We start from the raw sequence: 54,196 nt of genomic DNA on the forward strand, positions 1-54,196 counted from the left end.
ACAGTGCCTTCCATTTCGAAGCTGTCTTCTTTCGACATGCAGTAAAGCCCTCGGTATCCAATGAATGGCCCGGTGCAACTGCGCCAGGCAAAAGCGGCGTGCATTGTGCCCGAAAAATGGGGTTTACGCCAAGGGGTTTACGGCTTGTGTTCAGTTCAGGATGACCCAGCGCTGATTAATCAGCAGTTCGATGGGGCGATATTGGGTCTTGTAGTTCATCTTTTTGCAGTTCTTGATCCAGTAACCCAGGTAAACCGCCTCAAGCCCCAGGCGCTGGCTCTCGGCGATCTGCCACAGGATGGCGAAACGGCCAAGGCTGCGGCGTTCTTCGGCCGGTTCGTAAAAGGTGTACACCGCCGACAGGCCGTTAGGCAGCAAATCGGTCACCGCCACCGCCAATAACCGTCCGTCGAGACGAAACTCGTAAAAACGCGAGAAGGGCAGATCGCGCACCAGAAACGTCGAGAATTGATCACGGCTCGGTGGGTACATGTCGCCGTCGGCGTGACGCTGTTCGATGTAGCGCTGATACAGATCGAAGTATTCTTCACTGAACTGGGGTTTGGCCGGGCGTACCTGCAAATCGGTGTTGCGTTTGAAAATCCGCTTCTGCTGACGATTGGGGATGAACTGCGCTACCGGAATGCGCGCAGGCACGCACGCATTGCAATTCTGGCAATGGGGGCGATACAGGTGATCGCCACTGCGACGAAAGCCCATTTCCGACAGGTCTGCGTAGACATGCACATCCATGGGCTGACTCGGATCGAGAAACAGGGTCGTGGCCTGCTCCTCGGGCAGATAACTGCAAGAGTGAGGCTGAGTGGCATAAAACTTCAAACGCGCCAACTCGGTCATGATCAACCCTCGGGATAAGCTGGTGAATTAAGTGTAAGCCACGCGCGCAAAAGTCGCTCAGCAAACCCAAGTGGCATGATTGGGTTGATCCAGATGGCGTGCCAGATAGTTTGCGAATTCCTGGCGGGGAATCGCCCGGGCGCCGAGGCTGTGCAGATGATCGGTGGGCATCTGGCAGTCGATAAGCACGAAGCCCGAATCTTTCAGATGCCGCACCAGCGTGGCAAAGCCATATTTGGAGGCGTTGTCGGCGCGGCTGAACATCGATTCACCAAAAAACAGTTGCCCCATCGCCAGGCCGTACAGGCCGCCGACCAACTCGCCCTGATCACGAACTTCAACCGAATGGGCGAAGCCGCGTCGATGCAGTTCAACGTAGGCATCCTGCATGGCTTCGGTGATCCAGGTGCCGTCAGCGTAATCCCGGGGCGCGGCGCAGGCGCGGATCACCGCCTCAAAGTCCTGATCAAACGTGACCTGATAGCGTTCCTTGCGCAGCAGTTTGCTCAGGCTGCGCGAAACATGCAGTTCGTCGGGAAACAGCACGGTGCGTGGATCCGGCGACCACCAGAGAATCGGCTGGCCTTCGGAAAACCACGGAAAGCAGCCGTGACGATAAGCCTGAATCAGACGATCGGCAGACAAATCGCCGCCAGCGGCGAGTAATCCGTTGGGGTCGCGCATGGCCTTTTCCAGCGGTGGAAAAGTCAGGGAGTTGCGTTGTAACCAAGTCAGCATGGCATCCAGGCTTGCAGAAGGGGAGGGCGGTGCGGGCTGTTCGGCCCGCGATAAAGTGTGCCGTTAAATGACCGGAATGTCGTCCAGATACTTCTCGGCATCCAGCGCGGCCATGCAGCCGGCACCGGCCGACGTCACTGCCTGGCGATACACATGGTCGGCGACGTCGCCGGCGGCAAACACGCCGGGGATCGCGGTAGATGTGGCATCGCCGTCGCTGCCGCCCTTGATCAGCAGATAGCCGTCGCGCATGGGTAGTTGGCCGTCAAACAAGTCTGTGTTGGGTTTGTGGCCGATAGCGATGAACACGCCAGCCAGCGCCAGTTCACCGGTTTCGCCTGTGTGGCTGTCACGCAGGCGCGCGCCGGTGACGCCGCTGGCATCGCCGAGCACTTCGTCGAGATTCTGGTTCCAGTGCAGGCGCACGTTGCCGGTGGCGGCTTTCTCGAAGAGTTTGTCCTGAAGGATTTTTTCCGAGCGCAGTTTGTCGCGGCGATGGATCAGGTGTACTTCTTTGGCGATGTTGGAAAGGTACAGCGCTTCCTCGACGGCGGTATTGCCGCCGCCGACCACCGCAACCACCTGATTGCGGTAAAAGAAGCCGTCACAGGTGGCGCAGGCGGAAACGCCTTTGCCGGCGAAGGCTTCTTCCGATGGCAGACCCAGGTATTGCGCCGAGGCGCCGGTAGCAATGATCAGCGCGTCGCAGGTGTAAGTGCCGCTGTCGCCGATGAGTTCGAACGGGCGCTGCTGCAACTTGGCGGTGTGGATGTGGTCGTAAACGATCTCTGTGGCAAAGCGTTCGGCGTGTTTCTGCATGCGCTCCATCAGCACCGGGCCGGTGAGGCCTTCGACGTCGCCGGGCCAGTTGTCGACTTCGACCGTGGTGGTGAGCTGGCCACCGGCCTGCAACCCGGTAATCACCACGGGTTTGAGGTTGGCGCGGGCGGCGTATACGGCGGCGCTGTAACCGGCCGGGCCGGAGCCAAGAATGATCAGGCGTGAATGCTTCGCTGCGTTCATCAAATACACCTCATAAGCCTTTGTCACAAAAGGTAATGCATGCTCAAATTGAAGCGCAGGTCTTGTCGGCTTGGCTATGCTCAACACTGCGGTTTGAAGCATGGCATCAAGCGCACAAACCCGTACAATGCCGGGCTGTTACAGAATATTCGCCGCGCGCCGTGTTTATAAAACCCTGAGCGCAGTGTTAAAAGTAGTCTCAGTTGCACCCGTTAACTTTTTTACCTGCCTGGATTGGGCAGTTTTTTATCGTCATTCAATAGATGGACGCGCCTTGGCGCAGGAAAAGTAGCGTTTTGAAGAAATCCACCGCAGCACCCAAAACAGTCGTTCCGCTCTGGCGCCAACAGTTGCACTACCGGCTCAAGGAAGGTGCATTGATCGCCATTGGCGCCTTGTGCCTGTTCCTGATGATGGCCTTGCTGACCTATGGCAAGGACGATCCGGGCTGGAGCCACAACAGCAAGATCGACGACGTGCAGAATTTCGGCGGCCCGGCGGGTTCCTACAGCGCCGACATCCTGTTCATGGTGCTCGGCTACTTCGCTTACATCTTCCCGTTGCTGCTGGCGATCAAGGCGTATCAGATCTTCCGTCAGCGCCACGAGCCGTGGCAGTGGAGCGGCTGGCTGTTCTCCTGGCGCCTGATCGGTCTGGTATTTCTGGTGTTGTCCGGTGCCGCGCTGGCGCACATTCATTTTCATGCCGCGACCGGTTTGCCGGCCGGTGCCGGTGGCGCATTGGGCGAAAGCCTTGGCGATCTGGCGAAGAATGCCCTGAACATTCAGGGCAGCACGCTGCTATTCATCGCGCTGTTTCTGTTCGGCCTGACCGTGTTCACCGACCTGTCGTGGTTCAAGGTGATGGACATCACCGGCAAGATCACCCTCGACCTGTTCGAACTGTTCCAGGGCGCGCTCAACCGCTGGTGGTCGGCGCGTACCGAACGCAAGCAACTGGTCGCGCAACTGCGTGAAGTCGATGACCGCGTGCACGATGTGGTCGCACCGACGGTGACTGACAAGCGTGAGCAGGCCAAAGTCAAAGAACGCCTGATCGAACGTGAGCAAGCGCTGAGCAAGCACATGTCCGACCGCGAGAAGCAGGTCCCGCCAGTGATTGCCCCGGCGCCGGTCAAGGCTCCGGAGCCGAGCAAGCGTGTGCAGAAAGAGAAACAGGCGCCGTTGTTCGTCGACAGCGCCGTGGAAGGCACCTTGCCACCGATCTCGATTCTTGATCCTGCGGAAAAGAAACAACTCAACTACTCGCCGGAATCCCTGGCTGCGGTCGGCCACTTGCTGGAGATCAAGCTCAAGGAGTTCGGCGTTGAAGTCACGGTGGATTCGATCCACCCGGGCCCGGTGATTACCCGTTACGAAATCCAGCCTGCGGCCGGGGTAAAAGTCAGCCGCATCGCCAACCTCGCCAAAGACCTTGCGCGTTCCCTGGCCGTGACCAGCGTGCGGGTGGTTGAAGTGATCCCGGGCAAGACCACGGTCGGTATCGAGATCCCCAACGAAGACCGGCAGATCGTGCGCTTCTCCGAAGTGCTGTCGACGCCTGAATACGACAACTTCAAATCGCCGGTCACCCTGGCGCTGGGCCACGACATCGGCGGCAAACCGGTGATCACCGACCTGGCGAAAATGCCGCACTTGCTGGTGGCCGGTACGACCGGTTCCGGTAAGTCGGTGGGTGTGAACGCGATGATTCTGTCGATCCTGTTCAAATCTGGGCCGGAAGACGCCAAGCTGATCATGATCGACCCGAAAATGCTGGAACTGTCGATCTACGAAGGCATTCCGCATCTGCTGTGCCCGGTTGTGACCGACATGAAGGACGCCGCCAACGCGCTGCGCTGGAGCGTTGCCGAGATGGAGCGTCGCTACAAACTGATGGCGAAGATGGGCGTGCGAAACCTGTCCGGCTTCAACGCCAAGGTCAAGGAAGCCCAGGACGCCGGCGAGCCGTTGAGCGATCCGCTGTACAAGCGCGAAAGTATCCACGACGAAGCACCGCTGCTGCAGAAGCTGCCAACCATCGTCGTGGTGGTCGACGAATTCGCCGACATGATGATGATCGTCGGCAAGAAGGTTGAAGAACTGATCGCCCGTATCGCGCAGAAGGCGCGTGCGGCCGGTATTCACTTGATCCTCGCGACCCAGCGGCCGTCGGTGGATGTGATCACCGGTCTGATCAAGGCCAACATTCCGACGCGTATGGCATTCCAGGTGTCGAGCAAGATCGACTCGCGGACCATCATCGACCAGGGCGGCGCCGAGCAACTGCTCGGCCACGGTGACATGCTCTACATGCCGCCGGGTACCAGCCTGCCGATCCGGGTTCACGGCGCGTTCGTTTCCGACGATGAAGTCCACCGTGTGGTCGAGGCGTGGAAACTGCGCGGCGCGCCGGAATACAACGATGACATCCTCAACGGTGTCGAAGAGGCGGGCAGCGGCTTTGAAGGTAGCAGCGGTGGCGGCGACGGTGATGATCCTGAAGCTGACGCGCTGTATGACGAAGCCGTACAGTTCGTGCTGGAAAGCCGCCGTGCCTCGATTTCCGCCGTACAGCGCAAGCTGAAGATCGGCTACAACCGCGCCGCCCGGATGATCGAAGCCATGGAAATGGCTGGCGTCGTCACCTCGATGAACACCAACGGTTCACGCGAAGTCCTGGCCCCGGGTCCGGTACGCGACTGATTGCAAAAGCAAGAGGCGAGACAATGATGTCCCGCCGCTCTCCCAACGAGTATTCAAGAGGACTCCCATGCGTCTTATCCGCATGCTGCTGCCAGTACTGGCTTTGACCACACTCACGGCCCACGCCGATGACAAGGACGTGGCTCGTTTGACCCAATTGCTGGAAACATCCAAGACCCTGAGCGCGAACTTCTCGCAGCTGACCCTCGACGGCAGCGGCACTCAGTTGCAGGAAACCACTGGCGACATGACCCTGCAGCGTCCGGGCCTGTTCTACTGGCACACCAACGCGCCGGCCGAGCAGACCATGGTTTCCGACGGCAAGAAAGTCACCCTGTGGGACCCGGATCTTGAGCAAGCCACCATCAAGAAGCTCGACGAGCGCCTGACCCAGACTCCGGCACTGCTGTTGTCCGGTGACGTATCGAAGATCAGCCAGAGCTTCGACATCAGCGCGAAAGAGGCGGGTGGCGTGATCGACTTCACCCTCAAGCCGAAAACCAAGGACACCCTGTTCGACAACTTGCGCCTGTCGTTCCGCAACGGCCTGCTCAACGACATGCAACTGATCGACAGCGTCGGCCAGCGCACCAATATCCTGTTCACCGGGGTCAAGGCCAACGAGCCGGTGCCAGCGTCGAAGTTCAAGTTCGACATCCCCAAGGGTGCCGATGTAATCCAGGAATAAACCCCGGATCCTGAGGTGGGCTATGGTGGCCTGAAGCTTTTGTGGCGAGGGAGCTTGCTCCCGCTGGACTGCGCAGCAGTCCCTGCTTTTTAGCTAAAGAGCGGGGCCGCTTCGCGCCCCAGCGGGAGCAAGCTCCCTCGCCACAGGGTTTTCCACAGAATTCGAAAATCAGAGGTTTCAACGCTACGTGATGGATCTGTTTCGCAGTGCACCGATTGCCCAGCCACTGGCCGCGCGTTTGCGTGCGACCAATCTGGATGAGTACGTCGGTCAGGAGCACGTACTCGCTCGCGGCAAGCCTCTGCGTGAGGCGCTGGAGCAGGGTGCCCTGCATTCGATGATCTTCTGGGGCCCGCCGGGCGTGGGTAAAACCACCCTGGCGCGGTTGCTCGCGGAAGTCTCGGATGCGCACTTCGAAACGGTCTCGGCGGTGCTCGCCGGGGTCAAGGAAATCCGTCAGGCCGTTGAAATCGCCAAGCAGCAGGCCGGCCAGTACGGCAAGCGCACGATTTTGTTTGTCGATGAAGTGCACCGCTTCAACAAATCCCAGCAGGACGCGTTCCTGCCCTACGTTGAAGACGGTACGCTGATCTTCATCGGCGCCACCACCGAAAATCCTTCGTTCGAACTCAACAACGCGTTGTTGTCGCGGGCTCGCGTCTACGTGCTGAAAAGCCTCGACGAGGCGGCGCTGCGCAAATTGGTGCATCGCGCCCTCACCGAAGAGCGCGGCTTGGGCAAGCGCAACCTGACGCTCAACGACGAAGGCTTTCAGATGCTGCTGTCGGCCGCCGATGGCGATGGCCGGCGTTTGCTCAATCTGCTGGAAAATGCCTCGGATCTCGCCGAAGACAACAGCGAGATTGGCACCGAACTCCTGCAAAGCCTGCTCGGCGACACCCGTCGGCGCTTCGACAAGGGTGGCGAAGCGTTCTACGACCAGATATCGGCGCTGCACAAATCGGTGCGCGGCTCCAACCCCGACGGCGCGCTGTACTGGTTTGCGCGGATGATCGACGGCGGCTGCGATCCGCTGTACCTGGCGCGGCGCGTGGTGCGTATGGCCAGCGAAGACATCGGCAATGCCGACCCGCGTGCTCTGAGCCTGTGCCTCGCGGCGTGGGAAGTGCAGGAACGTCTCGGTAGCCCGGAAGGCGAGTTGGCGGTGGCGCAGGCCATTACCTATCTGGCCTGCGCGCCGAAAAGCAACGCGGTGTACATGGGCTTCAAAACGGCCCTGCGCGCTGCCGCCGAACACGGCTCGCTGGAGGTGCCGCTACACCTGCGCAACGCGCCGACCAAACTGATGAAGCAATTGGGCTACGGCGACGAATACCGTTATGCCCACGACGAGCCGGACGCCTACGCCGCCGGCGAAGATTATTTCCCGGAAGAGCTCGACCCGATCCCGTTCTACCAACCGGTGCCAAGAGGCCTTGAGTTGAAGATCGGCGAGAAGCTCAACCACCTCGCTCAACTCGACCGTTTAAGCCCAAGACAGCGGAGAAAATAGTGCTTCCATTGATCGTTGCGGTCTCGGTCGGCGGCATGGCCGGCACACTGTTGCGCTTCGCCACCGGCAATTGGATCAACGCCAATTGGCCGCGGCACTTCTATACCGCGACGCTGGCCGTTAATATCGTGGGCTGTCTGCTGATTGGCGTGTTGTACGGCCTGTTTTTGATACGCCCGGAGGTGCCGATCGAGGTGCGTGCCGGGTTGATGGTCGGCTTCCTCGGGGGGCTGACGACTTTTTCATCCTTTTCACTGGATACGGTGCGCCTGCTGGAAAGCGGGCAGGTGCCGCTGGCCCTGGGCTATGCGGCACTCAGCGTATTCGGCGGGCTGCTCGCGACGTGGGCTGGCCTGTCTTTGACCAAACTTTGATAACGAGAAACCGACATGCTCGATTCCAAACTGTTACGTAGCAACCTTCAGGACGTAGCGGACCGCCTGGCTTCCCGTGGCTTTGCCCTGGATACCGCGCGCATCGAAGCGCTGGAAGAACAGCGCAAGACCGTCCAGACCCGCACCGAAGCACTGCAGGCTGAGCGTAACGCGCGTTCCAAATCCATCGGTCAGGCCAAGCAGCGTGGCGAAGACATCGCGCCGCTGATGGCGGACGTCGAGCGTATGGCGGGCGAGTTGAGTGCAGGTAAAGTCGAACTGGACGCGATCCAGACCGAACTGGACTCGATCCTGCTGGGCATCCCCAACCTGCCGCATGAATCCGTGCCGGTCGGCAAAGACGAAGACGACAACGTTGAAGTGCGCCGCTGGGGCACCCCGACGGCCTTCGATTTCGAAGTGAAAGACCACGTTGCCCTGGGCGAGAAGTTCGGCTGGCTGGACTTTGAAACCGCCGCCAAGCTGTCCGGCGCCCGTTTCGCGCTGCTGCGTGGCCCGATCGCGCGTCTGCACCGCGCTCTGGCGCAGTTCATGATCAACCTGCACGTCAACGAGCACGGCTACGAAGAGGCTTACACGCCTTATCTGGTTCAGGCTCCAGCCCTGCAAGGCACTGGTCAACTGCCGAAGTTCGAAGAGGATCTGTTCAAGATCGCCCGCGAAGGCGAAGCTGATCTGTACCTGATCCCGACCGCCGAAGTGTCGTTGACCAACATCGTCGCTGGCGAAATCGTTGACTCGAAACTGTTGCCGATCAAATTCGTTGCGCACACCCCGTGCTTCCGCAGCGAGGCCGGTGCATCGGGTCGTGACACCCGCGGCATGATTCGTCAGCACCAGTTCGACAAAGTCGAAATGGTCCAGATCGTCGAGCCGTCGACGTCGATGGAAGCGCTGGAAGGCCTGACCGCCAACGCCGAGAAAGTCCTGCAATTGCTCGGTCTGCCATACCGCACCCTGGCGCTGTGCACTGGCGACATGGGCTTCAGCGCAGTCAAGACTTACGATCTCGAAGTGTGGATTCCGAGCCAGGACAAGTACCGCGAAATCTCCTCGTGCTCGAACTGCGGCGACTTCCAGGCCCGCCGCATGCAGGCGCGGTTCCGTAACCCGGAAACCGGCAAGCCTGAATTGGTGCACACCTTGAACGGTTCCGGTCTGGCGGTGGGTCGTACCCTCGTTGCGGTGCTGGAAAACTACCAGCAGGCCGACGGTTCGATCCGTGTACCGGACGTGCTGAAGCCGTACATGGGTGGCCTTGAGGTCATCGGCTAAATGAAATATCTGCCGCTGTTTCACAACCTGCGCGGCAGTCGTGTGTTGGTCGTCGGTGGGGGGGAAATTGCCTTGCGCAAGTCCCGCCTGCTGGCCGATGCCGGTGCGCTGCTGCGGGTGGTCGCACCTGAAATCGAAACGCAACTGCGCGAACTGGTCGCCGCCTCGGGTGGCGAATGCCTGTTGCGTGGTTACGTCGAAGCGGATCTGCACGGTTGCGGGCTGATCATCGCCGCCACCGACGATGAGGCGCTGAACGCACAAGTCTCCAGCGATGCCCATCGGCGTTGCGTACCGGTCAACGTGGTCGACGCGCCGCAGTTGTGCAGCGTGATCTTCCCGGCAATTGTCGACCGTTCGCCGCTGATCATTGCCGTATCCAGCGGTGGCGATGCGCCGGTGCTGGCGCGGCTGATTCGCGCCAAGATCGAAACCTGGATTCCGTCGACCTATGGTCAGTTGGCCGGACTCGCTGCACGTTTCCGCAATCAGGTTAAAAACCTGTTTCCGGATGTGCAGCAGCGTCGCGGGTTCTGGGAAGACGTATTCCAAGGGCCGATTGCTGATCGGCAACTGGCCGGGCAGGGCGCCGAAGCCGAGCGCTTGCTGCAAGCCAAGATTGATGGCGAAGCGCAAATCACTACCGGTGAGGTGTATCTGGTGGGCGCCGGGCCGGGTGATCCGGATCTGCTGACTTTCCGTGCTCTGCGGCTGATGCAACAAGCCGACGTGGTGCTGTACGACCGTTTAGTGGCGCCGGCGATTCTCGAACTGTGCCGTCGCGATGCCGAGCGGATTTACGTCGGCAAGCGGCGCGCCGATCACGCGGTGCCGCAGGATCAGATCAACCAGCAACTGGTCGATCTGGCCAAGGCCGGCAAGCGTGTGGTGCGGTTGAAGGGCGGTGATCCGTTCATCTTCGGCCGTGGCGGCGAAGAAATCGAAGAGCTGGCGGCCCACGGCATTCCGTTCCAGGTCGTGCCAGGTATCACGGCGGCCAGCGGTTGCGCGGCATATGCCGGGATTCCGCTGACCCATCGCGACTACGCGCAGTCGGTGCGCTTCGTTACCGGACACTTGAAGGACGGTTCCACCGATCTGCCATGGGCCGACCTTGTCGCCCCGGCGCAGACGCTGGTGTTCTACATGGGCCTGGTGGGGTTGCCGGTGATTTGCGAGCAGTTGATCAAGCACGGTCGTGCGGCGAATACCCCGGCGGCGCTGATTCAGCAGGGCACCACGGTCAATCAGCGGGTCTTTACCGGCACGCTGGCAGATTTGCCACGTCTGGTGGCGGAGCATGAAGTGCATGCGCCGACATTGGTCATCGTCGGCGAAGTGGTGCAACTGCGCGAAAAACTGGCTTGGTTCGAAGGGGCTCAGGCGCAGGTCTGAAAAACCGAGTCGCCCCATTCGCGAGCAGGCTCGCTCCCACATTGGATCTGTGTCGTTCACAAATCCTCTGTAGGAGCGAGCCTGCTCGCGATGAGGCCCTCTAAAATCACACAAACTCCAGATCAGCCCCGACGCCAAACCCCTTTGTCAGCCAACCGTGCCCGATCATGGGCGACGCTGAAATCCTGAGCCGGCCCCTTCGGCACAATCCCCGTCGGATTGATGGTCTTGTGACTGCCGTAGTAGTGGTTCTTGATGTGCTGGAAATCCACCGTCTCGCCAATCCCCGGCATCTGATACAGCTCACGCAACCAGTTCGACAGGTTCGGGTAATCGGCAATCCGCCGCAGATTGCACTTGAAGTGTCCGTGATACACCGCGTCAAAACGGATGATCGTGGTAAACAGGCGAATGTCCGCTTCAGTCAGGTACTCACCGCTTAAATAACGGTTGGCGCCGAGTACTCGCTCCAGGTGATCCAGTTCGGCAAACACTTCGTCGAAGGCCTCTTCATAAGCCTGTTGCGAAGTCGCGAACCCGGCGCGATACACGCCATTGTTCACCGCCGGATAAATCCGCTCGTTCAATGCATCGATCTCACCGCGCAACGGCGCCGGGTAGAAATCCAGATCATTACCGGTCAAATCATCGAACGCACTGTTGAACATGCGGATGATCTCCGCTGATTCATTGCTGACGATGCGCTTGAGCTTCTTGTCCCACAACACCGGCACCGTCACGCGACCGGTGTAATCGGCCGTGTCAGCGGTGTAGCGCTGATGCATGAAGTCGAAACCGTCGAGCTTGTCGCCGGTCGAGCCGAGCGATTGGTCGAATGTCCAGCCGTTTTCCAGCATCAGCCAGCTCACGACCGACACGTCGATCAGGCTTTCCAGACCTTTGAGTTTGCGCAGGATCAGCGTGCGATGCGCCCAAGGGCAAGCGAGAGACACATAGAGATGATAGCGCCCGGCCTCGGCGGCAAAACCGCCTTCGCCACTTGGGCCGGGTTGGCCGTCAGCGGTCACCCAGTTGCGGCGTTTCGCCTGTTCGCGCTGGAACGCGCCGTCCTTGCTGCTTTCGTACCACTTGTCCTGCCAGCGGCCATCGACTAACAAACCCATGTTCAAGACTCCTGAGAACCAATAAATCATTGGAGCCGAGTCTATTCCGATGAGTTCGAACAAAAAGCGCAAAGATCAGGCGCGAATGATCGGTTAAATCGATTTGTCCCGCGCGGCCCAGTACTGCCCGGCGGTTTCGAAAGCCTGTTCACGGCTTTGGCCAAGACCTCGCAGCGCCAGCGCCATGGTCGAGATCAGCGCCATTTGCGGATAGCTGTCGACCACATCGCCGCGCCACACGGCCTTCAGATGCTCGACATCCAGCGACGAAGGTTTGACGTGGCGTTGCGCTGACAGCTGCGGCCATTCCTCGTCCCAGCTTTCGCCGCCCGCGGTGCCGTAGAGATGGCTGTCGGCGTCCGGGTTGATCTCGATTTCGCCGCCATCGCCCTTGACCACGATCGCCGTGTCGCCAAGCAAGCCGCTGGCATCACGGTGCACGGCCTGATAGCCGGGATGGAAGATGCTTTGCAGTCCACAGCGTGCGTTCAGCGGATTAAGAATCCGCGCGAGCGAGTGGATCGGCGAGCGCAAGCCCATGGTATTGCGCAGGTCGATCATCTTTTGCAGCTGTGGCGCCCAGTCCATCAGCGGCATAAACGCCAGCCCGCCATTGTCCAGCGCGTCGCCGACCTGTTGCCAGGTGCGGCACAACGGAATGTTCAGCTCTCCCAGCAACTGTTCCGTGTACAGGCGCCCGGCGGTGTGCGCGCCGCCGCCGTGCATGAAAATGCGCACGCCATTCTGTGCCAGGCACTTGGTCGCCAGCAGATACCACGGCAGATGCCGTTTCTTGCCAGCGTAGGTCGGCCAGTCCAGATCGACGTTGAGTGCCGGCGCCTGCAAGCGCTCGCGCAGCGCTTCGGTGAAACCGGCCATTTCCTCGGCGCTTTCTTCCTTGTGCCGCAGCAACATCAAAAAGGCGCCGAGCTGGGTGTCCTCGACGTTGTCGTCGAGCACCATGCCCATGGCTTTGCGGGCCTCTTCACGGGTCAGATCGCGGGCGCCGCGCTTGCCCTTGCCAAGGATTCGCACGAATTGGGCGAACGGATGTTCGGCAGGCGTTTCGAGGGTGAGCGCTGGGAAGTCGGTCATAAGCAATTCGTCGGTTTGGGCAGGCCCGCCAGTTTCGCGGCGAGTTTGGCAGGGGTGCCTTTGAACAGTCGGTTCAGGTGCAGGCTGTTGCCTTTGTCCGGGCCGAGTTTCAGCGCGGTGTACTTGATCAGCGGGCGGGTCGCCGGGGACAGCTGGAATTCGGCATAGAAGCTGCGCAGCAGTTCGAGGACTTCCCAGTGTTCGGCGGTCAGTTCGATGTCTTCGGCGGCGGCGAGGGCGCTGGCGACGTCATGCGACCAGTCGCTCAGCTCAACCAGAAAGCCATCCTTGTCCAGCTCGATGGCGCGGGCGCCGACGGTCATGGAATTCATAGCCAGCTGTTGACCTTGTCGTGGCGGATCGACAGTTCGACGAAGGCCGGGTAATCGATGGCTTCGGCCCAGTCCGGAATCGACACGGCGCGGGCCTGCGCGTCTTCGTCCAACACAAACAGTTTTATCTGACGACTCTGCAACGCTGCAAACGGCGCAGTATCCGCTTGCAGTGCGTACACCGCGTCACCGCTCAGCAGCAAAGCATCGGCACTGCCGATCAAGCGCAGGCAACTGGTCAGGCGATCGTCGCCGAACGGGGAATGAGACAACACATGCAAAGTCGACATCAGAGGGTGATCACCTGGTCGTAACGGTCAATAAGGGCGGTGATTTGCTCGGCGGCGAGCGGTTGTGCTTCGTCCAGTGAGAGGTTTTTCAGCCCTCGATCACTGGCGCTGTCGGCGCAATAAAACAGCTCTTCGACGCCGAACATCGGCAGCGCTTGCAGGTTGGCGCTGAGGTCTTTTTGCTGTAAGGCCTTGGCGTTCTGCCCGGCAACCAGTTGCAGCACGCCGTCATCAAGAAACAGCAGGCCGATCGGCAGATCGAAGGCGCCGCCGGCCAGCACGATGTCCAGCGCTTCGCGGGCACCGGGGCCGGACCATGGCGATTGGCGGCTGATGATCAACAGGGACTTGGCCATCTCACGCACCTCCAAAGCAGATCAGGCGATCGGCGTCTTGCACCGCATCATGCAACTGGCCGAGGCCGGACAATTCCCACGGCGCGCTGACCGACACGGCCTCACGCTGATAGCGTTTGGCTTCTTCGTTGTTGAGCACGCCTCGGCGCAAAGCCGCAGCGATACACACCACACCGTCAAGATTCTGCTCGCTGATGAAGTTGCGCCATTGCTTGGGCAAGTCCAGTTCATCCTGCGGGGTGACCACCGCGTCGGAGGCGTTGTAGACGCCGTCCTGATAGAAAAACAGCCGGACAATCTCATGCCCGCCGGCCAGCGCAGCTTGCGCGAACAGCAGGGCACGGCGCGAGGAGGGCGCATGGGCGGCGGAAAACAACGCGATGGCGAACTTCATGACGGACTCGATCAGCAAAACTGCGGCCATGATAAAGCTTTATCGGTGTAGCGGCGAAACCCAAGTTGCCTGAGCAATGAACCCTGTAGGAGCTGTAGAGTGAAACGAGGCTGCGATCTTTTGATTTTGCTTTTTAAAAACAAGATCAAAAGATCGCAGCGTGCCGCAACTCCTACAGTAAAAAGCGTATTTCAGCGGGGCATATAGCCCAACTGCCAGCGCCGCGGGATAGTCAGCGACAGCACGCCCAGCGTCGTCGCCAACAAGCCGCTGACGAACAAGGCCTTGAGCCCCAGATGATGTTCCAGCACTGCACCCAGAATCGCGCCGACAAACATGCCGCTCCACGGTACCAGTTGCACCCGCCAGCCGCTGCGGCGCTCGCCGAGCATCCAGCGCCCCAGTCCTCGACCAAACCGCGACAGCGCTCCGGTCACGTAGGTCAGCCCGACCGGCAGGCCGTTTACTTCTTCGACGGCGGCATTAAGCATGCCCATCGCGACGATTGCCGCCAGCAGCGCGGGCAACTGCGCGTCGGCAGGCCAGGCAGCCGCCGCGCAGAGCAGCGTGGCAATACACAGCAGCAACGGCAGCGTACGCCGGCCACCCAGCCGTGCGATCAACACACCCAAGGCATTACCGACTATAAAAGTGGCCACCAGAATCACCAGGCGCAACGTCAGCCCCCAGTCGCCATCACTGATCGCCACCGCCAATCGAGTGGTGTTACCGCTCATGAACGAGACGAAATCGCCGCTGGCCATGAAACCGATGGCGTCGGTCATGCCAGCCAGTACCGACAGGCTCGCCACCAGCGCCAGTCCCACGCGACCGCGCCATTTCTGCATGTGCAGATGGCCGGGGCTGGCATGCCGGGTTGAGGTCGAGGGCAGCATCGATGCAAGTGTCCTTGAGTGGCGGTTACGGTTCTATGCCATACAGTTCGCAGTATTCCAGCCAGTCCATCCCGGCCATTTCCGCCACTTCGCGATGCACTTCCAGGCGCTGAGCCTGATAGTCCTCAGGCGTCGCCGCCGTCAGTTGCAAGGTCAACTCCCAGGCAAACAGCCCCAGCTCTTCCGCCTCCGCCTCGAACGCTTCATGCAGGCGTTCTTCGCGATACTGCGCCTGGGTTTCGCCTTTGGCCTGGGCCAGCAATGGATTGAGATGGTCGAGGGTTTCGCGCAAATCAGGGCGTGCGTCGAGAAACAGTTTCAGAGCGTGTTCATGTCGCTGATCGGTAGGCGCCATGGATTTTCCTTGTGGGGCTGATGACCTTAGGTTGCCGCAGCGGCTTGCGCGTGTCGCGTTATAAATGCAGTAAAGCAGAGCGATTCCGGCTGCTGCGGTGATACAGTCCGCTTTTTTCTGAATGAGCGAAGGCAATGCGAATTCTGATGGTAGCGCTGGCCGCGACGGTGCTGGCGGGTTGCGCGGGCTCGGTGATGGATGATTCTCGCACCAAAGCCCCATACAAGACTCTGACCTCGGACAAGCCGGAAAAGGTTGTCGCCCAGTGCGTGCAATTCGCCTGGCAGGACGAGGCGGTGTTCGGTGTGGATGCCGGGGCTTATCTGCAACCGGGCAAAAAGGGCGGTTCGACGGTCTACACGCGTTCGGCGGAGTCGTTTGTCGATGTCAGCACGCAGGCGTCGGGCACGGCGTTGAGTTACTACGCGCAGAAGGATGATTTCGTGGCCAAGCGTCGTTTGGCGGCGTTGGCGACTTGCCTTTGATCATGCGTTGAAGCGGCTTCCGTCTTCGCAAGCAGGCTCGCTCCCACTTTGCAATGCATTTCAAGGTGGGAGCGAGCCTGCTCGCGAAGGGCCTATCAATTCAATCCATCAAGCGCTTCTGGAAAAAATGCCGCTTGTGCCCCGGCGGATAATCGACGATTTCACCAAACTGGCTGAACCCCAGCTTCTGGTAAAACCCCGGCGCCTGAAAGTCGAAGGTGTCCAGCCACATGCCCAGGCAATTTTTCTCTCTGGCCAACGCTTCGGCCATGGCCATCAGTTCCGAGCCAATGCCCCGTCCCCGGCCCTGTTCGGGCACTGACAGCAACTCAATGAACATCCACTGAAAAATCACACGGCCATACAAACCGCCAAGGATTGTGTCGTGGTCATCGCGCACCATGAGGGCGAACGGTTCTGACTTTGAGCCGCCCGTTTTGGCATCGTTATACGCAATCAGGGGCAGGAGAATGGCTTGGCGTTGTTCGTCGGTGGGGTTGTTCGACAACTCGATACGCAAGTTCATGCATGACTTCCTTGTGGTGAGAACCCGCAGCCTATCCTGTGCAGGGGATGTCTTCCAAGCCCCGCTGCAACCCGGTGGAACCGCCGCGCTCGCGCTGCGGTCTAGCTTTCTACAGCGTCATTCCAGAACGCGGTTGATGAGGACACCCCATGAACATTTTCGAAGCCCTTCGCGAAAGCCACGACCGCCAGCGCACCTACGCCAAAGCACTGATCAAGACCAGTGGTGACACCCCGGAACGGGTCGAGGCCTACAAGCAGCTCAAGGCTGAGTTGCAAGCCCACGAAACCGCCGAGGAACGCCACTTCTATATCCCGCTGATGGAGTTCGACAACGGTGTCGATCTCAGCCGCCACGCCATTTCCGAGCACCATGAAATGGACGAGATGATGGAGGAACTGGACGAGACCGAGATGTCGAGTCCGGCGTGGCTCGCCACGGCGAAAAAGCTCTCGGACAAGGTCCATCATCACCTCGAGGAAGAAGAGCAGAAGTTCTTCCAGATGGCTGGAAAGCTGCTTGACGAAAAACAGAAAGTGCAACTTGCCGGGCAGTATGAAAAAGAGTTTCAGGCACAACTGCCCTGAGTGGCCAATGCAGGATTTCGTAACTTCGACGTGTACGCTTTTGGCTACGCGTCGAGTACGAAACGACGCAATAAGCTGTATATATATCCAGTGTTTTCGGTGTTTTACCAATTGTGACCTAGCTGGGTGCGACAAAACCGCCGATGGACAAAAAATCCCCCTCCGTTAGCTTGAAGGCCTCTCCTCGGAAAGGAGAGTTCTTAAATCAACGGAGTGAAAAACATGAATCAACCACAAGCACAAACCCAACTGCGACACGGTCGCGTCACCTCTCCGGCGAGCCGCGGCGCGGTCGCTATCGAGCAAGGATTGCTCGGTGCCTGGCAGGTCAATGAAATGGAAGGCGGGAAGAATTTCCCGGCCCTGACCGCCGGGCCTTTCCCGGCGCCGTATCAAACCGACAGTGACAGCGTCACGCCACCAGCCGATGGGTTCATCCTCAGTGGCGGCAAGACCGACGCCCGTGACTGCGTGAACTTCACCGCGGAAGAAATGAGCAAGAAGCTCAATCGTCCGTTCAACTGGCCATTGCTCAGCGTCACCCCGGGGCAGACTCTTGAAATCCACTGGGAATACACCGCTGCGCATACCACCCGTGGCTACCGCTGGCTGATCACCAAGGATGGCTGGGACCCGAAACAACGCATCACTCGCGCACAACTGGAAGCGCAACCATTCTTCGAGGACTTCTACACTCAGGTGCCGTACTACAGCCATTCGGCGGAGATGAAGGCCAAAGTCGACCACGCGGTGAAACTTCCGGCGAACAAGAAAGGTCATCACGTCATCGTGCTGATGTGGATCGTTGCCAATACTGGTAACGCCTTCTATCAGGCCTTCGACGTCGACTTCAAATAACGGCGCAGCGTCGTCCAATCCACACGTTCTGAAGGATTAGAACATGTCAAAAATCGACTTCACTTTATTGCAGAATGCGGCGACCGATGCGGCTTCGCTGATGCCGAGCATCGCCGGCAAAAAGATCCTCATGGGCTTCTGGCACAACTGGCCGGCGGGACCGAGCGACGGTTATCGGCAGGGCCGGTTTGCCAGCATCGCCCTGGAGGATGTGCCCAAGGAATACAACGTGGTCGCGGTGGCCTTCATGAAGGGCAGCGGCATTCCGACCTTCAAGCCGTTCAACGTGTCAGACGCCGAGTTTCGCCGCCAGGTCGGCGTGCTCAACAGTCAGGGGCGGGCGGTGCTGATTTCCCTGGGTGGCGCTGACGCACACATCGAACTGCGCGCCGGTCAAGAGCAACCACTGGCCAATGAAATCATCCGTCTTGTGGAAACCTACGGCTTCGATGGTCTGGACATCGATCTTGAACAGAGCGCGATTGATTTCGCTGCCAACAAGACCGTGCTCCCGGCTGCGCTGAAACTGGTCAAGGATCACTACGCCGGCCAGGGCAAGCACTTCATCATCAGCATGGCCCCGGAGTTTCCCTACCTGACCACCAGCGGCAAGTACGTCGGTTATTTGCAGGCGCTGGAAGGCTACTACGACTTCATCGCTCCGCAGTTCTACAACCAGGGCGGTGACGGGGTCTGGGTGCCTGAGGCCAATAACGGCGCGGGTGCGTGGATCGCGCAGAACAACGATGCGCTGAAAGAGGATTTCCTCTATTACCTGACCGAAAGTCTGGTGACCGGCACTCGCGGGTTCACCAAGATCGCGGCGGACAAGTTTGTCATCGGCCTGCCCGCCAACGTCGATGCCGCCGCCACCGGTTATGTGATCGACAAGACCGTCGTCGGCAATGTGCTCAAGCGCCTGGCGATCAAAGGGCACCCGATCAAAGGCCTGATGACCTGGTCGGTGAACTGGGACAACGGAGTCAGCAAGGATCGTGTGCCGTACAACTGGGAGTTCAGTCGGCGTTATGGCCCGCTGATCACAGGTGTGCAGGCAAGCACGCCAGCAGCGGATGAAACGCTGTCGCACATGGCCCGTTGATCGCCAATAAAAAGCCCGGTAGCGCTGCCGGGCTTTTTTTGTGGTTTCGATTGATCGACTATGGGCGCTTTCTGATGACAAAAGGATCAGGCGTCATGTCCAACACAGCCGAGCGGGTCAACATCATCGACACCGAGGTGTTGTCCCACGACTGGTATCTGTTGAAGAAAGTCACCTTTGACTACCACCGCAATAACGGCGAGTGGCAACGTCAGACCCGTGAAGTGTATGACCGAGGCAATGGCGCGGCGATTCTGCTGTTCAACCGTGAGAAGCGTTCAGTGGTGCTGACCCGTCAGTTCCGCCTGCCGGTATTCGTCAATGGCCATGACGGCTTGTTGATCGAAGTGGCGGCAGGGTTGCTGGAAGGTGCGGCGCCGGAGCAGCGTATTCGTGACGATGCCGAAGAGGAAACCGGTTATCGCGTGCACGATGTGAAAAAAGTCTTCGAGGCTTACATGAGTCCCGGTTCGGTCACCGAGAAACTGCACTTCTTCATTGCCGAGTACGACTCGGCGTCAAAGGTCGGCAACGGTGGCGGTCTGGAAGAAGAGACCGAAGAACTGGAAGTGCTGGAGTGGAGTTTTGACGACGCACTGGCGGCGTTCCAGCGCGGTGAGATCTGCGACGCCAAGACCATCATGCTGCTGCAATACGCGGCGATGAATAACCTGTTTACCTGAATCGCATTTGTGGCGAGGGAGCTTGCTCCCGCTGGGCTGCGCAGCGGCCCAATATTTTGCCAGCGCTACGCACTGGAGCGGGAGCAAGCTCCCTCGCCACAAATACTCTTTCGCTTCGAACGCAGAGGCTAAAACAGATCCCCCGTTCTACCCACCTCCGACCACTGGCTACCCTCCAGCCTCAACAACCGCTCCTTGGCCTCAAGTCCCCCGGCAAACCCGGTCAATTTCCCCGACGCACCGATCACTCGATGACAAGGCGCGACAATCGAAATAGGGTTCCGTCCGTTCGCTGCTCCCACTGCGCGCACTGCACTCGGATTGCCGATCTGCTCGGCTATCTGGCTGTACGTGCGGGTTTCCCCGAACGGAATGGTCAGCAAGGCGGCCCAGACCTTTTTCTGGAAATCAGTGCCGGCAAAATCCAGCTCCAGATCGAAGCAATTGCGCGTCCCGGCAAAATATTCTTGCAGTTGCCGCGCAGTTTGGATCAAGACCGGATTGTCCGGTGCCTCACTCATCGGCCCCAGACGCACGCGATTCGGTTTGTCGTTTTCCCAGAGGATGGCTGCCAGTCGTGAACCGTTCGCGACCAGCTTCAGCTCGCCGACCGGCGAGGGCAGGGTGATGAACGTGTAGGGCATCGGGGAGAACTCCGGATCGGCACGGTAACGGCGCCCAGCATACTGCCTGATCGGGGAGGCGCAAACCGCAAAGCCGACCATACTGCTTGTTGCTCTTGAAGCGTTCCCCTCTGTTTTGCACAGACCCTAAAAACAAAAAAGAGATCGACTCATGAAGTACGAACCTTTGGCCAAATCGCTGATAGCGACCTCACTGGCACTCAGCTGTCTCATGGCTCACGCCGCCTCGGTGGCGCCGGTCGCGGCGGAAAACGGCATGGTGGTCACCGCGCAACATCTGGCCACGCATGTCGGCGTCGATGTGTTGAAAAGCGGCGGTAACGCCGTCGATGCGGCAGTCGCGGTGGGTTATGCGCTGGCGGTGGTGTATCCCGCAGCGGGCAACCTGGGTGGCGGCGGATTCATGACCATTCAACTGGCGGACGGCCGCAAGACCTTCCTCGACTTCCGTGAAAAAGCCCCGCTGGCCGCGACGGCCAACATGTACCTGGACAAGGACGGCAACGTCATCCCGGATCTGAGCACCCGTGGCCACCTGGCGGTCGGTGTGCCGGGCACTGTCTCCGGCATGGAGATGGCGCTGAGCAAATACGGCACCAAACAGCGCAAGGAGATTATCGCCCCGGCGATCAAACTGGCTGAAGACGGTTTCGAATTGCAGCAGGGTGATGTCGAGCTGCTGGCATACGCCACTGATGTGTTCAAAAAGGACATTCGCGATTCCGGTTCGATCTTCCTGAGCAATGGCGAGCCGATGCAGGTCGGGCAGAAACTGGTGCAGAAAGACCTCGCGAAAACCCTGCGCACTATCTCTGAGAAAGGCGCCGACGGTTTCTATAAAGGCTGGGTGGCGGACGCTATTGTCACCTCCAGTCAGGCCAACAAAGGCATCATCACCCAGGCCGACCTCGACAAATACAAGACCCGCGAACTGGCCCCGGTGGAATGCGATTACCGCGGCTACCACGTGGTCTCGGCGCCACCGCCAAGCTCGGGCGGGGTGGTGATCTGCCAGATCATGAACATTCTCGAAGGCTATCCGATGAAGGATCTGGGCTTCCATTCAGCCCAGGGCATGCACTATCAGATCGAAGCGATGCGCCACGCCTATGTCGATCGCAACAGCTACCTCGGCGATCCGGACTTCGTGAAGAACCCGATCGAGCATCTGCTCGACAAGAACTACGCGACCAAACTGCGCAATGCCATCCAGCCGCAAAAGGCCGGGGTGTCTGCCGAACTGAAGCCCGGTGTCGCCCCGCATGAAGGCAGCAACACTACGCACTATTCGATCGTCGACAAGTGGGGCAACGCCGTGTCGGTCACCTACACCCTCAACGACTGGTTCGGTGCCGGCGTGATGGCGAGCAAGACCGGGGTGATCCTCAACGACGAAATGGATGACTTCACTTCGAAAGTCGGCGTGCCGAACATGTACGGGCTGGTACAAGGTGAAGCCAATGCCATTGCTCCGGGCAAGGCGCCGCTGTCATCGATGAGTCCGACCATCGTCACCAAGGACGGCAAAGTGGTCATGGTGGTCGGCACGCCGGGCGGTAGCCGCATCATCACCGCCACCTTGCTGACCATGCTCAATGTCATCGACTACGGCATGGGCTTGCAGGAAGCGGTCGATGCGCCGCGCTTCCACCAACAATGGATGCCGGAAGAAACCAACCTCGAAGACTTCGCCGCCAGTCCCGACACGAAGAAAATCCTCGAGAGCTGGGGTCACAAGTTCGCCGGGCCGCAGGATGCCAACCACATTGCCGCGATCCTGGTGGGCGCGCCGTCGCTGGGGGGGAAACCGGTCGGCAAAAACCGCTTCTACGGCGCCAACGATCCACGGCGCAACACCGGGTTGTCACTGGGTTACTGAGAGGCGTAAAAAAAGGGGCGGACGCCAGTCCGTCCCTGTCTCAAAGAATGATCAAGGAAGGCTCATCATGACCACCGCATTACTGATCATCGACGTCCAGCGCGCCCTGTGCTCGGGCGAATACCAGTGCCACGATATTCACCGTGTGATCGACACCATCAACGACCTCAGCAACCGCGCCCGCAAAGCCGGGGTTCCAGTGGTGCTGATTCAGCATGAGGAAAAGGACAGCCCGCTGGCCCATGGTGCCGAAGGCTGGCAACTGGCCGAAGGGCTTGAGACATCCCCGCAAGATCTGCGCGTGCGCAAAACCACCCCGGATTCGTTCTATCAAACCGAGCTGGGCAAATTACTGCCGACCGAAGATTTCGAGCGATTGGTGATCTGCGGCCTGCAAACCGACTATTGCGTCAACGCCACCGTGCGCCAGGCCCATCAACTGGGCTACGACGTGGTACTCGCCGCAGACGCCCATTCCACCCTCGACAACGGCAACATGAGCGCCGAAGACATCATCGCCGAACACAACAAGGATCTGGCGCACCTGACCGGCTCGGTGGCGCGGATCGATGTCAAACCTGCCTCGGACATTGCGTTCTAACTCCGATGTCCTGTGGGCTCCCACAGGGAAATGCGGAGGCTGGCTGGAACCTGGGTGTCCAGCGAGGATTTCCGTCAGCGGCACTGGCATACTGCGCGCCGCCTGAAGAATGGAATCTGTCGATGTTCGCTTTCACCCTCCGTCACGCCTTGGCGCTGACCACCCTCGCGTTTGCCTGCGTCAGCCATGCCAGCAGTTTCGATTGCGCCAGCGCCTCGAGCAAAACCGAAAAAACCATTTGCGCCGATCCGTATCTGTCGCAACTCGATGAGCAACTGGCCGAGCGCTGGCGCTCGACCCTGGCCAAGGTCCCCGACCCAAAGGCGCTCAAGATTGATCAACGGCAGTGGCTGAAAAGCCGCAACGCCTGTGGCGCGCTGACTGCCTGTTTGCGTCGTCAGTACCTGATGCGTCTGGCCGAACTGGAACACGCGACTCAGCCATTCAGTTGGGACGCGACCTGGCAACTCATTCCGCCGGGAACATCAACGGCAGCCACCCTGACAACCCGACGTCAGGATGCCACGCACATCGCCTTCGACATCACGGCGGGAGAGGGTGCCAACTCCGGGGATCTGGAGGGAGTCGCCACCCTTGATGGCGATGAAGCCCGTTACACAGAAGGCGAATGCAGTCTGAGTTTTACGCCGATCAACGGTGTGCTGGACATCTCGCAAGTCACTGCCGGTGGCTATTGCAGCGCCGGAATGGGCGTGTATTACACCGGACGCTTCGTCGCCTCAGCGCAGCCGTTGGCGCTGGATTACGACATGCTCAGCCTTGGTCTGGCGCGAACCCCAGAAGAAAACCAGGCGCTGCACACGCTGCTCAAGGACGATTATCAGAGGGTGGTGGAGTTATCCGGCTCCTTGATGACCGGTGAGCCTTCAACCGATGTGCCGGACAGTCAGGTCGCGGAAATGTTTATGCGTGGGCTGGGCGGCACCGGCATTGTCATGCGTTCAACCGGTGCGCGCTTCTGGGTGCTGGTACAGACTTACGATACAGGCCACGCGCGCTTGCGTTACTACACCAACGCGGCGCAATGGAAAACCCGTCTACCCGAAGCCCTGCAAGCCTGGAATGAACGCAAGAAGAGCTACCAGGATCTCCCCGTTGACTTCATGCCCTGACGGCACACTCAAGTCGCAAACAAAACCCCACGAATCTCCCCAACACGCGGCGCTACCACCACGCCCTCCAGCACCATTCGCGTAATCGTCTCCGCCGCTGTCTGATAGTCCTCATCCAGCGGCACCTCGCGCTCCATGATCCGGCCCATCTGCCAGCCGATATTGGTGTAGGTGCGGGTTGCCGACCAGATGAACAGCATCAGATGTTCAGGGTCGACCGGTGCCAGCAAGCCGCGGTCGATCCAGCTGCGCAGGCACTCGACGTTGCGTCGTGCTTCGGCGTGCAACAGATCGCGGCATTCATCCGGCAACTGCCGCCCACCGAGCAGCAATTCACCGCTGAACACCTTGGCAATCGCCGGGTGTTCGCGGGCGATACGAATACGTGCGGCGACATAAGAGCGCAAGCCAATCAGTGGATCATCGCTTTCACGCAGCACCGCTGAAGCTTCCAGCAGCGGCTCGACAAAACCCAACAGCACTTTGCCGTAAAGGTTTTCCTTGGACTGGAAGTAGTAATACAGATTGGCCTTGGGCACCCCGGCACGGGCCGCGATGTCGCGGGTCTGGGTGGCGTCGAAGCCCTTGGCGGCGAATTCTTCACTGGCCGCGGCAAGGATCAACTGTTCGTTGCGGACTCGGATAGCGCTCATGGACACACGAAAGTAAAAGACGGCATGGACAGATTCTGGCGATTTCGGTTTCGCAATATACAAAACTATATAGCGGTTAAGCCAGTACACTTGACGGACAGCGCTATGCTGATTCGATCATTTATGCAGGCGAGGAGGGGATATGACTATTCGGGCACTGCGGGCGAACATGACCCATCTGGACGCGGTGGCGTTGCTGTTCGACGCCTACCGAGGGTTCTATGAACAACCATCGAACCTTGAGCAATCGCGCGCGTTTATCGCCGAGCGCATGGCGGGCAACGAATCCGCGATTTTTCTCGCTGAGGATGAACGCGGTGAAGCGCTGGGTTTTGTGCAGTTGTACCCGACGTTTTCGTCCATCGACGCCCACCGCACCTGGTTGCTGAGCGATCTGTTCACCGCCCCGGCCGCCCGTGGTCGTGGCGTCGGCAGGCTGTTGATGAACACCGCTCGCGATTTCGCCGTTGAGACGGGCGCCAAAGGTCTGGTGCTGGAAACAGCGACCGACAACTTCACCGCGCAAGGTTTGTACGAGTCGCTGGGGTATGTGCGAGACACGGGTTACTACACTTACTTGCTCGATTTGCGCCAAGGCTGAGTCGACATTTTTGTTTTTTCTCTTTCCCCAAGCGCCGGCACTCTCTAGAATCCGCCCGGCTTCCGAAATGGAGGCTCATTGCCATCATGCGGTGTGATTCATATAGGGACGAACATCATGCAATTCGGGAAAATTCTGGCGCTGGGGCTGGTACTTGCGCTGGGCGGTTGTGCCAGCTTCACCAAAGACGAAGTGGCGCCGGTGACAATGCCGTCGATGGCCAGTTACGCCAACAAGCCTAACGTCTATGTCGATTTCGATTTCTATCAGGGCGAGCCGAAAAGCGCTTCGGCCGTAGAGGTGCCGCAGGCACGTGACCAGCTCAAGCCGGAGCTGCAAAAGATTCTGACTGATTCCGGTCTGTTCGGTCGTGTCACGCTGGACGAGTTCCAGAAGCAACCGGGCGACTACAGCCTGCGTCTGAAGATGTACAACCATCCGCCGAATGCCGGTTCGATGGTGCTGGGTTTCATCAGTGGTTTCAGCCTGGGGGTGATCCCGGCGTACGGCACCGACCAATACACCATGAGTCTGGAAGCCGTGGACGGAACAGGTCAGGCCCTGACCACCGCGAGCAACCACGATGCGATCGGCACCTGGGTCGGCATCTGGTTCATTCCGCTGATGGGCAATACCCCGAAGGCGGCGGTCAACGACACCTTCGCCCGTCAGGTCAACGCGCTGCTCAAGCAAATGATCGACAACAAGAACCTCAAGTACTCAGCGCTCGACACCCGTATTCCACGGGCGTGACGCGAAAAAAAGAGCCGCAATCGCGGCTCTTTTTTTACCCTTATTTCAGGGCCTGGATGAACTGCGGATCGCTGTACAGATCCTTCAGCAAATCACGCAACATCGGGTTGTAAGCGTTGACCGCGTTCGGGATCGCAATGAAACCGAAGAAGCTGCTGCTCCACTGGCTACTGACATCCTTGGTCGCGTCGTACACCACATCATTGCCATTGAGCAGGGTGAAACGTGCAGCAAGCTTGCCGTTACCTGTGCCCATGCCAGCGGTCATTTCATTCTTCACCACGAGCACTTTCAACTGGCGCTGAGCTTGCGGATCGAGCAGACCGGCCTTGCGCAGTTCTTCGGTGATCGCGTCCTGAATGTGCGCCGGGATGCTGCCGGACGGTGAGCGGATCGGGTTGGCGCGGACCATCAGCGAGCCTTCACCGGTTTCGGCGGTGACTTGAGGATTGCTGATCGCGTGCAGCGGCGGGGTCTGCTTGAGCTTCTGGACGTTTTCGTAACTCGGCTCGTAGCGAGTCATGGTCATGCCACAGCCTTGCAGCAAAAACGCCAGCATCGGGATCAACAACAGAGACTTCTTCACGGCAGTTCCTTGCGTGGGAATGTAGGGGGCGCGAATTATGGGCAGAGTGCCATCATCGAGCAACCGTGTTTACTCACTCGCAGGAAACATTTTTTCGATGGGCGATATCAGCCTCACTCCGCCAGTAACTTCTCTATTTGCGCCAGTTCCCAAGTGCTGAGCAAACTCACCGGATCGGTGCCGTAACGCTGCCAGGTTTCCAGCGCACCTTCGCGGCCATCGCCATCACAAGCAAATTCACAGTGATGCAATCGTTGACCTTCAAAATCCAGCACCAGGTACCAGCCTTCGATATCGATCGCAATGAGTCCGGCCTCGGCAGGCGCCTCGGACACCTTCAACGCAAGCACACCGAGTGCGGCCTCACGCAGTCGTTGGCAAACCTCGCGGGCGCTCAGAAAAGACGACATGTTCAGACTCGATAGATAGGGAGCGCGTCAGCATAAAGCGCATGTCGACAGGTGTCAGCGATCACTGGCCCGATCCCGGACAATTCCGTAACATCCGCCACCCGCTTTTTGTGAACATCGCAGGCCGTGCTCATCGGCCGCTCAATCAGGTAAGCCATGAAACCGATCCGTCTGCGCGCCGATGTCCTGGCCGGACTCACCACCTCGTTTGCCCTGTTGCCCGAATGCATTGCGTTTGCGCTGGTGGCGCACCTCAATCCACTGATGGGCCTGTATGGCGCCTTCATCATTTGTACGCTGACCGCGCTGTTTGGTGGTCGGCCGGGGATGGTCTCCGGCGCGGCGGGTTCAATGGCGGTGGTGATCGTGGCGCTGGTGGTGCAACACGGTGTGCAGTATCTGCTGGCGACCGTGCTGCTGGGCGGGCTGATCATGATGGCCTTCGGGCTATTGCGGTTGGGCAAACTGGTGCGCATGGTGCCGCACCCGGTGATGCTCGGCTTCGTCAACGGCCTGGCAATCATCATTGCGCTGGCGCAACTGGAACATTTCAAAAGTGGTGAACAGTGGCTCAGCGGTACGCCGCTGTACCTGATGACCGGGCTGGTGGTGCTGACCATGGCCATCGTCTACATCCTGCCGCGCCTGACCCGTGCGGTGCCGCCAGCGCTGGTGGCCATTCTCGGTGTGGGCCTGCTGGTTTATCTGTTCGGGTTGCCGACTCGCACCCTCGGCGACATGGCGCACATCGCCGGCGGCTTGCCGACCCTGGCATTGCCCGAGATTCCGTGGACCCTGCAAACCCTGAGCATCATCGCTCCGTACGCCATCCTGATGGCGCTGGTCGGCCTGCTGGAAACCCTGCTGACGCTGAACCTCACCGACGAAATCACCGAAACCCGTGGCTACCCGGATCGCGAGTGTGTAGCGCTGGGCGCGGCGAACATGGTCTCGGGCGCATTCGGCGGCATGGGCGGCTGCGCAATGATCGGCCAGACTGTGATCAACCTCAGTTCCGGCGGACGCGGGCGTTTGTCCGGCGTGGTGGCGGGCGTGCTGATTCTGTTGTTCATCCTGTTTCTGTCGCCGCTGATCGAGCGCATTCCGCTGGCGGCGCTGGTCGGCGTGATGTTCGTGGTGTCGCAGCAGACGTTCGCCTGGGCCTCGCTGCGGGTGGTGAACAAGGTGCCGCTCAACGATGTGCTGGTGATCATCGCCGTGACCACCATCACGGTGTTCACCGATCTGGCCACGGCGGTGCTGTGCGGCATCATCATCGCCGCGCTGAATTTCGCCTGGCAGCAGGCGCGTGAACTGTATGCCGATGAGCATCTGGAGGCCGATGGCAGCAAGCACTATCGCCTGCACGGCACGTTGTTCTTCGCCTCGACCACGCCGTTCCTCAACCAGTTCGACCCGGCCAATGATCCGGCGAGGGTGACGCTGGATTGCCGGCATTTGAGCTTCGTCGACTACTCGGCAATCGCTGCGCTGAAAACCCTGCGCGAACGCTACGCCAAGGCCGGCAAGGATTTGCAGGTGTTTCATCTGTCGGAACGCTGCAAGAAACTGCTTAAACGCGCGGGCGTCGATCACGACTGATCACTGTGCCCCCCGTGTAGGAGCTGCCGAAGGCTGCGATCTGTTGATCTTGAAATCCTCAAGATCAACAGATCGCAGCCTCGTTTCACTCGACAGCTCCTACAAAGGAAGGGGGCAGTCTCAGATCGCCGGGAAGTCGATTTCGGTCAGCGCCGTGTTGTTCAGGTAGTTGGTCAGGGTCTGCACCGCCACCAGCGCAATCACTTCAATGATTTTGCTGTCGTCGATCCCGGCGGCGCGGGCGGCGGCGATTTGCTCGTCGCTCAAGTGGCCGCGAGTTTGCGTCAGTTGATAGGCGAGGGCGGCGTAAGCGTTGAGTTCGCCTTGACGCGCCGCGACGATGTCCTGCGCTGACAGCCCGGATTTACCGGCAAACAAGGTGTGCGCCGCCAGGCAATAATCGCAACCGTTGACCTGCGATGTGGCGAGGTACACCGCTTCTTTTTCCTTGGCGCTCAGCGAAGATTTACCGAGGAGCGCCGAGGCTTGAACGTAGGTATCAAGGGCCACCGGGGCCTTGGCCAAAGTGGCGAACAGGTTCGGCAGAAAACCGATTTTCTTCTTCACGCCTTCCAGTACCGTGCGGGTGGCGTCGGTGGCGGTGTCGAGGCTGATAGCGTTGATGCGGCTCATGATGACTCTCCGAAATCCGGTGCGAAGTGCGCCGGCGATGGAGCTCATGTTATTGAGCGTGGCTGGTGCTTTGGCGGCATATCGTCGAGGATATGCGACAGATCGTCCAGAACTGCCCCGGGAGTCACCATGGATCGCCTGTCTACACTGCTCAGTCATTTCGGCGTCAATGCCGGCACCTTCCACAGCGGCGAGTTCTGCGGTATCAGCGTGCATGAGGGCGAGCCGAGTGGGCATGTGCACCTGTTGCAGGCGGGTGAGCTGCTGCTCAAACCCGGAAATGAACGCGAGATTCGCCTGACCGAGCCTTCGCTGATTTTCTTCCCCCGACCGTTTGCCCACCGAATGTCGGCCGACGAGGCCATGGACACGAAACTGGTGTGCGCGTCGCTGACATTCGACGGCGGCTCAGGCAATGCCTTGGCGGCGGCGTTGCCGGATTATCTGGTGCTCAAACTGACCGACATTCCAGAGTTGAGTAGTACGCTGGAATGGCTGTTCAAGGAAGCGTTCGAGGGTCATTGCGGGCGTATGGCGGTGATGGATCGTTTGTTCGAATTGCTGGTGATTCTGTTGTTGCGGCACCTCATCAGCAGCCGTGATCAGCAACCGGGGATGATGGCCGGGCTGGCCGATCCGCGCTTGTCCCGGGCCTTGAACCTGATTCACGAGCAACCGGCGAAACCCTGGAGCGTGGCGGATCTGGCCAGCGCCGCCAACCTCTCGCGCGCCGGGTTTGCCGAGCAGTTTCGCCGCGTCGTCGGCCAGACGCCGGCCGATTACCTGCTGAGCTGGCGGGTCAGCCTGGCGCAGAAACGCCTGCGCGAAGGCAAGCCGATTGCGTTGATTGCCGATGAAGTCGGTTATGAAAGTTCCTCGGCGCTGGCCCGGGCCTTTCGGCGCAAAACCGGGCTCAGTCCTCGGGAGTGGAAGGCAGGACTCTAACGCTTATCGGGCAAATTTCTTCGCCCCGGCCACGCACAGAATCACGCCCAATGTCACTGCAAGCATGCCGACGCTGACGTGTTCATGCAGCAGTGTCGCGGCCAATGCCAAGCCGAAAAACGGTTGCAGCAACTGCAACTGGCCGACCGCCGCGATTCCGCCTTGGGCCAGACCGCGATACCAGAACACAAAGCCGATCAACATGCTGAACAGTGACACGTAAGCCAGACACAGCCACGCCGACAGGCTGATTTGTCTGAAGGAGGCGGGCGCCAGCCACAGACTCGACAGCGCCATGACCGGTAACGACAACACCAGCGCCCAGCAAATCACCTGCCAGCCACCGAGGGTTCGTGACAGCTTTGCGCCTTCGGCGTAACCGAGGCCGCAGGCCAGAATCGCCGCGAGCATCAGCAGGTCGCCTGTGGGTGAGGCGGTCAGGCCCTGAGCCAGTGCGTAACCCACCACCAAAGAACTGCCAAGCAACGAGAATATCCAGAACACCGGGCGCGGACGTTCGCCACCGCGCAGCACGCCGAAAATCGCCGTTGCCAGAGGCAGTAATCCGACAAAGACAATCGAATGTGCCGACGTCACGTGTTGCAGCGCCAATGCGGTCAGCAGCGGGAAACCCAGCACCACGCCCAGCGCGACGATCAACAGCGACAGCCACTGGCTGCGTGCCGGGCGCCGTTCGCGAAACAGCCACAGCAGCATCACCGCCAGCACCCCGGCGATGGCGGCGCGGACAACGGTGAGAAACACCGGGTCGAATTCCAGCACCGCCAGACGTGTGGCCGGTAGCGAGCCGCTGAAGATCACCACGCCAATAAAGCCATTGATCCAGCCGCTGGTTTTTTCCAGGGCCGGGGTGCTCAGGTTTGAAGTCCGTTCCATACACAGTCGCGCTCAAGGTGGGGTTGCTTTTGAGTCATGCTGGGGCCGAGAATCGAGACAATCAAATAATTGTCATGGATACATCCCGAGATGCCGCGCTCCCGCTACAAGACCCTTGTTGACACTTTCGCGGCGGACATCCGTTCGGGGCGTCTGGTCCCCGGCACGCGCTTGCCGACCCATCGGCAACTGGCCGTCAGCGAAGGGCTGGCGCTGGTCACGGCTTCGCGGGTCTACGCCGAACTGGAGGCCATGGGCCTGGTCAGCGGCGAAACCGGGCGCGGCACCTTTGTCCGGGAAACCTCGCTGTCGCCGGGGCAGGGCATCGATCAGAAGGACGTGGCGGTCGGCATGATCGACCTCAACTTCAACTACCCGTCATTGCCGGGGCAGGCCGATCTGCTGCGCACGGCGTTGCGGCAATTGGCGTTGTCCGGCGACCTGGAGTCGCTGCTGCGTTATCAGCCCCACGCCGGTCGCCAGCACGAGCGAGCTTCGGTCGCACGACATCTGCTGTCGCGTGGCGTGAGTGTCGAGGCCGAGCAAGTGCTGATCGTCAACGGTGCTCAGCAAGGGCTGGCGGTGACGCTGATGGCATTGCTCAAACCGGGTGATGTGATTGCGGCGGATGCGCTGACTTATTCCGGGTTCAAGGTTCTGGCCGAGGCGCTGCACCTGGAAGTGGTGGCGATTCCATTCAACGATCAGGGGCCTGACCTGGCGTCGCTGGAAAAGCTCTGCCGCCGCCGCTCGGTGCGTGCCGTTTACAGCATGCCGACCCTGCACAATCCACTGGGCTGGGTGATGTCGATCGAGCAGCGGGAGCAACTGGTGTCGATCGCCCGCCGGCATGATCTGACCCTCATCGAAGATGCGGCCTACGCGTTTCTCGTGGAAAACCCACCGCGGACATTGATCGACCTTGCGCCGGAGCGCACGGTGTATGTTTCGGGTCTTTCGAAGAATATCGCCACCGGCCTGCGCGTCGGCTTCATCGCCGCGCCCCCACCGATGGTGCCGGCACTGGAACGCATCATTCGCGCGACCACCTGGAACACACCGGGGGTGATGACGGCGATGGCGTGCGGCTGGCTCGATGACGGCACAGTCATCCTGCTTGAAGAGCAAAAACGCAACGACGCCAAGGCTCGTCAAGCGTTGGCCGCCGAGCTGCTCAAGGGGCTGGACTGCATCGGACACCCGTCCTCCTACTTCGTATGGCTGCCACTGCCGGAAGATGTGCGCGCCGATCAGATCGTCGTGGAATTGATGCAAGAACAGATTTCAGTGACCACCGCCGAACCCTTTTCAGTGGCGCCGCACGTCCCGCATGCGATTCGCCTGGCGCTGGGCTCGGTGGACATGGCGGTGTTGCGTCAGGCCTTGATCACCGTCAGAAAAGTCATCGCCGCTTACCTGTAAAACCCGACCCTGTGGCGAGGGAGCAAGCTCCCTCGCCACAAAGTGTTAGCCTTGCCCCAATTGCAATACACCGCTCTGGATCGTCAGATGAAAACAAACGCTTCACTGTCCCTCGCCTTGATCTTCACCGCTGGCCTGCTCAGCACAGCCGCCCATGCAGCGGGTGACCCCGAAGCCGGCGCGAAAATCTTCCCGCGCCTGTGCGGCGGTTGCCATCAAGTCGGCGAGTCCGCCCGTCCTGGATTCGGCCCACAACTCAACGGCATCATCGGCCGACCCGCCGGGACCTCGGCGAACTACGTGTATTCCGATGCGATGAAAAACTCCGGTGTGACATGGGATCGCGAAAAGCTGCGGGCTTATCTGAAAGATCCCAAAGGTGTGGTCCCCGGCACCCGAATGATTTTCTGGGGCCTGAGTGATGAGGAAAAGCTCGATAATCTGTTGGCTTACTTGCAGGGTTTTCAAGCGCAGTAGGGCGCGATTCTCGCCGCCATATGTTCTGGAGACCGCTGAGATAGACGGTCGGGAGTCTGCTAGAGTCCATGTTTTTTGAATAAGACAGGCGCTACACGGTCATGCATGTTCGAAGCCTTCGATTTTCCTCCATACGCCAATTGAACGTCCGGCCCAAGCCGCCCAAAGGGAATTCCGGTACACAACAACACATTGATGTCATGGAACGCATCGACCTGACTGATATCAATGTCTTCATAGGCAGTAACGGTGCGGGTAAATCTACAGTCATCGACATGGTCAGGGCGCTGGCCTGTCCTCAACTATTGCCCAACCTTTATACCGAGAATGCTTTTTCAGGCGTTTTTTCTGGATTCTCCGTTTCTTTTGACAAGATCGATTACTCATACAAGTTTGAGCCCGTCGCCCCGGACTATGACTCTGTGATGTGCCAGATGCTGAGTCGAACAGATCGTAAAGCAGACTCCACGCAAGTAAAAAAAGAAAAAATCCCCCGTGTTCTCGCCGCCGGCCAGAGCATTCAAACGCCTCCGGCAGAGGGCGTCGTTGTCAGGTATCTGCACGGTGGTGGCACGCTCCCTGTCGATGCCGATGCAATGCTGTTGTTGAATGATCTGGGGCCAATGTTGACCGGTGCGGTCGACTGGAATACCTACAAGGGCAGATTGCCCCCACCAAAGAACGGCGGCGCGCTGCAAAAGAAGGATGCGCAAACCCTTCAGGTGTTCCTGGCTGACAGCGCTGCTGATGAGTTACCACTTTCGCCACACAGCCTGCCCGTGGAGTCTTTTCCGTCGGGTTGGAAGGCTTACGCGGCGGTAATGAAATGGCTCAACGATATTCCGCGAGGAGGGATCGCCTTGCTGGAAGAACCCGAATCACATCTGCATCCCCATTTTCAGCGCTTGCTGTTTGCATCGATCGCTGAGCGGGTCAAGACAGAGCATTTGCAACTGTTGATGACCACCCATTCTTCTGCGCTGATCAACGCAGCGGCTGAATTGAATGGCAAACCCGCAGTAAAAATATTCCAGATGCATGATGGTCAGGTACTGTCGGCTGACATTGGCCAAGTGCTCGATCAACTGGGCTATCGCGCCTCGGATCTGCTTCAGGCCAACAGTGTGATCTGGGTGGAAGGGCCGTCCGATCGTATTTACCTCAATTGGTGGATTCGCCATAAACGCCAGGATTTCATCGAGGGAGTTCATTACTCGATAATGTTTTATGGCGGGCGTTTGTTCAGTCACCTATCCGCTGAAACGGAGCCGCTGGCTGACCTGATCAAGTTGAAAAAACTCAACCGCCACTCCGCCATCATGTTTGACAGCGATAAAGAAGCCCCCCACGTCAAGCTCAACCGCACCAAGGAGCGACTAAAAAAGGAGTTTTCCGGAACGGCCGCAAATCCGGGTTTTGCCTGGGTGACTGAAGGTCGTGAAATTGAAAACTATCTGGACGAAACTCAATTCAAAAAAAGCCTGAAGGCACAGCACAAAAATGTGCACAAGTTTTCCGCCACAGGTATTTGGGAGAACTGGCTTAAATATGAAGTTGCGCAACCGGCGCCCAATGCAAAATCGAAGGTTCTCGGGCGCAGTGGAAATAAAGTTGCCGTGGCGAGCCGATATATCAAGAAGTGGAAGGTGGACTTCACGATATTGGATCTCGACAGTCAGGTAACCCGGTTGTGTGAATTTATCGACCGGGCGAATCGTTGAAGTAACGTTTCATACCGATTGCCAAGAGGCGGTGCAACTCACGCCGCCTCTACCTGGACATGGCTCGCGAACCATTGCAGGACTTTTGTGCAGGCAGGATGCCCAGCCGCCGAAGACAGCAGGCACATTGCGTAAACTCCGCCGGTCTTCAATGGCTCACCAAACGGCACCACCAACACGCCACGCTCGATCGACTCCGCCGCGAGCGTCATATCCGTCACCGCCACACCCAATCCCCGCGCCGCCGCATCCAGTGCCAATTCATCCAGGTTAAACGGAATGTGCCGGTAATCTTCCAGTGGTTTTCCGCCATTTGCTCCCAGCCATTCGATCCAGGCTTGCCGGTCTGCCGAACGATGCAGCAAGGCAAAGCGCAACAGTTCGTCTACCGAGCGTGGCGCGTTTGTCAGGTTGGGTGAACACACCGGCACCAGCATTTCCTCGAACAGTGTCAGGCAATCCGCATCACTCGATGGCTGCGGCAGATAGAGAATGTACGCATCACTGTCGTTGCCTGGCTCGACGACCTCAGTGGCGACGGTTTCGATCGCCAGCGAAATCTCTGGATGACTCAGATAGAACTCGCTGAGTTTCGGCAGTAGCCAACGCACCGCCAGCGATACGTGCATGCGTATGCGAAACGGACGCTTCTGCGGGGCGAGGCGTTCTTCGAGGGTTTTCAGTTGTTCAAGGATGCTGCGGGCGCTGGCCAGCACCTGTTCGCCCTCCGGAGTCAGACGCAGGTTACGGCTGGTCCTGATGAACAGCGCGACGTTGAAGTGGCTTTCCAGTTGCTGGATCTGCCGGCTCACAGCGCTTTGGGTCAGGCACAACGTTTGCGCAGCGCTGGTGAAACTGCCGCATCGGGCAACTTCGACCAAGGCTTGCATGGCTTGCAGAGAGGGTACGTGGCGAATGTTATCCATGCGTTTTCAGAATGGCTCGATGATTTTATAGCGTTGGTCGGTCAAGCAAAGACCTAATAGATTCTAGTTCTGGCGGTGATCTTCTCAAGCTGGCCATGCGATTCACGCATGTCATCGATTCAGAAGCAAGCCGCAGAACGACAGTCGAAAGAGGTGGTGCATGGAAAACGTATGTGGCTGGATCGCGCAGGCCGGAAGTTCACCGGAACGCGGTCGCCTGAGTGGCGTGCAAAAAGCCGACTGGCTGGTAATTGGCGGCGGGATCACCGGTCTCAGCGCCGCGCACACCCTGGCCGAAATGCACCCTCAGGCGCGCATCGTGGTGGTTGATCGGCAACGGGCAGCACAAGGTGCTTCGGCGCGTAACTCGGGTTTTGTCGTGGCTCACGAACATCCGGCGCACAACGAGCTGATCGGCGCTCAGGGCTTTGCCGGGTTTGAAGTCGACACAATGATTTCCCGTGCCGCCAGCGAAGAAGTACGCCAGCGCATCGCTCGCCATGCCATCGACTGCGACTTTCGTGACAGCGGCTATTACTTCGCGGTCAGCGACCGGGCCAAGCTCGATCATGTCGACGCCAAACTGGCGACGTTGCGCGCCCTCGGTGCCCGTGCAGAGTTTGTGCAAGGCGCGGCACTTGCGCACAAACTCGGTACCCGCCATTACGAAGCGGCAATCTGGTGCGGCCATGGCAACGCGTTGCTGCAACCGGCCCGATACGTGAAAGGTTTGCTCAACGCATTGCCGGGCAACATCACCGTTTACGAAAACACTGACATCACCGGTATCGAGCGCTTGAGCCAGGGACGGCTGCGAGCCAATGCGGTGGATGGCAGCATCGAAACCAAGCAGATTCTGGTGTGCCTGAACGCGTTCATTCCGCGGGTCGGAATCGCCGACAGCGCCACGTTCCCGATGGAACTCAGCGCCAGCCTCACACGCCCGCTCAGCGATCAGGAGTTTCAGGCCATCGGCGCAGTGGAACCTTGGGGCGTGCTGTCGACCCGACCTCTCGGCGCCACGGTGCGGCTGACCCCGGATCGTCGGGTGATGATTCGCAACACCGCCGAATACCGCACGCGAGACCTGTCCAGCAGTGAACTGGCGATACGCCGGCAACACCATGTTCGTGGCTTGCAGCGGCGTTTTCCGTTTCTCGGCGAGCAAGACATTCAATACACCTGGACCGGCCATTTGAGCGCAAGCCGCAGCGGCCAGGCGTTTTTCGACCGGGTCGAGGAGGGCGTGTTTGCCGTGGCCGGCTGCAATGGTTCGGGCGTGGCGCGCGGGACTTTGTGGGGGCGGTTGCTGGCGGAACTGGCTTCTGGTGCTGACTCGCCGCTGCTGCAAGCGGTGATGCAACGGGCCGAGCCCGGTTGGCTGCCACCGCGACCGTTCTTTGACATCGGTGCCATGCTTCGCATGCGCGTGGAGGCGGTCAGGGCCAGAACAGAGATCTGAAAATCCCGCAAATCGTACAAGAACAAAAGCCACTCAAAACAGGTGATAGAACATGCGCATCCAGCCACTTTCCCTGGCGGTCGTACTCGCTGCGAGTTCGGCGACCGCTCACGCCGATGAAACGGTCAACATTTCCAACTGGAACAGTTACATCGCGCCAGACACTCTGGCCAACTTCACCCAGACCACGGGTATCAAGACCACTTACGACATCCACGACAGTAACGAAGTGCTGGAGTCAAAGTTGATGACCGGCAATACCGGTTACGACGTCGTCAGCCCTTCGAACCACTTTCTGTCGCGGCTGATCAAGGCCGGGGCGATTCAGAAACTGGACAAGTCGCAACTGCCGAACTGGAAAAACCTCGACCCGCTGTTGATGCAGAAACTTGAAGTCAACGACCCCGGCAACCAGTACGGCTATCCCTACATGTGGGGCACCGCCGGCATCGGTTACAACGTCGAGAAGATCAAGGCGATTTTCGGCAATACCGAAGTCACGCGCTCGTGGAATCTGTTGTTCGATGAGCAGAACATCAAGAAGCTGAGCCAGTGCGGTGTGGCGTTCATTGATAACCCGACCCAGGTATTGCCGATTACCCTCAACTATCTGGGCCTGCCGCCGCACAGTCATGAACCGGCGGACTACAAAAAGGCCGAGCAGGCCTTGTTGAAAATTCGCCCGTATATCCAGTACTTCCACGCTTCGAAATACATCAGTGATCTGGCCAACGGCAATGTCTGCGTGGTGATCGGCTTCAACGGCGATATCGTCCAGGCTGCGGCAAGTGCCAGGGAAGCGAAGAATGGTATCGATATCGCTTACTCGATCCCGGACGAGGGCACGACCTTGTGGTTCGACATGATGGTCATGCCCAAAAGCGCGCCCCATGAAAAGAACGGCTACACCTACATGAACTACCTGCTTGAACCCAAGGTGATCGCCAACATCAGCAACAGTATTCACTACGCCAACCCCAATGCGGCGGCCAATGAGTTTCTGAGTCCCGAGGTAAAAGAGGATGCGGCGATTTATCCACCGAAAAGCGTGATGGAAAAGTTGTTCACCGTAGAAGAGCTGCCGGCGACGATTGCACGGCTGACGACGCGGTTGTGGACCAAACTCAAAACCAACACCTGATCGACACACCCGCAGGCACTGCCGCAGCCTGCGATCTTTTGATGTCTAGTTACTGAAAATCAAAAGATCGCAGTCTGCGGCAGCGCCTACATTGGTGTAACGCGGCATTCTGGGCTATTGATGAAGGCTTGGCACATTGTCGGAATCAAGGAGCACACCGTGAAATTTTTTCTGTTGGCATCGCCTCTGTTGTTCGCTGCCGGAATGGCCCATGCCGCAATTCCGCAATTCAACGCCACATGCCCGGGCAAGATCGAAGTGCACGCCGATAACGGCGGGCCGATCTACATCAACGGCAAGCAGGGCACGTTGAAGAAGTTCAACGAGAACTACTTCGAAACCAAAGGCGCGGGCGTGACCATTTCCCTGAGCATCAATCCCGATGGTTCGCCGGCGGTCTCATACACCGGGAAGAAAAATGTCAACGGCATCTGCGAAGTGAAGGAGGGCTGATCACGCTACCTGATTGCGCCCCGCAGCTTTCGCTTGATAGAGCTGCTGGTCGGCGCGCTTGATCAGCGTCATCTGGTTATTGTCTGCTGGATCCGCCAGGCCGACGCCGATGCTCACCGTGACATTGCCGACGCCAGCGAAGTGGGCGTCGGCAACCGCCGTGCGGATTTTCTCGGCGACCACCTCCGGGGTGTCTGGCTTGGCGATTTCCGGCAGCAGCACGGCGAATTCCTCGCCGCCATAACGAGCGACGAAGTCCGTGGTGCGCAGGCTGGCTTGAATCAATTGCGCCAATTGCTGAAGCACCTCATCGCCCACGGCGTGACCGTGGCTGTCATTGATGTGTTTGAAGTGATCGGCATCGATCAACAGCAAGGCGAACGGCCGCCCTGTGCGTCGGGACAGCAAACTGTATTCGGTAATTTTTTCGTCGAAGCGACGACGGTTGTAAACGCCGGTCAAGGCATCGTGAGTCGCCAGACTGAGCAGTTCGGCGTTTGCTTGCATGAGAGCGGCGGTGCGTTGGGCCACCGTGGCTTCCAGTGAGGCATTGGCCTCCTGCAGCTCGCGTTCCTTGCCGAGCAACGATTGTGTCATCGCATCGATCGACTGGCCGAGCTGGGCGATTTCCCGTACCGGATGGTGTAACGGAAAGTGCGCGCCGGGCTGGTTGTCCTGCACCTGTTTGGCGGAACGCGCCAGTTGCTCGATCGGGCGACTCAGGTACAGCGCCAGGTAATACGCGACGAGGCCGAACACCAACGCAGCGAAGACGCCCAGCAACAGCAGCTTATAAAACAGCAGACGTGCCGGTTGCAGTGCGGTTTCCAGTGGTTGACGTACGGCGATCGACCACGACAGTGCCGTACTCGAAGGTGTTGGCACTGTGACCATGCTGGTCAGATAGCCGTTGCCCACCGACCAGCCCGGCGACGCCGAACCATTCGTGGCAAGTTGCTGGCCCATCAGAGCCTCCGGGTACAGCACTTTGCCGTCGTGATCGATGATCAGCGCTTCTATGTCCGGCGAGGTATTTTTATGCGAAAACGCCGCCGACTCGACGATCCGCGTCACCCAACTCCAGTGCGCATGGGCGCCCAATACACCGATGACCTGACCTTCGGCGTTATGGATCGGTGCGGCGAAATCGATGAAGCGCAGCGGTTCGCCGTTGGGCAACCCCGGCAGCAATTTGGCCAGCAACACCGCTTCGTGCGGATCACCGGTGTATTCGCCGCGCACACCGGCCTGAAACCACGGACGCGCTTGCACCGACTGACCGACCAGCAAACCATTGACCGCCTGATGCACTTTGCCTTCGGCATCGGTCACGCCCATCCACGCATACTCGGCACGCGCCTGCGTGCGCAGTTGCATGGACTTCAGAATCGCCGGGTTGTCCAGATCGCCACGCTCCAGATGCGGCGCCCGGCTGAGCAGATAAACCTCCAGTTGCCGCTCGCGCAACTGCTCTCCCAGCAAAGTCGCCGCCGAACGTGCGGTATTCAGCAACGCATTGCCGCTGGCCTGTTTCATCTGTTCGGTGGCGATATGGCCGACATAGAAACCGACACTCAACAGCGTCAGCAGGGATAAACCGGCAAACCAAAGGGTCAGGTGGCTGCGCAGACTGGCTTTGAGCATGGGCGGGCGAATTCTGTTTTAGAGTTGTGGCCGCATGGTATGCGTAATGGTCGGTGGGTGGCCAGTCGGCTGACACCGCCGGACTTTGTCGGACGTCGCACCGGGGTTTGTAATCCATGCGTGGTAGGCCGGCAGAAAAAAACCGGCTGATCAGGCCGGGCTTTTCCGTAGTCCTTATTAAGGGGTTGTTGGGCGAACACATAACTCGCCCGTGGCCCGCGTCAGGGCCAACTCATGCAGTGGATCACGGCTCAGCTCACTGCGCGCATCGGCCAGCCAGACCGGGCATTCGGGGTCATGTCGATAGGGCGCGAAATCTGAGTATTGCTGCAACAAGCGGCTTTGCAGTTCATCCAGACGCGGACGAATCTGTTTACCCAGATCCGGGCGCGGCGTGTCCGGTGCCGCACCGGCCGCATTCCACTGCGCGAGCAAACCGTATTGCACCAGTTTATTGGCCTCCATTTGAGCTGCGATCAACTGCGCGACATCCTCCGGGTCGAGCTTGTGTTCGCTGGCAAGCTTTCGGGCGTTGGCGATGACTTGCGCCTCACGCGGGCTGTCCTGAATCGGCTTGCCGCTGTCCCATTTGGTCAACGCGACGAGATCGCCGATGTTCAGGCGTTCGTTCAGTGTCATCAATAGCGGCTTCAGGGATTGAGGTGGCGCGGGGGGCGTGGCGGCCTGGACGCAAGTGGCTGACAGGATGAAGAGGGTACAGGTCAGCAGGTTTGGAAAGTGGGGCATGAACCGAGCCTCGATGGAAGATTTCTGGAAGGCGGGGTGTTTATCACAACCCGGAAAGGCAACCGAGCATAAACAACCTGAAATGTTAATTGCACCTCGCACCCAACTCACCGAAGCTATCCTTCATCAAGCCCCCGCCGTCGAGATGGACCTCAAGTCAATGCAAACCCCCGCCGCCATCAAACCCCTCTGGCAAACCTACCTGCTGTTTCTGGCGCCGATGGTGTTGTCCAATTTCCTGCAATCAATGTCAGGCACAGTCAACAGCATCTACATCGGGCAGATGCTCGGTACGCAAGCGTTGGCGGCGGTATCGGGGATGTTCCCCATCGTGTTTTTCTTTATTGCACTGGTGATCGGCCTCGGCGCGGGCGCGGGCGTGCTGATCGGTCAGGCGTGGGGCGCGCGCGAGCCGCACATGGTCAAAGCGATTGCCGGGGCGACGCTGTTGCTGGGCGTGTTGATCGGTCTGGTGGCGGCGGTGTTGGGCAGTGTGTTTGCGCGGCAGGCGTTGACCGGGTTGGGTACGCCGGCGGATGTGCTTGACGATGCGGTGGCGTATGCCCATGTGATGATGTGGATTTTGCCGTCGTTGCTGGTATTCGTGTTGTTCACGCAGTTGCTGCGCGGGGTCAGTGACACGTTGTCGCCATTGCTGGCGCTGATGGTGTCGACCTGTGTCGGGCTGGCGCTGACACCGGCGTTGATTCGGGGCTGGTTCGGTTTGCCGCAATTGGGGATTCAGAGCGCCGCGTATGCAGGGCTGGCGGGTAACCTGGCGGCGATGGCGTGGCTGGCGTGGCGGCTGATTCGCAAGGGCCATCCGCTGGCGCCGGACCGGGAGTTCTTTGCGGCGCTGCGGCTCGACGGGGCGATTCTTGGCAAGGTCCTGCGCATCGGTCTGCCGACCGGCGTGCAGATGATTGTGTTGTCACTGTCGGAGTTGGTGATTCTGGCGCTGGTCAACCAGCACGGATCGCAAGCGACAGCGGCCTATGGCGCGGTGACGCAGATCGTCAATTACGTGCAGTTCCCGGCGTTGTCGATTGCGATCACCGCGTCGATCCTGGGCGCACAGGCCATTGGCGCCGGGCGACTGGAGCGGATGGGGCCGATTCTGCGCACCGGTCTGTTGATCAATGTGTGCCTGACCGGCGGCCTGATTGTGCTGGGTTATCTGTTGTCGCACTGGTTGCTCGGGTTGTTCCTGACCGACGCTTCGACCCGGGCGATGGCCGAGCATTTGTTGCACATCATGCTGTGGAGCCTGCTGGTGTTCGGTTTCCAGGCGATCATCGGCGGGATCATGCGTGCCAGTGGCACGGTGCTGGTGCCGGTCGCGATTGCGATCATCTGTGTGGTCGGCGTGCAACTGCCGGCGGCGTATTGGCTGGACGGGCAGTTTGGTTTGCAAGGGGTATGGATGGCGTTCCCGGTGGCGTATCTCGGGATGCTGGTGTTGCAGACCTTGTATTACAAACTGGTCTGGCAGCATCAGAAAATCGAACGCCTGGTTTGATTCGTGTGGGGTGGCGTAACGGCGGGTTGTTTGCTTAAGTCAAACGAGTCCCTCGACGGCAAGCGCTGCCCGGAGAATCCCATGTCGATCCGATTGCTGCTGGCTGCCGCGTTTTGCCTGTGCGCCATGCCTTTCGCACAGGCTGTCGAATACACCCGGGTCAACACCACCGCCAGTCAGATCAGTTTCACCTACAACCAGATGGGCTCGCGGATGTATGGCACCTTCGGCAAGTTCGAGGCGACGCTGGACTTCAACACCGACAACCTCGACAACGCCCATACCACGTTGCGCATCGATCTCACCAGCATCGACGCGGGCAGCGCCGACGCCAATACCGAACTGGTGAAACCCGCATGGTTCGACACGGCGAAATATCCCGTCGCGGTATTCGAGTCGAGCCATTTCACTCGGGTGCGCGAAAACCATTATCTGATCGCCGGCCAGCTCACGCTCAAAGGCATTGCCCGCGAAGTTCAGGTGCCGGTGGAATTGAAGCCGGACAACGCCATCGGGATTTTCGACGGTGAGTTGGTGCTCAAGCGTGACGAGTTCGGCCTGGGCGCAGGGGAGTGGGCAGACACCGTGGTGTCGAAAGATATCAACATCAAGTTCAAGGTGGTGGCGCCACAGCAGTGACGCCCCACGCTCGGATCAATAGGCGCGCCAGTGCCCCGGCACCCAGCGCCATTGATTACCGCCCCAGCGGTAGTGACCGGCGACCCAGTGATAACCTGGCGCCGGCATCACCGGCACTACTTCAACCGGTGGCGGCGGGCGGTGCGGGCGGGCCGGTGCGACGACGCAACCGCTCAGGGTGATGGCCACCAGTGTGGCCGCGAGCAGCGATTTAACCGTTTTCGACATGGTGATGTTCCCGGTAAGTGACGTTTGCAGGCGAGCGTGTGATCAACGCACCCAGTGCCCTTCAACCCAGAACCAGTTCGGCCCGCGTGCCTGCCAGTGCCCCGGTTTCCAGCGGGCGCCGTGTCTCACCGGCTGCCAGTGGCCGGGCATCCATACGTAGCCACGACCTTCCCAGCGCCAATGGCCCTGATCCCAGACATATCCGGGACGCGGCCCCGGCATCACTTCCATGCGCATCGGCGGTGGTGCTTGCTGGACGATCACCACTTGTTGCGCAAACACTGGCGCGCTGGCTAGCGCCGCCAGCGTCAACGGCACCAGCAGCAAGGTTTTTCGCCATTTGGACAGCGAACGCAAAACGCTCATGACAACTCCTCAAGGCCTGCGTTGGAAAATCAACGCAGCTGAAGAATTGGACGCTGAAACGGCGAAAGATCCTGTTGGCGGCGGATGAAATTTTTGTCAGGAATTCGGCCTGCGTTTTCGCGGGCGACAAACAGCCGTCGGCTGTTCAGTCAGCACAATGCAGCCTGATCCGGCCTACAAGGTATGATGTCGCGGTTTTCCGCCGGAGTTCACCCGTCATGCCCCGCATCACCCATTACAAAACCCCATGCCCTGAGGGCGTCAACAGCCAGATTCTGCAAATGGTCGTCGACTACCTGACCGATATCAGTGCGGTGGGGCTCGGCCCGAGCAACCTGTTGTACAACGTCTATCAGTACGCGGTGGGCTATGAGGTGCATCTGTATCTGGAAGCGCTGAAAGGCGAGAAGGGTACCGAGGTGGAGTTGCTGGTCGCCACCGACGAGGAAGACCCGGAGCAGGTTATCGGTTTCCTCTTGTATCTACCGGTGCAGGGCGATTGGGAAGCCTGCAGCGTTGCCTACATGGCAGTGCGCGAAGGGCATCGGCGTCAGGGCGTGGCGCGCGCGATGATTGGCGAAATGCTGGGGCATTACCCGCACACCGAACTGGCTTGCACGGTCGGCAAAGTCCCGTATTTCGAGGCACTGGGGTTTGAGGTGATCGGCCAGCGTGAAACCCAGGTGCTGATGAGCACGCGGCATCACCGCAGCAATGGCTTGCGGGGATTTATCGACACTACGCCGATCTACCGTTCGCTGGAGGTGCAGCAGATTCATACCTATCTGCTGCAGAAGAACGGCAAGCGCGCCATGCTCGACGCCGAGAAACAGCGTGATCGGCATCTCGATCAGACCACCCGTCATACCGGAGAGTTTGTCCGTCAACGGCTCACCGTTCACTGATCCCCCAAAGCCCTTGTCGCCGAATTGCGCAGACAAAAAAAGAGCCTCAAAGCTCTTTGATGGGGAGGAAGTAGAGCCCGTGAGGCTCAAGAGGGGCATGAATCAAGGCGCGGGCTTGATTGGGGTTCAGAGCACCCGCGCCTACGCGGGGCTTGATGAGCAAAGCCGCCGCGCCACTCCATCCTAGGAGTGTGCCGGGGTGGCCTCAAGTACCGCCAGTCGCGCGGGCGGCGGCTCTTTCTACCATCGCCATGATGGTTTCATACAGCTCTTCACTGGCCTGATCAGCGCTGATTTCGTCGTTGGCTGCGGCGTGGGACAAGGCTTCCGCAGCGCCGAGCATCGCACGCAAAGCCGCTTGAGTGATCTGCCCGCCATTGGCATAGGGCGCCAGATCTTTGCGGCATTTTTCGAGGAAGATCGCCTCGTACTCTCGCTTGATCTTCTCCAGTTCCGGTGTACTAGCCAGCGCGGCGATGACGCCGGGAATCTCGTTGCCTTGCAGCAACACACAATCGACGTACGCCTTGGCGATCACTGACGCGGTGCTGATCAACGTCGGCTCGCAATTGGCGATGGCGGCGTCCATGACCAGTGTCTGTCGCGCATCGAAATCCCGGTACAGCGCCGCCAGCAATCCGGCGCGGGTGACAAAGTGGTCGTAAACCACCGGTTTGGTCACGCCAGCCTTTTCTGCCAGATAGCCGAGGGTCAGGGCGTCAGTGCCTTCGGCGCGAATGATCTGCCAGGCGATGTCGAGCAACTGGCGCAATCGATCTTCACGCGACAGGCGTTTGCGCGGTTGGGCGGGGGAATTCTGTTCGGACATTTCAGTGGTTGACATCGCTATATACCAAACGTAACTTACTGTTCGTAACCTACCAAGAGTATATAAGCCTTGTCAGGCAATCACCAACAGGAGATTTCCCATGCACACGTTGATTGTTGTCGCGCATCACGATCCTCGCTCATTGACTCATGGCGTGGCCGCGCAGATCGCCGAAGGTCTGACGCAGGCCGATCCGGACAATACCTTTGAGATCGCCGACCTTTACGCCGAAGGGTTCGAACCGCGTTTCGGCGCCGCCGATTTTGCCGTGCATCACCGCGAGGCACAGCCGCCCGCAGATGTGCTGGCGGAGCAGGCCCGTATTGATCGCGCCGACATACTGGTGCTGGTGTATCCGGTGTACTGGTGGTCGATGCCGGCGCTGCTCAAAGGCTGGATCGACCGGGTCTTCAGCAACGGCTGGGCGTTCGATTTCGGCGGCGACCTCAAGCATGTGAAGCTGCTGCAGCGCATGCGCGTGCACCTGGTCCAGCTCGCCGGGGCGGATGCGCGAACCTACGAGCGCCATGGCTATGGCGCGGCGATGAAGGCGCAGATCGAACACGGGATTTTCGATTACAGCGGGGCGAAGGTGCTGAGTTCGACGTTGCTGCCGGAGTCGGAGTTGCGTGATCCCGCACAGCAACTGAGTGTCGCCCGCGAACTCGGCACCCAAATGGCCAGGTAACCTCGTGTAGGAGCGCGTGTTAGCGCGAGCCTGGCCAGCCGGCCTTGGCGAGGGCGGCGAGCAGGGTGTCGGCGTCCAGTCCCGGCACCGAATGACCATTGCCTGCGGTGCTGTCGCTGGCGAGCAAGGCATTGATGATCGCTTCTTCAACCGCCTCGGTGGCGGCCAGAAACAGCTCGCTGATGTGGTCGTTGTTGACCATGCGCAAGCCATCACAGGTCGGCGCGCCCTTGCCCTCATAGGCCGCTGGCGGCACATGATCGTTACCGGTGGCGAAGGCGATGAAGATGTCGCCGCTGTGGTCTTCGTTACCGCCGCCGGTTCGCGCCAGACCGAGGCTGGCGCGCTGCGCCAGACGCGTGCATTGATGCGGCAACAGCGGCGCGTCGGTAGCCAGGCAGACCACGATCGAGCCCATGCCCGGGTGCGGCAGCGAGGCGCGCAGAAACGGTGAATCCTTCTGTTCCATGTAACGCCCGACCGGGTAGCCGTCGACCCGCAACTCACTGCGAATGCCGTGGTTGGCCTGCACGATCGCGCCCACGGTCCAGCCACCTTGTGCGCTGCTCAATTGGCGCGATGCGGTGCCGATGCCACCCTTGAACTCATGACAGATCATGCCGCTGCCACCGCCGACGGCGCCTTCCTCCACCGGGCCGTCGACAGCGTTGTGCAGGGCTTGGGCGACATGCTCGGGCCGGACGTGGAAGCCGTTGATGTCGTTGAGCAATCCGTCGAAAGTTTCCAGCACCACTGGCATGTTCCAGTAGAGGCGGCCGTCGTCGGGTTGCTGCTGGCGATCCAGTGCAATCAGCGCATCACGCACCACGCCGAGGCTGTGGGTATTGGTGAAGGCAATCGGACTGGTCAGCAGTCCGGCCTCACGAATCCACTCAAGTCCGGTGGCATCGCCGTTGCCGTTGAGCACATGCACACCGGCGAAGCACGGTTGTTGGTTGGTCGAACCCTGGCGCGGTTCGATCAGGGTGACGCCGGTGCAGATGTCACGGCCGGCACTGCTCTGGCCACGCACGTTGCTGTGGCCGACCCGGACGCCGGGCACGTCGGTGATGGCGTTGAGCGGGCCGGTCGGCAGTTGGCCGATGCGGATGTTCAGATCTCGGGCGCGAGGTTTCATGGATTGTTATCTCTCTTAGGCAGAAACAAGGAAGGCAGGTTGATCACAAAACCTGTGGGAGCCGGGCTTGCCCGCGATGGCGTCCATTCAGCCAATACATTCGTTGCCTGACACACCGTCATCGCGGGCAAGCCCGCTCCCACAAGTCTTGTGGTGTCTTTTAGGGAGGTTTACTGGCCGTTTTTGACTTTGCTCCACACCCGCGTACGCACGCGCTCGGTGGCTTTGGGCAACGGTTCAAGGGTGTACAACGTTGCCATCGCTGCGGCGGATGGATAAACCGCCGGGTTGTCCCGGGTCGCCTCAGCCACCAGCGGCGTGGCCGCACGATTGCCGTTCGGATACGACAGATGATCACTGACCGGCGCGATCACCTCGGGGCGCAACAGGTAATCAATGAACGCCAGGCCTTGAGTCCGATTCGGCGCATCCTTGAGCAGCACCAGCGTGTCGAACCACACCGGTGCACCTTCCTTCGGCAGGCTGTAGGCGATCTTCACGCCATTGTTGGCCTGCTCGGCATTGGTCTTGGCTTCAAGCATCGCCCCTGACCAGCCGACCGCCACGCAAATGTTGCCGTTGGACAGATCACTGATGAATTTCGAGGAATTGAAATAGGCAATGTGCGGGCGCAGTTTCAGCAGCAGCGCTTCGGCTTTTTTATAGTCTTCGGGATCGGTGCTGTTCGGTGGCAGCCCCAGATAATGCAGGGCAACCGGGAGCATCTCCGAGGGCGAATCCAGCATCGCCACGCCGCACTGGCCGAGCTTGGCGAGGTTCTTTTCGTCGAACACCAGATCCCAGGAATCCACCGGTGCCTTGTCGCCCAATGCGGCGCGCACCTTGTCAACGTTGTAGCCGATGCCGTTGGTGCCCCACAGGTAAGGCACGGCGTATTGATTGCCGGGATCGTTATTGGCCAGTTTGCTCAGCAGATCGTTGTCGAGGTTCTTCCAGCCCGGCAGTTGATCGCGCGGCAGCGGGGCGAGGGCGCCCGCCTTGATCAGCGTTGGCAGGCTGTAGTTGCTCGCCACCACCACGTCGTAACCGCTGCGGCTGGTCATCAGTTTGCCTTCAAGCACTTCGGCACTGTCGAAGGTGTCGTACACCGGTTGAATACCACTGTCGCGCTGGAAATCGTGCAGCGTGTTCGGGCCGATGTAGTCGTACCAGTTGTAGACGTGCACGCTCGGTGCATCGGCGGCGCTGGCGGCAGAAACCACGCCCAGACAGGCGAGCAGGCCCAAGTTGATATAGCCACGATGACCACGCATGATGCGGCACTCCTGGCCTGTGCAGGCCGGTGATGAACAGGAGTGGTCAGCCTATCGGGCCGATCTCGCCTGACCCATTCCCATCATGGGTTACTCAAAAGGGGTAGTGCGTGGACGCGTTGTTGCAGGAATTGCCAATGCATCAAAGCTTGGCGCGAGTGTTTTCCGTTGTCGGGCAGGACGGTTTCTGGCGCGCACTGGTGGACACCTTGCGACTGCTGGTGCCGCTGGATAACGCGCTGGTCGCGTTGCTGAAGCCCGGCCAGGCGCCGCAATTGTTGATCGATTTCGACAGCAAGGGCCGCGCCGACGAACAGGAAGAACTGGCGGATTACACCGCGGGGATGTACCTGCTCGACCCGTTTTATCAAGCCGCCTCGAACGGCATCAACGACGGCTTGCACAGCCTGGCCTCGGTGGCACCGGACCAGTTCCTGCACAGCGAGTACTACCAGAGTTACTTTCGTTCGGTGGTGGGGGAGGACGAGCTGCAATTCATGATCAACCTCGAAGGCGGCGTGCTCGGGTTGTCACTGGGCCGATCGACGACGTTCGAATTGGCCGAGCAGGGGCGACTGTTGTGTGTACGCGATTGGGTGCTGGCGGCGATGCGTCGGCATGTGCAGTTGTTGCCGCCGCAAGGTCCGGTCGCTGAAGTGGTGGCCGGCGATCTGGCGACATTGCTTGATCGCTTCGATGCGCGGCTGACGGTGCGCGAGGTCGACACGGCGCGGCTGATTCTGCAAGGGTTTTCCAGCAAGGCGATGGCCCAGCAAATGGGGATTTCGCCGGAGACCGTGAAAGTCCATCGGCGCAATCTCTATCACAAGCTCAATGTGAATGGGCATGGCGAGTTGTTTGCGCTGGTGCTGCGGCCTCACTAAAGATCATCGGTCGTGCACATAAACCTGTGGGAGCGAGCCCGCTCGCGAATACGGTAGATCAGGCAACATCACTGGCGACTGACAGACCGCTTTCGCGAGCAGGCTCGCTCCCACAATGGGGTTTGTAATGTCAGGTGGTGCGTTGAAAAACCAGGGCCTTGAGGCCGCTTTCCGGATCGATGTCGGGAAATTCTGGCGGGTTTTCCAGGCGCTGATCAAAGCGCAACCCCGGCGCTTCCTGCGTCACGCCATCGATCAGGAAGTCCGAGCCGAACGCCGGATCATTCATGCACGCCAGCACCACGCCGTCAGCCGTCAGCAGTTCCGGCAACCGCCGCAGCACGCGCTGGTAGTCCTTGGTCAGCAGGAAGCTGCCTTTCTGGAACGACGGCGGATCGATGATCACCAGGTCATACGGGCCGCTGTTGATCACCTTGCCCCAGGATTTGAACAGGTCGTGGCCGAGGAAGCTGACTTTGCTCAGGTCATGCCCGTTCAGCCGATGGTTATCGCGGCCACGGCTCAAGGCCGCGCGGGACATGTCGAGGTTGACCACATGACTGGCACCGCCTTCGATGGCGGCCACGGAAAAGCCGCAGGTGTAGGCGAACAGGTTCAATACACGCTTGCCCGCTGCTTGCTCGCGCACCCAGTTGCGCCCGTAACGCATGTCGAGAAACAGCCCGGCGTTCTGCTTGCGACCCAGGTCCACCCGATACTGCAAGCCGCCCTCGACGATGGTCATTTCGTCGATCTCGGCACCGACCAGCCATTCGGCGGTGCTTTGCGGCAGATAGCGATGCTGGATCAACAGCGTATGCGCGCCGCACTGCTGCCACTCGGCCGAAGCGCTGATGTTCAGCAACAAATGCTTGAGGTCTTCAAGCTGGTCAGGCGCCGGTTCCTTGAACAGCGACACCAGCACCACGCCTTGCAGCCAATCCACGGTCAATTGCTCCAGCCCCGGCCAGCAACGCCCGCGCCCGTGGAACAGACGACGGGTTTCGCTCGGTGCCGCCGCGAGTGCGGGCAGCAAATGGGCGTGGAGGGTGGCGAGGGCTTCAGGGTTCATCGGTCACGATCGGCAAGCAAAAGGGCCGGCATTTTAACCACAAATGCACCCGTGCGAACGTCTGTCGCGATCGGGTAAATACGTCGTTTGTGAAAAGACCTGTATCAAAAATGAATTTCTGCAAAGTCCGCTGCTCATACCAGATAAGCAGCGGATTCAAGCCGCTAAATCGTTAATGCAAATCAGGGAGTGCAGTTTCATGTGCCCAACACCGACGGCGGACACGCACCTTCCTGACGGGTTGATTCTGGTGGTTGAGGATGATCCGTTGATTCTGGAGTTTCTCTGCGAAATTCTTCAGGAGGAAGGTTTCAAGGTCGAGCCGCAAACCAGCGCTGACGCTGCATCGATCTATCTTGAGCATCATGCGCAGCAAGTCGCGTTGCTGCTGACCGATATCACCATGCCCGGCACCCTCAATGGCGCCGATCTGGCCAATCTGGTCGGTGATCGCTGGCCGGAAAAACCGGTAATGGTGATGTCGGGCTATGAAACGCCGGAGACGTCCGGGGTCAAGTACCCGGTGGCGTTTATCAAAAAGCCCTGGGCCATCGGCCAGTTGCTCGATTGCGTCGACAGCGCGTTCAAGTCCAAGGCACCGCGTTTGCACTGACAAGTGCTACATTGCCGGGCACATTTGCCCGGCCCCTTGCCAGAGGAAGCGACTCTTTGTCTGCTCACGATTGTGTTTTCGACCGCGCGTTCGGCGCGTTTCTGTTCGACATGGACGGCACCGTCCTCAACTCCATCGCCGCCGCCGAGCGCATCTGGTCAGCCTGGGCCGTGCGTCACGGGGTAGACGTCGATTCGTTCTTGCCGACCATTCATGGTGCGCGCGCCATCGATACCATCAATCGCCTGAACCTGCCGGGTGTGGGCGCCGAGGCGCAAGCCGCGTTTATCACCGAGGCGGAAATCGGTGATGTGGAAGGCATCGTCGAGATTCCTGGCGCGGCGGCGTTTCTCAACAGTTTGCCCGCCGAGCGCTGGGCCATGGTCACTTCGGCACCGCGCGATCTGGCCTTGCGCCGGATGGCTGCAGCGGGGATTCCGACACCGGCGGTGATGATCACGGCCGAGGATGTGAAGGCCGGCAAACCTGATCCGGCCGGTTACCTGCTTGCCGCCAAGCGCTTGGGACTTGAACCCCGCGATTGCCTGATCTTCGAAGACGCCACCGTCGGCATTCAAGCCGCCGAAGCCGCCGGCGCCGCGCTGATGATCATCACCGCAACGCACCAGCACCCGCTGCAAACGTCCCATGCGACATTGGCCAGCTACGCTGAGGTCAGCGTCCACATCGACAACGGCCAACTGCAGCTATGTAAGAACTGATACAACACCGCCCCTGTGGGAGCTGGCTTGCCAGCGATGGCAGTGTGTCAGTCACCCGAGATACCGGCTGTGCTGGCCTCATCGCTGGCAAGCCAGCTCCCACAGGTTTATCGGTGATCCTGGGGTTAGTAGACACCGGGAAGCAAGCGCCAACTCCGCGCGCAATAGGCGTCGTATTCGGCGCCAAACTGGCCGCGCAGCAAGGCTTCTTCGGAATGGATACGGGCGATCAGCGGGATCAATGTCAGCGCCGCCAGCAGCAAGCCAACCACCGACCGAAACGCCAGCGCCCAGCCCACGGCATTGACCACCAGCCCCAGATAACTCGGATTACGCAGGTGCTGATAGATACCGTCAGTGACCAGTCGATGCCCTGGTTGAATCGCCACCAACCCGCTGAAACGCCGCCCCAGCACAAACACCGGCCACAAGCGCAACGCCCCGCCGACGATAAACAGCAACGCGCCGAGCCAGCGCACCCCCTCGCCGCCAAACGTCCAGACATTCACCCGATCGCAATACGCCGGCAGGAAACCACTGACCAGTCCAATCACGCCGAACGCCGGAATCACCCAGCGATTGGCGCGATCTTCGCGTTCGCCGGAGCTCAGGTTGACCTCGGTAAACAACGACGCCACCACCATGGCCACCGTCGCGAGCGCGACCAGCACCAGTGAACCGTGGGAGAAGAAAATCGCCACGCCGCCGATACCCCACACCGCCAACCCGAGGTAGGCGAGGGTGGCGAGTATCGCGACGACGGTCATTTGCACAGACATTTTCATGGTCAGCTCATCGCACAGGCTGTTCCTTGCAGTGTAGTGCGTGACCGACGATCAGGTGCCGGCCCTTGTGGGTGGGGGCTTGCTCCCGAATGCGGCGGCTCAGTCGACGGTGATGCTGGATATAGCAATGCCTTCGCGGGCAAGCCCGCTGCCGCGGGGGACGGGGTCGGTGAGGACTTTTCTGAAGGTTTCGACCAGCGGCCGCAAATTGATCCGGTGCCAGGCTGCCCACAATGGCGTGGTAAACGTCAGCCATGGCACCTCGCGCAAGACCACGCCCGGTGGCGCGTTATGACTCAGGCCTTTCTGGATCATCGCAATGCCCAATCCTGACGCCACCAGACCGAGCGCAGTAAACGGCTCGGTCGCCTGCATCCGCACATCCGGAGTGAACCCTGCGCGGATGCAGGCGCTGACGAACTCGTCGCTGGCATCCTGCCGGGGCTGCACGCCGATCCATTCCTGATCGGCCAGATCCTGCGGGCTCAGCGATGTCGCGTGGGCCAACGGATGCTGCTCGGGTAACGCCAGCAACATCGGATCGTCCAGCACTTGAAAGCCGAGCAGGTCCGGATCGTCATCGGTCGGCGGCTCGCTCACCAAAGCGATATCGAGACTACGCTGTCGCAGGCCTTCCAGTTGTTCGGCGGAACTGAGGTTGTACAGCGCGACATGCACATTGGGTCGATCCACCCGCAATACGCGCAAGGCATTGGGCAGCACGCCGGCGTGCATGGCGTTTTCGATATAGCCGATGCACAACCCGCCTTCCTCACCCCGACCCAAGCGCTTGCCCAGGGATTCGAGGCGATTGGCATGAGTCAGCAAGGCGCGGGTTTCAGCGAGGAACGTCTGGCCATCTCGGGTCAGACGAATACGTTGCTGGCTGCGTTCGAAGAGCGTCAAGCCGAGGCGTTCCTCAAGTTGGGCGATCTGCCGGCTCAGCGGCGACTGGGAAATATGCAGGCGTTCGGCTGCACGGCCGACGTGCTCTTCTTCGGCGACGGCGACGAAGTAGCGCAATTGGCGGATGTCGATCATGTCAGACCTCTGGGGACTCAAGTACTGCACATTATGTCTTGGACGGTCTAGGCGTCGCAATCTAGGATTTGCTCAACGGTCACGCAGACCATGAACGAATGAGGACAATCCAATGAGCTTGAAAGACAAACTGCCCGGTCAACTGGGTTTCGGCACCGCGCCACTGGGCAACATGTTCCGCGCCATTCCCGAAGACGAAGCGCAGGCCACCGTGCATGCCGCGTGGGATGCCGGCGTGCGTTATTTCGACACCGCGCCGTTCTACGGCTCCGGCCTGTCGGAGATCCGCCTCGGTGAAGCGCTGAAACAATACAACCGCGACGACTATGTACTGAGCAGCAAAGTCGGCCGGGTGATTCTCGACGAAGTCGAAGACGCGGCGGCCCGCGACCTCGGCGAAAAGAGCGGGGTGTTCGAACATGGCCGCCCGAACAAGATCGTCAACGACTACAGCGCCGACGCGACCCTGCGTTCCATCGAAGACAGCCTC

At 59.7% G+C, this 54,196-nt stretch carries 61 protein-coding genes (1 of these 61 cut by a window edge); 32 read left to right on the forward strand and 29 right to left on the reverse strand.

Translation table 11 applies throughout. The features are described from left to right. Positions 1-150: 150 nt before the first annotated feature. From ACIOWE_RS07795 to trxB, 3 genes are all read right to left on the reverse strand, one after another. Positions 151-858, reverse strand: a complete 708-nt coding sequence (locus tag ACIOWE_RS07795; RefSeq protein WP_401389444.1) for an arginyltransferase — start codon at positions 856-858, stop codon at positions 151-153. A gap of 57 nt (positions 859-915) precedes the next feature. Next, positions 916-1,596 carry a leucyl/phenylalanyl-tRNA--protein transferase gene (gene aat / locus ACIOWE_RS07800; protein WP_401389446.1) on the reverse strand — a complete coding sequence of 227 codons (681 nt, stop codon included), beginning with the start codon at positions 1,594-1,596 and terminating at the stop codon, positions 916-918. 63 nt (positions 1,597-1,659) lie between these two features. After that, the gene (trxB, locus tag ACIOWE_RS07805) at positions 1,660-2,619 is read right to left on the reverse strand and encodes a thioredoxin-disulfide reductase (protein WP_201237683.1); all 960 of its coding nucleotides are present in this window, start codon (positions 2,617-2,619) and stop codon (positions 1,660-1,662) included. Between the two features lie 263 nt (positions 2,620-2,882). Here trxB and ACIOWE_RS07810 point away from each other — a divergent pair, with 263 nt between their 5' ends. The 6 genes from ACIOWE_RS07810 (at position 2,883) to cysG (ending at position 10,590) form a co-directional block, all read left to right on the forward strand. After that, positions 2,883-5,324 (forward strand): DNA translocase FtsK, encoded by a 2,442-nt coding sequence (locus ACIOWE_RS07810; RefSeq protein WP_201237684.1) that lies wholly within the window; start codon positions 2,883-2,885, stop codon positions 5,322-5,324. A gap of 67 nt (positions 5,325-5,391) precedes the next feature. Then, a complete protein-coding gene (gene lolA, locus ACIOWE_RS07815; protein ID WP_008087013.1) occupies positions 5,392-6,012 on the forward strand; it encodes an outer membrane lipoprotein chaperone LolA in 621 nt (206 codons plus the stop codon). Between the two features lie 190 nt (positions 6,013-6,202). Next, a complete protein-coding gene (locus tag ACIOWE_RS07820; RefSeq protein ID WP_137219232.1) occupies positions 6,203-7,525 on the forward strand; it encodes a replication-associated recombination protein A in 1,323 nt (440 codons plus the stop codon). Beyond that, complete coding sequence (crcB, locus tag ACIOWE_RS07825; RefSeq protein ID WP_008049383.1) at positions 7,525-7,899, forward strand: fluoride efflux transporter CrcB; 375 nt, start codon at positions 7,525-7,527, stop codon at positions 7,897-7,899. Before ACIOWE_RS07820 ends, crcB begins: the two co-directional genes overlap by 1 nt. A gap of 15 nt (positions 7,900-7,914) precedes the next feature. Next, complete coding sequence (gene serS / locus ACIOWE_RS07830; RefSeq protein WP_007908080.1) at positions 7,915-9,195, forward strand: serine--tRNA ligase; 1,281 nt, start codon at positions 7,915-7,917, stop codon at positions 9,193-9,195. After that, positions 9,196-10,590 carry a siroheme synthase CysG gene (cysG, locus tag ACIOWE_RS07835; RefSeq protein WP_401389452.1) on the forward strand — a complete coding sequence of 465 codons (1,395 nt, stop codon included), beginning with the start codon at positions 9,196-9,198 and terminating at the stop codon, positions 10,588-10,590. Positions 10,591-10,712: 122 nt separating this feature from the next. On the opposite strand, the gene ACIOWE_RS07840 is transcribed toward cysG, so the two are convergent. From ACIOWE_RS07840 to ACIOWE_RS07875, 8 genes are all read right to left on the reverse strand, one after another. Further along, positions 10,713-11,714: a glutathione S-transferase family protein gene (locus tag ACIOWE_RS07840; protein ID WP_401389455.1), complete on the reverse strand. Its 1,002-nt coding sequence runs from the start codon at positions 11,712-11,714 to the stop codon at positions 10,713-10,715. Between the two features lie 93 nt (positions 11,715-11,807). After that, a complete protein-coding gene (locus ACIOWE_RS07845) occupies positions 11,808-12,809 on the reverse strand; it encodes a glycosyl transferase family protein (protein ID WP_401389458.1) in 1,002 nt (333 codons plus the stop codon). Next, entirely contained in the window at positions 12,806-13,141 is a 336-nt protein-coding gene (locus ACIOWE_RS07850) for a TusE/DsrC/DsvC family sulfur relay protein (RefSeq protein ID WP_201237689.1), read from the reverse strand. Before ACIOWE_RS07850 ends, ACIOWE_RS07845 begins: the two co-directional genes overlap by 4 nt. Then, entirely contained in the window at positions 13,138-13,431 is a 294-nt protein-coding gene (gene tusB / locus ACIOWE_RS07855) for a sulfurtransferase complex subunit TusB (protein ID WP_401389461.1), read from the reverse strand. Before tusB ends, ACIOWE_RS07850 begins: the two co-directional genes overlap by 4 nt. Beyond that, the gene (gene tusC / locus ACIOWE_RS07860; RefSeq protein WP_401389464.1) at positions 13,431-13,787 is read right to left on the reverse strand and encodes a sulfurtransferase complex subunit TusC; all 357 of its coding nucleotides are present in this window, start codon (positions 13,785-13,787) and stop codon (positions 13,431-13,433) included. Before tusC ends, tusB begins: the two co-directional genes overlap by 1 nt. A gap of 1 nt (position 13,788) precedes the next feature. Beyond that, positions 13,789-14,181 (reverse strand): sulfurtransferase complex subunit TusD, encoded by a 393-nt coding sequence (tusD, locus tag ACIOWE_RS07865; RefSeq protein ID WP_401389467.1) that lies wholly within the window; start codon positions 14,179-14,181, stop codon positions 13,789-13,791. A 191-nt stretch (positions 14,182-14,372) separates the two neighbouring features. Beyond that, positions 14,373-15,077: a YoaK family protein gene (locus tag ACIOWE_RS07870; RefSeq protein WP_401389470.1), complete on the reverse strand. Its 705-nt coding sequence runs from the start codon at positions 15,075-15,077 to the stop codon at positions 14,373-14,375. 25 nt (positions 15,078-15,102) lie between these two features. Beyond that, the gene (locus ACIOWE_RS07875; RefSeq protein WP_401389473.1) at positions 15,103-15,432 is read right to left on the reverse strand and encodes a DUF6388 family protein; all 330 of its coding nucleotides are present in this window, start codon (positions 15,430-15,432) and stop codon (positions 15,103-15,105) included. 134 nt (positions 15,433-15,566) lie between these two features. On the opposite strand from ACIOWE_RS07875, the gene ACIOWE_RS07880 reads away from it, so the two are divergent. Continuing rightward, entirely contained in the window at positions 15,567-15,917 is a 351-nt protein-coding gene (locus tag ACIOWE_RS07880; protein WP_401389476.1) for a hypothetical protein, read from the forward strand. A 100-nt stretch (positions 15,918-16,017) separates the two neighbouring features. Here the strand turns inward: ACIOWE_RS07880 and ACIOWE_RS07885 are convergent, their stop codons facing one another. Then, entirely contained in the window at positions 16,018-16,443 is a 426-nt protein-coding gene (locus tag ACIOWE_RS07885) for an N-acetyltransferase (RefSeq protein ID WP_103306765.1), read from the reverse strand. A 149-nt stretch (positions 16,444-16,592) separates the two neighbouring features. Here ACIOWE_RS07885 and ACIOWE_RS07890 point away from each other — a divergent pair, with 149 nt between their 5' ends. From ACIOWE_RS07890 to ACIOWE_RS07905, 4 genes are all read left to right on the forward strand, one after another. Then, positions 16,593-17,030 carry a hemerythrin domain-containing protein gene (locus ACIOWE_RS07890; RefSeq protein WP_201237695.1) on the forward strand — a complete coding sequence of 146 codons (438 nt, stop codon included), beginning with the start codon at positions 16,593-16,595 and terminating at the stop codon, positions 17,028-17,030. Between the two features lie 222 nt (positions 17,031-17,252). Further along, a complete protein-coding gene (locus tag ACIOWE_RS07895; protein WP_401389481.1) occupies positions 17,253-17,888 on the forward strand; it encodes a lytic polysaccharide monooxygenase auxiliary activity family 9 protein in 636 nt (211 codons plus the stop codon). A 43-nt stretch (positions 17,889-17,931) separates the two neighbouring features. Then, positions 17,932-18,990 carry a chitinase gene (locus ACIOWE_RS07900; protein WP_401389484.1) on the forward strand — a complete coding sequence of 353 codons (1,059 nt, stop codon included), beginning with the start codon at positions 17,932-17,934 and terminating at the stop codon, positions 18,988-18,990. 95 nt (positions 18,991-19,085) lie between these two features. Next, positions 19,086-19,673, forward strand: a complete 588-nt coding sequence (locus ACIOWE_RS07905) for an NUDIX domain-containing protein (protein WP_401389487.1) — start codon at positions 19,086-19,088, stop codon at positions 19,671-19,673. A gap of 128 nt (positions 19,674-19,801) precedes the next feature. Here the strand turns inward: ACIOWE_RS07905 and ACIOWE_RS07910 are convergent, their stop codons facing one another. Further along, positions 19,802-20,317 carry a methylated-DNA--[protein]-cysteine S-methyltransferase gene (locus ACIOWE_RS07910; RefSeq protein ID WP_401389766.1) on the reverse strand — a complete coding sequence of 172 codons (516 nt, stop codon included), beginning with the start codon at positions 20,315-20,317 and terminating at the stop codon, positions 19,802-19,804. A gap of 151 nt (positions 20,318-20,468) precedes the next feature. On the opposite strand from ACIOWE_RS07910, the gene ggt reads away from it, so the two are divergent. The 3 genes from ggt (at position 20,469) to ACIOWE_RS07925 (ending at position 23,930) form a co-directional block, all read left to right on the forward strand. Further along, positions 20,469-22,196, forward strand: coding sequence for a gamma-glutamyltransferase (ggt, locus tag ACIOWE_RS07915; RefSeq protein ID WP_401389490.1), 1,728 nt, complete (start codon positions 20,469-20,471; stop codon positions 22,194-22,196). Between the two features lie 67 nt (positions 22,197-22,263). Beyond that, positions 22,264-22,797 (forward strand): cysteine hydrolase family protein, encoded by a 534-nt coding sequence (locus tag ACIOWE_RS07920; RefSeq protein WP_401389492.1) that lies wholly within the window; start codon positions 22,264-22,266, stop codon positions 22,795-22,797. A gap of 122 nt (positions 22,798-22,919) precedes the next feature. Continuing rightward, positions 22,920-23,930, forward strand: coding sequence for a lysozyme inhibitor LprI family protein (locus tag ACIOWE_RS07925; RefSeq protein WP_401389495.1), 1,011 nt, complete (start codon positions 22,920-22,922; stop codon positions 23,928-23,930). Positions 23,931-23,938: 8 nt separating this feature from the next. Here the strand turns inward: ACIOWE_RS07925 and ACIOWE_RS07930 are convergent, their stop codons facing one another. After that, entirely contained in the window at positions 23,939-24,583 is a 645-nt protein-coding gene (locus ACIOWE_RS07930; RefSeq protein ID WP_401389497.1) for a TetR/AcrR family transcriptional regulator, read from the reverse strand. Positions 24,584-24,725: 142 nt separating this feature from the next. Here ACIOWE_RS07930 and ACIOWE_RS07935 point away from each other — a divergent pair, with 142 nt between their 5' ends. Together ACIOWE_RS07935 and ACIOWE_RS07940 are read left to right on the forward strand one after the other, a co-directional pair. Beyond that, complete coding sequence (locus ACIOWE_RS07935; protein ID WP_401389500.1) at positions 24,726-25,184, forward strand: GNAT family N-acetyltransferase; 459 nt, start codon at positions 24,726-24,728, stop codon at positions 25,182-25,184. Between the two features lie 117 nt (positions 25,185-25,301). Beyond that, on the forward strand, positions 25,302-25,937 hold the full coding sequence (locus ACIOWE_RS07940) for a hypothetical protein (RefSeq protein ID WP_201237704.1): 636 nt from the start codon (positions 25,302-25,304) through the stop codon (positions 25,935-25,937). A 40-nt stretch (positions 25,938-25,977) separates the two neighbouring features. Here the strand turns inward: ACIOWE_RS07940 and ACIOWE_RS07945 are convergent, their stop codons facing one another. Then, positions 25,978-26,523, reverse strand: a complete 546-nt coding sequence (locus ACIOWE_RS07945; protein WP_401389505.1) for a hypothetical protein — start codon at positions 26,521-26,523, stop codon at positions 25,978-25,980. 113 nt (positions 26,524-26,636) lie between these two features. After that, complete coding sequence (locus ACIOWE_RS07950) at positions 26,637-26,933, reverse strand: hypothetical protein (RefSeq protein WP_401389508.1); 297 nt, start codon at positions 26,931-26,933, stop codon at positions 26,637-26,639. Positions 26,934-27,089: 156 nt separating this feature from the next. Here ACIOWE_RS07950 and ACIOWE_RS07955 point away from each other — a divergent pair, with 156 nt between their 5' ends. Beyond that, positions 27,090-28,535, forward strand: coding sequence for a SulP family inorganic anion transporter (locus ACIOWE_RS07955; protein ID WP_401389511.1), 1,446 nt, complete (start codon positions 27,090-27,092; stop codon positions 28,533-28,535). A 120-nt stretch (positions 28,536-28,655) separates the two neighbouring features. Here ACIOWE_RS07955 and ACIOWE_RS07960 read toward each other — a convergent pair whose 3' ends face one another. Further along, entirely contained in the window at positions 28,656-29,168 is a 513-nt protein-coding gene (locus ACIOWE_RS07960) for a carboxymuconolactone decarboxylase family protein (RefSeq protein WP_401389514.1), read from the reverse strand. 129 nt (positions 29,169-29,297) lie between these two features. Between ACIOWE_RS07960 and ACIOWE_RS07965 the strand changes: the two genes are divergently transcribed. Then, positions 29,298-30,113 carry a cupin domain-containing protein gene (locus ACIOWE_RS07965; RefSeq protein WP_401389517.1) on the forward strand — a complete coding sequence of 272 codons (816 nt, stop codon included), beginning with the start codon at positions 29,298-29,300 and terminating at the stop codon, positions 30,111-30,113. Between the two features lie 3 nt (positions 30,114-30,116). Here the strand turns inward: ACIOWE_RS07965 and ACIOWE_RS07970 are convergent, their stop codons facing one another. After that, on the reverse strand, positions 30,117-31,010 hold the full coding sequence (locus tag ACIOWE_RS07970) for a DMT family transporter (RefSeq protein WP_401389520.1): 894 nt from the start codon (positions 31,008-31,010) through the stop codon (positions 30,117-30,119). Positions 31,011-31,100: 90 nt separating this feature from the next. Between ACIOWE_RS07970 and ACIOWE_RS07975 the strand changes: the two genes are divergently transcribed. The 3 genes from ACIOWE_RS07975 (at position 31,101) to ACIOWE_RS07985 (ending at position 34,630) form a co-directional block, all read left to right on the forward strand. Further along, positions 31,101-32,432, forward strand: coding sequence for a PLP-dependent aminotransferase family protein (locus ACIOWE_RS07975; protein WP_401389523.1), 1,332 nt, complete (start codon positions 31,101-31,103; stop codon positions 32,430-32,432). A gap of 87 nt (positions 32,433-32,519) precedes the next feature. Beyond that, positions 32,520-32,909 carry a c-type cytochrome gene (locus ACIOWE_RS07980; protein WP_401389526.1) on the forward strand — a complete coding sequence of 130 codons (390 nt, stop codon included), beginning with the start codon at positions 32,520-32,522 and terminating at the stop codon, positions 32,907-32,909. Positions 32,910-33,109: 200 nt separating this feature from the next. Further along, a complete protein-coding gene (locus ACIOWE_RS07985) occupies positions 33,110-34,630 on the forward strand; it encodes an ATP-dependent nuclease (RefSeq protein WP_401389529.1) in 1,521 nt (506 codons plus the stop codon). Positions 34,631-34,668: 38 nt separating this feature from the next. Here ACIOWE_RS07985 and ACIOWE_RS07990 read toward each other — a convergent pair whose 3' ends face one another. Beyond that, positions 34,669-35,556 carry a LysR substrate-binding domain-containing protein gene (locus ACIOWE_RS07990; protein ID WP_401389532.1) on the reverse strand — a complete coding sequence of 296 codons (888 nt, stop codon included), beginning with the start codon at positions 35,554-35,556 and terminating at the stop codon, positions 34,669-34,671. 160 nt (positions 35,557-35,716) lie between these two features. Here ACIOWE_RS07990 and ACIOWE_RS07995 point away from each other — a divergent pair, with 160 nt between their 5' ends. The 3 genes from ACIOWE_RS07995 (at position 35,717) to ACIOWE_RS08005 (ending at position 38,612) form a co-directional block, all read left to right on the forward strand. Continuing rightward, positions 35,717-37,018, forward strand: a complete 1,302-nt coding sequence (locus ACIOWE_RS07995) for an NAD(P)/FAD-dependent oxidoreductase (RefSeq protein ID WP_401389535.1) — start codon at positions 35,717-35,719, stop codon at positions 37,016-37,018. Between the two features lie 52 nt (positions 37,019-37,070). After that, positions 37,071-38,159 carry a polyamine ABC transporter substrate-binding protein gene (locus tag ACIOWE_RS08000; protein ID WP_401389538.1) on the forward strand — a complete coding sequence of 363 codons (1,089 nt, stop codon included), beginning with the start codon at positions 37,071-37,073 and terminating at the stop codon, positions 38,157-38,159. A 204-nt stretch (positions 38,160-38,363) separates the two neighbouring features. Continuing rightward, entirely contained in the window at positions 38,364-38,612 is a 249-nt protein-coding gene (locus ACIOWE_RS08005; RefSeq protein WP_401389769.1) for a hypothetical protein, read from the forward strand. On the opposite strand, the gene ACIOWE_RS08010 is transcribed toward ACIOWE_RS08005, so the two are convergent. Together ACIOWE_RS08010 and ACIOWE_RS08015 are read right to left on the reverse strand one after the other, a co-directional pair. Further along, positions 38,613-40,256: a diguanylate cyclase gene (locus tag ACIOWE_RS08010; RefSeq protein ID WP_401389541.1), complete on the reverse strand. Its 1,644-nt coding sequence runs from the start codon at positions 40,254-40,256 to the stop codon at positions 38,613-38,615. It lies immediately after the preceding gene. Between the two features lie 177 nt (positions 40,257-40,433). Then, positions 40,434-41,003: a chorismate mutase gene (locus ACIOWE_RS08015; protein ID WP_401389544.1), complete on the reverse strand. Its 570-nt coding sequence runs from the start codon at positions 41,001-41,003 to the stop codon at positions 40,434-40,436. Between the two features lie 160 nt (positions 41,004-41,163). Here ACIOWE_RS08015 and ACIOWE_RS08020 point away from each other — a divergent pair, with 160 nt between their 5' ends. Together ACIOWE_RS08020 and ACIOWE_RS08025 are read left to right on the forward strand one after the other, a co-directional pair. After that, the gene (locus tag ACIOWE_RS08020) at positions 41,164-42,522 is read left to right on the forward strand and encodes an MATE family efflux transporter (protein ID WP_401389547.1); all 1,359 of its coding nucleotides are present in this window, start codon (positions 41,164-41,166) and stop codon (positions 42,520-42,522) included. An 81-nt stretch (positions 42,523-42,603) separates the two neighbouring features. Next, positions 42,604-43,161, forward strand: coding sequence for a YceI family protein (locus ACIOWE_RS08025; RefSeq protein ID WP_401389549.1), 558 nt, complete (start codon positions 42,604-42,606; stop codon positions 43,159-43,161). A gap of 15 nt (positions 43,162-43,176) precedes the next feature. On the opposite strand, the gene ACIOWE_RS08030 is transcribed toward ACIOWE_RS08025, so the two are convergent. Together ACIOWE_RS08030 and ACIOWE_RS08035 are read right to left on the reverse strand one after the other, a co-directional pair. After that, the gene (locus ACIOWE_RS08030) at positions 43,177-43,389 is read right to left on the reverse strand and encodes a YXWGXW repeat-containing protein (protein WP_103306739.1); all 213 of its coding nucleotides are present in this window, start codon (positions 43,387-43,389) and stop codon (positions 43,177-43,179) included. Positions 43,390-43,431: 42 nt separating this feature from the next. After that, positions 43,432-43,755, reverse strand: a complete 324-nt coding sequence (locus ACIOWE_RS08035; protein WP_103306738.1) for a YXWGXW repeat-containing protein — start codon at positions 43,753-43,755, stop codon at positions 43,432-43,434. A gap of 218 nt (positions 43,756-43,973) precedes the next feature. Between ACIOWE_RS08035 and ACIOWE_RS08040 the strand changes: the two genes are divergently transcribed. Then, positions 43,974-44,660, forward strand: coding sequence for a GNAT family N-acetyltransferase (locus ACIOWE_RS08040; RefSeq protein ID WP_401389554.1), 687 nt, complete (start codon positions 43,974-43,976; stop codon positions 44,658-44,660). A 205-nt stretch (positions 44,661-44,865) separates the two neighbouring features. Here the strand turns inward: ACIOWE_RS08040 and ACIOWE_RS08045 are convergent, their stop codons facing one another. Beyond that, the gene (locus ACIOWE_RS08045; protein ID WP_401389557.1) at positions 44,866-45,504 is read right to left on the reverse strand and encodes a TetR/AcrR family transcriptional regulator; all 639 of its coding nucleotides are present in this window, start codon (positions 45,502-45,504) and stop codon (positions 44,866-44,868) included. An 85-nt stretch (positions 45,505-45,589) separates the two neighbouring features. Between ACIOWE_RS08045 and ACIOWE_RS08050 the strand changes: the two genes are divergently transcribed. Next, complete coding sequence (locus tag ACIOWE_RS08050; RefSeq protein WP_401389560.1) at positions 45,590-46,177, forward strand: NAD(P)H-dependent oxidoreductase; 588 nt, start codon at positions 45,590-45,592, stop codon at positions 46,175-46,177. 19 nt (positions 46,178-46,196) lie between these two features. Here ACIOWE_RS08050 and ACIOWE_RS08055 read toward each other — a convergent pair whose 3' ends face one another. Together ACIOWE_RS08055 and ACIOWE_RS08060 are read right to left on the reverse strand one after the other, a co-directional pair. After that, positions 46,197-47,315 carry a P1 family peptidase gene (locus ACIOWE_RS08055; RefSeq protein ID WP_401389563.1) on the reverse strand — a complete coding sequence of 373 codons (1,119 nt, stop codon included), beginning with the start codon at positions 47,313-47,315 and terminating at the stop codon, positions 46,197-46,199. Between the two features lie 170 nt (positions 47,316-47,485). Further along, positions 47,486-48,589 (reverse strand): polyamine ABC transporter substrate-binding protein, encoded by a 1,104-nt coding sequence (locus ACIOWE_RS08060; protein ID WP_401389566.1) that lies wholly within the window; start codon positions 48,587-48,589, stop codon positions 47,486-47,488. A 110-nt stretch (positions 48,590-48,699) separates the two neighbouring features. On the opposite strand from ACIOWE_RS08060, the gene ACIOWE_RS08065 reads away from it, so the two are divergent. After that, positions 48,700-49,473 (forward strand): LuxR C-terminal-related transcriptional regulator, encoded by a 774-nt coding sequence (locus tag ACIOWE_RS08065; protein WP_401389569.1) that lies wholly within the window; start codon positions 48,700-48,702, stop codon positions 49,471-49,473. A 130-nt stretch (positions 49,474-49,603) separates the two neighbouring features. Here the strand turns inward: ACIOWE_RS08065 and ACIOWE_RS08070 are convergent, their stop codons facing one another. Beyond that, complete coding sequence (locus tag ACIOWE_RS08070) at positions 49,604-50,545, reverse strand: class I SAM-dependent methyltransferase (protein WP_401389572.1); 942 nt, start codon at positions 50,543-50,545, stop codon at positions 49,604-49,606. A gap of 199 nt (positions 50,546-50,744) precedes the next feature. On the opposite strand from ACIOWE_RS08070, the gene ACIOWE_RS08075 reads away from it, so the two are divergent. Both ACIOWE_RS08075 and ACIOWE_RS08080 read left to right on the forward strand, forming a co-directional pair. Next, on the forward strand, positions 50,745-51,158 hold the full coding sequence (locus tag ACIOWE_RS08075; RefSeq protein WP_401389575.1) for a response regulator: 414 nt from the start codon (positions 50,745-50,747) through the stop codon (positions 51,156-51,158). Positions 51,159-51,214: 56 nt separating this feature from the next. Then, complete coding sequence (locus ACIOWE_RS08080; RefSeq protein WP_401389578.1) at positions 51,215-51,880, forward strand: HAD-IA family hydrolase; 666 nt, start codon at positions 51,215-51,217, stop codon at positions 51,878-51,880. A gap of 125 nt (positions 51,881-52,005) precedes the next feature. Here the strand turns inward: ACIOWE_RS08080 and ACIOWE_RS08085 are convergent, their stop codons facing one another. Both ACIOWE_RS08085 and ACIOWE_RS08090 read right to left on the reverse strand, forming a co-directional pair. After that, complete coding sequence (locus tag ACIOWE_RS08085) at positions 52,006-52,665, reverse strand: methyltransferase family protein (protein ID WP_401389581.1); 660 nt, start codon at positions 52,663-52,665, stop codon at positions 52,006-52,008. A gap of 99 nt (positions 52,666-52,764) precedes the next feature. Then, the gene (locus ACIOWE_RS08090; protein ID WP_401389584.1) at positions 52,765-53,706 is read right to left on the reverse strand and encodes a LysR substrate-binding domain-containing protein; all 942 of its coding nucleotides are present in this window, start codon (positions 53,704-53,706) and stop codon (positions 52,765-52,767) included. Between the two features lie 112 nt (positions 53,707-53,818). Here ACIOWE_RS08090 and ACIOWE_RS08095 point away from each other — a divergent pair, with 112 nt between their 5' ends. Next, on the forward strand, positions 53,819-54,196 hold the beginning of the coding sequence (locus tag ACIOWE_RS08095; RefSeq protein WP_201237728.1) for an aldo/keto reductase. The gene runs 645 nt beyond the window's last position; 378 of the gene's 1,023 nt are visible here — the first part of the coding sequence; it begins with the start codon at positions 53,819-53,821; its stop codon lies off the right edge, out of view.

The sequence above is a fragment of the Pseudomonas sp. NPDC087598 genome, from assembly GCF_044743525.1.
In the GTDB taxonomy this organism is placed as follows: domain Bacteria; phylum Pseudomonadota; class Gammaproteobacteria; order Pseudomonadales; family Pseudomonadaceae; genus Aquipseudomonas.

Bases quoted from the DNA above. Each gene is read 5' to 3' on its own strand.
- ACIOWE_RS07940 (WP_201237704.1), top strand. From the start codon at position 25,302: ATGCAATTCGGGAAAATTCTGGCGCTGGGGCTGGTACTTGCGCTGGGC.
- ACIOWE_RS08075 (WP_401389575.1), top strand. From the start codon at position 50,745: ATGTGCCCAACACCGACGGCGGACACGCACCTTCCTGACGGGTTGATT.
- tusD (WP_401389467.1), bottom strand. From the start codon at position 14,181: ATGAAGTTCGCCATCGCGTTGTTTTCCGCCGCCCATGCGCCCTCCTCG.
- tusC (WP_401389464.1), bottom strand. From the start codon at position 13,787: ATGGCCAAGTCCCTGTTGATCATCAGCCGCCAATCGCCATGGTCCGGC.
- ACIOWE_RS08020 (WP_401389547.1), top strand. From the start codon at position 41,164: ATGCAAACCCCCGCCGCCATCAAACCCCTCTGGCAAACCTACCTGCTG.
- ACIOWE_RS07920 (WP_401389492.1), top strand. From the start codon at position 22,264: ATGACCACCGCATTACTGATCATCGACGTCCAGCGCGCCCTGTGCTCG.
- ACIOWE_RS07960 (WP_401389514.1), bottom strand. From the start codon at position 29,168: ATGAGCCGCATCAACGCTATCAGCCTCGACACCGCCACCGACGCCACC.
- ACIOWE_RS08090 (WP_401389584.1), bottom strand. From the start codon at position 53,706: ATGATCGACATCCGCCAATTGCGCTACTTCGTCGCCGTCGCCGAAGAA.
- ACIOWE_RS08040 (WP_401389554.1), top strand. From the start codon at position 43,974: ATGCCCCGCATCACCCATTACAAAACCCCATGCCCTGAGGGCGTCAAC.
- ACIOWE_RS07870 (WP_401389470.1), bottom strand. From the start codon at position 15,077: ATGCTGCCCTCGACCTCAACCCGGCATGCCAGCCCCGGCCATCTGCAC.
- ACIOWE_RS07985 (WP_401389529.1), top strand. From the start codon at position 33,110: ATGGAACGCATCGACCTGACTGATATCAATGTCTTCATAGGCAGTAAC.
- ACIOWE_RS08010 (WP_401389541.1), bottom strand. From the start codon at position 40,256: ATGCTCAAAGCCAGTCTGCGCAGCCACCTGACCCTTTGGTTTGCCGGT.
- ACIOWE_RS07980 (WP_401389526.1), top strand. From the start codon at position 32,520: ATGAAAACAAACGCTTCACTGTCCCTCGCCTTGATCTTCACCGCTGGC.
- ACIOWE_RS07975 (WP_401389523.1), top strand. From the start codon at position 31,101: ATGCCGCGCTCCCGCTACAAGACCCTTGTTGACACTTTCGCGGCGGAC.
- ACIOWE_RS07930 (WP_401389497.1), bottom strand. From the start codon at position 24,583: ATGAGCGCTATCCGAGTCCGCAACGAACAGTTGATCCTTGCCGCGGCC.
- ACIOWE_RS08000 (WP_401389538.1), top strand. From the start codon at position 37,071: ATGCGCATCCAGCCACTTTCCCTGGCGGTCGTACTCGCTGCGAGTTCG.
- ACIOWE_RS08025 (WP_401389549.1), top strand. From the start codon at position 42,604: ATGTCGATCCGATTGCTGCTGGCTGCCGCGTTTTGCCTGTGCGCCATG.
- aat (WP_401389446.1), bottom strand. From the start codon at position 1,596: ATGCTGACTTGGTTACAACGCAACTCCCTGACTTTTCCACCGCTGGAA.
- ACIOWE_RS08005 (WP_401389769.1), top strand. From the start codon at position 38,364: ATGGCCCATGCCGCAATTCCGCAATTCAACGCCACATGCCCGGGCAAG.
- cysG (WP_401389452.1), top strand. From the start codon at position 9,196: ATGAAATATCTGCCGCTGTTTCACAACCTGCGCGGCAGTCGTGTGTTG.
- ACIOWE_RS07820 (WP_137219232.1), top strand. From the start codon at position 6,203: ATGGATCTGTTTCGCAGTGCACCGATTGCCCAGCCACTGGCCGCGCGT.
- ACIOWE_RS07890 (WP_201237695.1), top strand. From the start codon at position 16,593: ATGAACATTTTCGAAGCCCTTCGCGAAAGCCACGACCGCCAGCGCACC.
- ACIOWE_RS07955 (WP_401389511.1), top strand. From the start codon at position 27,090: ATGAAACCGATCCGTCTGCGCGCCGATGTCCTGGCCGGACTCACCACC.
- ACIOWE_RS08045 (WP_401389557.1), bottom strand. From the start codon at position 45,504: ATGTCAACCACTGAAATGTCCGAACAGAATTCCCCCGCCCAACCGCGC.
- ACIOWE_RS08015 (WP_401389544.1), bottom strand. From the start codon at position 41,003: ATGCCCCACTTTCCAAACCTGCTGACCTGTACCCTCTTCATCCTGTCA.
- ACIOWE_RS07990 (WP_401389532.1), bottom strand. From the start codon at position 35,556: ATGGATAACATTCGCCACGTACCCTCTCTGCAAGCCATGCAAGCCTTG.
- ACIOWE_RS08070 (WP_401389572.1), bottom strand. From the start codon at position 50,545: ATGAACCCTGAAGCCCTCGCCACCCTCCACGCCCATTTGCTGCCCGCA.
- ACIOWE_RS07905 (WP_401389487.1), top strand. From the start codon at position 19,086: ATGTCCAACACAGCCGAGCGGGTCAACATCATCGACACCGAGGTGTTG.
- ACIOWE_RS07845 (WP_401389458.1), bottom strand. From the start codon at position 12,809: ATGACCGACTTCCCAGCGCTCACCCTCGAAACGCCTGCCGAACATCCG.
- ggt (WP_401389490.1), top strand. From the start codon at position 20,469: ATGAAGTACGAACCTTTGGCCAAATCGCTGATAGCGACCTCACTGGCA.
- ACIOWE_RS07970 (WP_401389520.1), bottom strand. From the start codon at position 31,010: ATGGAACGGACTTCAAACCTGAGCACCCCGGCCCTGGAAAAAACCAGC.
- ACIOWE_RS07895 (WP_401389481.1), top strand. From the start codon at position 17,253: ATGAATCAACCACAAGCACAAACCCAACTGCGACACGGTCGCGTCACC.
- ACIOWE_RS08035 (WP_103306738.1), bottom strand. From the start codon at position 43,755: ATGAGCGTTTTGCGTTCGCTGTCCAAATGGCGAAAAACCTTGCTGCTG.
- ACIOWE_RS07910 (WP_401389766.1), bottom strand. From the start codon at position 20,317: ATGCCCTACACGTTCATCACCCTGCCCTCGCCGGTCGGCGAGCTGAAG.
- ACIOWE_RS07795 (WP_401389444.1), bottom strand. From the start codon at position 858: ATGACCGAGTTGGCGCGTTTGAAGTTTTATGCCACTCAGCCTCACTCT.
- serS (WP_007908080.1), top strand. From the start codon at position 7,915: ATGCTCGATTCCAAACTGTTACGTAGCAACCTTCAGGACGTAGCGGAC.
- ACIOWE_RS07965 (WP_401389517.1), top strand. From the start codon at position 29,298: ATGGATCGCCTGTCTACACTGCTCAGTCATTTCGGCGTCAATGCCGGC.
- ACIOWE_RS08050 (WP_401389560.1), top strand. From the start codon at position 45,590: ATGCACACGTTGATTGTTGTCGCGCATCACGATCCTCGCTCATTGACT.
- ACIOWE_RS07995 (WP_401389535.1), top strand. From the start codon at position 35,717: ATGGAAAACGTATGTGGCTGGATCGCGCAGGCCGGAAGTTCACCGGAA.
- ACIOWE_RS08060 (WP_401389566.1), bottom strand. From the start codon at position 48,589: ATGCGTGGTCATCGTGGCTATATCAACTTGGGCCTGCTCGCCTGTCTG.
- trxB (WP_201237683.1), bottom strand. From the start codon at position 2,619: ATGAACGCAGCGAAGCATTCACGCCTGATCATTCTTGGCTCCGGCCCG.
- ACIOWE_RS07885 (WP_103306765.1), bottom strand. From the start codon at position 16,443: ATGAACTTGCGTATCGAGTTGTCGAACAACCCCACCGACGAACAACGC.
- ACIOWE_RS08030 (WP_103306739.1), bottom strand. From the start codon at position 43,389: ATGTCGAAAACGGTTAAATCGCTGCTCGCGGCCACACTGGTGGCCATC.
- ACIOWE_RS08055 (WP_401389563.1), bottom strand. From the start codon at position 47,315: ATGAAACCTCGCGCCCGAGATCTGAACATCCGCATCGGCCAACTGCCG.
- ACIOWE_RS07840 (WP_401389455.1), bottom strand. From the start codon at position 11,714: ATGGGTTTGTTAGTCGATGGCCGCTGGCAGGACAAGTGGTACGAAAGC.
- ACIOWE_RS07810 (WP_201237684.1), top strand. From the start codon at position 2,883: ATGGACGCGCCTTGGCGCAGGAAAAGTAGCGTTTTGAAGAAATCCACC.
- ACIOWE_RS08085 (WP_401389581.1), bottom strand. From the start codon at position 52,665: ATGAAAATGTCTGTGCAAATGACCGTCGTCGCGATACTCGCCACCCTC.
- ACIOWE_RS07950 (WP_401389508.1), bottom strand. From the start codon at position 26,933: ATGTCGTCTTTTCTGAGCGCCCGCGAGGTTTGCCAACGACTGCGTGAG.
- ACIOWE_RS07935 (WP_401389500.1), top strand. From the start codon at position 24,726: ATGACTATTCGGGCACTGCGGGCGAACATGACCCATCTGGACGCGGTG.
- ACIOWE_RS07875 (WP_401389473.1), bottom strand. From the start codon at position 15,432: ATGGCGCCTACCGATCAGCGACATGAACACGCTCTGAAACTGTTTCTC.
- ACIOWE_RS07850 (WP_201237689.1), bottom strand. From the start codon at position 13,141: ATGAATTCCATGACCGTCGGCGCCCGCGCCATCGAGCTGGACAAGGAT.
- lolA (WP_008087013.1), top strand. From the start codon at position 5,392: ATGCGTCTTATCCGCATGCTGCTGCCAGTACTGGCTTTGACCACACTC.
- ACIOWE_RS07900 (WP_401389484.1), top strand. From the start codon at position 17,932: ATGTCAAAAATCGACTTCACTTTATTGCAGAATGCGGCGACCGATGCG.
- ACIOWE_RS07925 (WP_401389495.1), top strand. From the start codon at position 22,920: ATGTTCGCTTTCACCCTCCGTCACGCCTTGGCGCTGACCACCCTCGCG.
- ACIOWE_RS07880 (WP_401389476.1), top strand. From the start codon at position 15,567: ATGCGAATTCTGATGGTAGCGCTGGCCGCGACGGTGCTGGCGGGTTGC.
- tusB (WP_401389461.1), bottom strand. From the start codon at position 13,431: ATGTCGACTTTGCATGTGTTGTCTCATTCCCCGTTCGGCGACGATCGC.